At 40.2% G+C, this 48657-nt stretch carries 43 protein-coding genes and 1 tRNA gene; 16 read left to right on the top strand and 28 right to left on the bottom strand.

Annotated elements, in window-relative coordinates:
- The 3 genes from AKG98_RS04330 (at position 1) to AKG98_RS04340 (ending at position 3555) form a co-directional block, all read left to right on the top strand.
- A complete protein-coding gene (locus AKG98_RS04330) occupies positions 1 to 1716 on the top strand; it encodes a putative 2-aminoethylphosphonate ABC transporter permease subunit (protein ID WP_228140200.1) in 1716 nt (571 codons plus the stop codon).
- A 104-nt stretch (positions 1717 to 1820) separates the two neighbouring features.
- Positions 1821 to 2525, top strand: coding sequence for a phosphonate utilization transcriptional regulator PhnR (gene phnR, locus AKG98_RS04335; protein WP_067041908.1), 705 nt, complete (start codon positions 1821 to 1823; stop codon positions 2523 to 2525).
- 196 nt (positions 2526 to 2721) lie between these two features.
- Positions 2722 to 3555 carry a mechanosensitive ion channel family protein gene (locus tag AKG98_RS04340; protein WP_067041911.1) on the top strand — a complete coding sequence of 278 codons (834 nt, stop codon included), beginning with the start codon at positions 2722 to 2724 and terminating at the stop codon, positions 3553 to 3555.
- A 138-nt stretch (positions 3556 to 3693) separates the two neighbouring features.
- Here the strand turns inward: AKG98_RS04340 and AKG98_RS04345 are convergent, their stop codons facing one another.
- The 5 genes from AKG98_RS04345 to AKG98_RS04365 form a co-directional block, all read right to left on the bottom strand.
- Complete coding sequence (locus AKG98_RS04345; protein ID WP_067041913.1) at positions 3694 to 4203, bottom strand: aminoacyl-tRNA deacylase; 510 nt, start codon at positions 4201 to 4203, stop codon at positions 3694 to 3696.
- A 93-nt stretch (positions 4204 to 4296) separates the two neighbouring features.
- A complete protein-coding gene (locus tag AKG98_RS04350; protein WP_067041915.1) occupies positions 4297 to 5463 on the bottom strand; it encodes an ABC transporter permease in 1167 nt (388 codons plus the stop codon).
- Complete coding sequence (locus AKG98_RS04355) at positions 5456 to 6664, bottom strand: ABC transporter permease (protein WP_228140201.1); 1209 nt, start codon at positions 6662 to 6664, stop codon at positions 5456 to 5458. Before AKG98_RS04355 ends, AKG98_RS04350 begins: the two co-directional genes overlap by 8 nt.
- A 9-nt stretch (positions 6665 to 6673) precedes the next feature.
- Positions 6674 to 7672, bottom strand: coding sequence for an HlyD family secretion protein (locus AKG98_RS04360; RefSeq protein ID WP_067041920.1), 999 nt, complete (start codon positions 7670 to 7672; stop codon positions 6674 to 6676).
- A complete protein-coding gene (locus tag AKG98_RS04365) occupies positions 7673 to 9010 on the bottom strand; it encodes a TolC family protein (RefSeq protein ID WP_067041923.1) in 1338 nt (445 codons plus the stop codon). It lies immediately after the preceding gene.
- A 406-nt stretch (positions 9011 to 9416) separates the two neighbouring features.
- On the opposite strand from AKG98_RS04365, the gene prmA reads away from it, so the two are divergent.
- The 3 genes from prmA to fis all read left to right on the top strand — a co-directional run bounded on the left by prmA (position 9417) and on the right by fis (position 11904).
- Complete coding sequence (gene prmA / locus AKG98_RS04370; RefSeq protein WP_067042042.1) at positions 9417 to 10298, top strand: 50S ribosomal protein L11 methyltransferase; 882 nt, start codon at positions 9417 to 9419, stop codon at positions 10296 to 10298.
- Between the two features lie 325 nt (positions 10299 to 10623).
- Entirely contained in the window at positions 10624 to 11589 is a 966-nt protein-coding gene (gene dusB, locus AKG98_RS04375; RefSeq protein ID WP_067041927.1) for a tRNA dihydrouridine synthase DusB, read from the top strand.
- A gap of 15 nt (positions 11590 to 11604) precedes the next feature.
- Complete coding sequence (gene fis, locus AKG98_RS04380) at positions 11605 to 11904, top strand: DNA-binding transcriptional regulator Fis (protein WP_045108812.1); 300 nt, start codon at positions 11605 to 11607, stop codon at positions 11902 to 11904.
- An 85-nt stretch (positions 11905 to 11989) separates the two neighbouring features.
- Here fis and AKG98_RS04385 read toward each other — a convergent pair whose 3' ends face one another.
- The 5 genes from AKG98_RS04385 to tsaD form a co-directional block, all read right to left on the bottom strand.
- Entirely contained in the window at positions 11990 to 12988 is a 999-nt protein-coding gene (locus AKG98_RS04385) for an LPP20 family lipoprotein (protein ID WP_067041930.1), read from the bottom strand.
- A gap of 75 nt (positions 12989 to 13063) precedes the next feature.
- Positions 13064 to 14560: a hypothetical protein gene (locus AKG98_RS04390; protein ID WP_067041932.1), complete on the bottom strand. Its 1497-nt coding sequence runs from the start codon at positions 14558 to 14560 to the stop codon at positions 13064 to 13066.
- 9 nt (positions 14561 to 14569) lie between these two features.
- Complete coding sequence (locus AKG98_RS04395) at positions 14570 to 15172, bottom strand: penicillin-binding protein activator LpoB (RefSeq protein ID WP_067041934.1); 603 nt, start codon at positions 15170 to 15172, stop codon at positions 14570 to 14572.
- A gap of 60 nt (positions 15173 to 15232) precedes the next feature.
- Positions 15233 to 15724, bottom strand: coding sequence for an LPP20 family lipoprotein (locus tag AKG98_RS04400; RefSeq protein WP_067041937.1), 492 nt, complete (start codon positions 15722 to 15724; stop codon positions 15233 to 15235).
- A gap of 192 nt (positions 15725 to 15916) precedes the next feature.
- On the bottom strand, positions 15917 to 16960 hold the full coding sequence (tsaD, locus tag AKG98_RS04405) for a tRNA (adenosine(37)-N6)-threonylcarbamoyltransferase complex transferase subunit TsaD (protein ID WP_067041940.1): 1044 nt from the start codon (positions 16958 to 16960) through the stop codon (positions 15917 to 15919).
- Positions 16961 to 17154: 194 nt separating this feature from the next.
- Here tsaD and rpsU point away from each other — a divergent pair, with 194 nt between their 5' ends.
- The 6 genes from rpsU to AKG98_RS04435 all read left to right on the top strand — a co-directional run bounded on the left by rpsU (position 17155) and on the right by AKG98_RS04435 (position 25484).
- Complete coding sequence (gene rpsU, locus AKG98_RS04410) at positions 17155 to 17370, top strand: 30S ribosomal protein S21 (RefSeq protein WP_006032380.1); 216 nt, start codon at positions 17155 to 17157, stop codon at positions 17368 to 17370.
- 274 nt (positions 17371 to 17644) lie between these two features.
- Complete coding sequence (gene dnaG / locus AKG98_RS04415; RefSeq protein ID WP_067041943.1) at positions 17645 to 19381, top strand: DNA primase; 1737 nt, start codon at positions 17645 to 17647, stop codon at positions 19379 to 19381.
- Between the two features lie 249 nt (positions 19382 to 19630).
- Positions 19631 to 21463, top strand: a complete 1833-nt coding sequence (rpoD, locus tag AKG98_RS04420; protein WP_067041946.1) for an RNA polymerase sigma factor RpoD — start codon at positions 19631 to 19633, stop codon at positions 21461 to 21463.
- Between the two features lie 113 nt (positions 21464 to 21576).
- Positions 21577 to 21653, top strand: a tRNA-Ile gene (locus AKG98_RS04425).
- 884 nt (positions 21654 to 22537) lie between these two features.
- Positions 22538 to 23602 (top strand): hypothetical protein, encoded by a 1065-nt coding sequence (locus AKG98_RS04430; protein ID WP_067041950.1) that lies wholly within the window; start codon positions 22538 to 22540, stop codon positions 23600 to 23602.
- On the top strand, positions 23592 to 25484 hold the full coding sequence (locus tag AKG98_RS04435; protein ID WP_067041953.1) for a DUF3857 domain-containing protein: 1893 nt from the start codon (positions 23592 to 23594) through the stop codon (positions 25482 to 25484). The genes AKG98_RS04430 and AKG98_RS04435 overlap by 11 nt, the downstream gene beginning before the upstream one ends.
- A gap of 277 nt (positions 25485 to 25761) precedes the next feature.
- Here the strand turns inward: AKG98_RS04435 and AKG98_RS04440 are convergent, their stop codons facing one another.
- Together AKG98_RS04440 and AKG98_RS04445 are read right to left on the bottom strand one after the other, a co-directional pair.
- Positions 25762 to 26841 carry a 3-oxoacyl-ACP synthase III family protein gene (locus AKG98_RS04440; protein ID WP_067041956.1) on the bottom strand — a complete coding sequence of 360 codons (1080 nt, stop codon included), beginning with the start codon at positions 26839 to 26841 and terminating at the stop codon, positions 25762 to 25764.
- Between the two features lie 25 nt (positions 26842 to 26866).
- Positions 26867 to 27595, bottom strand: a complete 729-nt coding sequence (locus AKG98_RS04445) for a hypothetical protein (RefSeq protein ID WP_067041962.1) — start codon at positions 27593 to 27595, stop codon at positions 26867 to 26869.
- A gap of 554 nt (positions 27596 to 28149) precedes the next feature.
- On the opposite strand from AKG98_RS04445, the gene AKG98_RS04450 reads away from it, so the two are divergent.
- The gene (locus tag AKG98_RS04450; protein ID WP_067041965.1) at positions 28150 to 28722 is read left to right on the top strand and encodes a pyridoxamine 5'-phosphate oxidase family protein; all 573 of its coding nucleotides are present in this window, start codon (positions 28150 to 28152) and stop codon (positions 28720 to 28722) included.
- A gap of 102 nt (positions 28723 to 28824) precedes the next feature.
- Here the strand turns inward: AKG98_RS04450 and phnE (AKG98_RS04455) are convergent, their stop codons facing one another.
- From phnE (AKG98_RS04455) to AKG98_RS04485, 7 genes are all read right to left on the bottom strand, one after another.
- Positions 28825 to 29682, bottom strand: coding sequence for a phosphonate ABC transporter, permease protein PhnE (gene phnE / locus AKG98_RS04455; protein WP_198155405.1), 858 nt, complete (start codon positions 29680 to 29682; stop codon positions 28825 to 28827).
- Positions 29682 to 30467, bottom strand: a complete 786-nt coding sequence (gene phnE / locus AKG98_RS04460) for a phosphonate ABC transporter, permease protein PhnE (RefSeq protein WP_067041968.1) — start codon at positions 30465 to 30467, stop codon at positions 29682 to 29684. Before phnE (AKG98_RS04460) ends, phnE (AKG98_RS04455) begins: the two co-directional genes overlap by 1 nt.
- Positions 30455 to 31225, bottom strand: coding sequence for a phosphonate ABC transporter ATP-binding protein (gene phnC / locus AKG98_RS04465; RefSeq protein ID WP_067041970.1), 771 nt, complete (start codon positions 31223 to 31225; stop codon positions 30455 to 30457). The genes phnE (AKG98_RS04460) and phnC overlap by 13 nt, the downstream gene beginning before the upstream one ends.
- 119 nt (positions 31226 to 31344) lie before the next feature.
- Entirely contained in the window at positions 31345 to 32385 is a 1041-nt protein-coding gene (gene phnD / locus AKG98_RS04470) for a phosphate/phosphite/phosphonate ABC transporter substrate-binding protein (RefSeq protein ID WP_067041972.1), read from the bottom strand.
- A gap of 278 nt (positions 32386 to 32663) precedes the next feature.
- A complete protein-coding gene (locus AKG98_RS04475) occupies positions 32664 to 33878 on the bottom strand; it encodes a glycerophosphodiester phosphodiesterase family protein (RefSeq protein ID WP_067041974.1) in 1215 nt (404 codons plus the stop codon).
- 242 nt (positions 33879 to 34120) lie between these two features.
- Positions 34121 to 35476: a sigma-54 dependent transcriptional regulator gene (locus AKG98_RS04480; protein ID WP_067041976.1), complete on the bottom strand. Its 1356-nt coding sequence runs from the start codon at positions 35474 to 35476 to the stop codon at positions 34121 to 34123.
- Positions 35473 to 37371 carry a sensor histidine kinase gene (locus AKG98_RS04485; protein WP_228140202.1) on the bottom strand — a complete coding sequence of 633 codons (1899 nt, stop codon included), beginning with the start codon at positions 37369 to 37371 and terminating at the stop codon, positions 35473 to 35475. The genes AKG98_RS04480 and AKG98_RS04485 overlap by 4 nt, the downstream gene beginning before the upstream one ends.
- 264 nt (positions 37372 to 37635) lie before the next feature.
- On the opposite strand from AKG98_RS04485, the gene AKG98_RS04490 reads away from it, so the two are divergent.
- Positions 37636 to 38592, top strand: a complete 957-nt coding sequence (locus AKG98_RS04490; RefSeq protein ID WP_067041982.1) for a pseudouridine synthase — start codon at positions 37636 to 37638, stop codon at positions 38590 to 38592.
- Between the two features lie 85 nt (positions 38593 to 38677).
- On the opposite strand, the gene panF is transcribed toward AKG98_RS04490, so the two are convergent.
- The 4 genes from panF to AKG98_RS04510 all read right to left on the bottom strand — a co-directional run bounded on the left by panF (position 38678) and on the right by AKG98_RS04510 (position 41703).
- The gene (panF, locus tag AKG98_RS04495; RefSeq protein ID WP_067041984.1) at positions 38678 to 40114 is read right to left on the bottom strand and encodes a sodium/pantothenate symporter; all 1437 of its coding nucleotides are present in this window, start codon (positions 40112 to 40114) and stop codon (positions 38678 to 38680) included.
- Positions 40107 to 40301, bottom strand: coding sequence for a DUF997 family protein (locus tag AKG98_RS04500; protein ID WP_067041987.1), 195 nt, complete (start codon positions 40299 to 40301; stop codon positions 40107 to 40109). The genes panF and AKG98_RS04500 overlap by 8 nt, the downstream gene beginning before the upstream one ends.
- Before the next feature lie 168 nt (positions 40302 to 40469).
- Positions 40470 to 41054: a cache domain-containing protein gene (locus AKG98_RS04505; protein ID WP_067041990.1), complete on the bottom strand. Its 585-nt coding sequence runs from the start codon at positions 41052 to 41054 to the stop codon at positions 40470 to 40472.
- 244 nt (positions 41055 to 41298) lie between these two features.
- The gene (locus tag AKG98_RS04510; protein ID WP_067041997.1) at positions 41299 to 41703 is read right to left on the bottom strand and encodes an OsmC family protein; all 405 of its coding nucleotides are present in this window, start codon (positions 41701 to 41703) and stop codon (positions 41299 to 41301) included.
- A gap of 284 nt (positions 41704 to 41987) precedes the next feature.
- Here AKG98_RS04510 and crp point away from each other — a divergent pair, with 284 nt between their 5' ends.
- Entirely contained in the window at positions 41988 to 42629 is a 642-nt protein-coding gene (gene crp, locus AKG98_RS04515; protein ID WP_006032405.1) for a cAMP-activated global transcriptional regulator CRP, read from the top strand.
- Positions 42630 to 42790: 161 nt separating this feature from the next.
- On the opposite strand, the gene AKG98_RS22640 is transcribed toward crp, so the two are convergent.
- The 5 genes from AKG98_RS22640 to glnK all read right to left on the bottom strand — a co-directional run bounded on the left by AKG98_RS22640 (position 42791) and on the right by glnK (position 46771).
- Positions 42791 to 43000, bottom strand: coding sequence for a hypothetical protein (locus tag AKG98_RS22640; RefSeq protein ID WP_228140203.1), 210 nt, complete (start codon positions 42998 to 43000; stop codon positions 42791 to 42793).
- Positions 43001 to 43040: 40 nt separating this feature from the next.
- A complete protein-coding gene (locus AKG98_RS04525; RefSeq protein WP_198155411.1) occupies positions 43041 to 44246 on the bottom strand; it encodes an aspartate aminotransferase family protein in 1206 nt (401 codons plus the stop codon).
- A gap of 163 nt (positions 44247 to 44409) precedes the next feature.
- Positions 44410 to 45009 (bottom strand): aminodeoxychorismate/anthranilate synthase component II, encoded by a 600-nt coding sequence (locus tag AKG98_RS04530; RefSeq protein ID WP_067042013.1) that lies wholly within the window; start codon positions 45007 to 45009, stop codon positions 44410 to 44412.
- 178 nt (positions 45010 to 45187) lie between these two features.
- Entirely contained in the window at positions 45188 to 46420 is a 1233-nt protein-coding gene (locus AKG98_RS04535) for an ammonium transporter (RefSeq protein ID WP_067042015.1), read from the bottom strand.
- A gap of 12 nt (positions 46421 to 46432) precedes the next feature.
- Positions 46433 to 46771, bottom strand: coding sequence for a P-II family nitrogen regulator (glnK, locus tag AKG98_RS04540; RefSeq protein ID WP_067042017.1), 339 nt, complete (start codon positions 46769 to 46771; stop codon positions 46433 to 46435).
- A 511-nt stretch (positions 46772 to 47282) separates the two neighbouring features.
- Here glnK and AKG98_RS04545 point away from each other — a divergent pair.
- Positions 47283 to 48404: a PKD domain-containing protein gene (locus AKG98_RS04545; protein ID WP_067042020.1), complete on the top strand. Its 1122-nt coding sequence runs from the start codon at positions 47283 to 47285 to the stop codon at positions 48402 to 48404.
- The last annotated feature ends 253 nt before the right edge of the window (positions 48405 to 48657 follow it).

Below are 48657 nucleotides of genomic sequence, written 5' to 3' on the forward strand. Positions count from 1 at the left end.
ATGAGCATCAATAAAAAGCTGACTATGCCAAATTATATGCAAAGGCTCACACTGGCATTTAGCCGAGATAGCGCTATTCTTGCCAGTATTTTAATTATCTTAACCCTGCTGATGGGCTTTTTTATTTTAGCGCCCATGTTCACCATGTTTGCCAAAAGTGTCCAAGATATTGATGGTAACTTTATTGGATTAACAAATTTCACCGCGTATTTTGCATCAAGCGCTATGCGCAACTCGATTGCAAATACAGTCACGGTGGGATTAGTAACAACGGCTATCGTTGGGGGGCTGGCATTTAGTTATGCTTATGCATTAACACGTAGCTGTATGCCATTTAAGACCTTATTTCAAATTATTGGTTCGGCGCCGATTTTAGCGCCATCATTATTACCAGCACTCAGTTTAATTTACTTATTCGGTAATCAAGGCATTGCCAAAGAATTACTCGGTGGTGCATCCATTTACGGGATTGTCGGTATCACCATAGGCCTGACATTTTGGACCTTTCCGCATGCGTTAATGATCTTAACCACTGCATTACGTACTTCCGATGCGCGTTTATACGAAGCGGCAACCGTATTAAAAAATCATCCGGTAAAAACATTTTTCATGGTGACGCTACCCGCAGCAAAATACGGCGTGATTAGCACTCTAATTTTAGTGTTTACGTTAGTTGTGTGTGATTTTGGTGTACCCAAAGTGATTGGTGGCAGCTATAACGTACTGGCAACGGATATCTTCAAACAAGTTGTTGGTCAACAGAATTTTGCCATGGGTGCAGTAACCAGTGTGCTGCTACTCTTACCCGCAGTACTGGCTTTTGCCATTGATCGTCGCGTGCAGCGTAAACAACAAAACCTATTTGATGCACGCTCTGTCGCTTACACACCAACACCAGATAAATTACGAGATGGTATCTGCTTCTTATTCTGCAGTACGATAGCCTTCGCGATTATCACCATTATCGGCATGGCAATATACGCATCATTCGTCACATTTTGGCCATGGAACTTAACCTTAAGCTTTAACAATTATAACTTTAGTGAAGTGAGCACCTATGGCTGGTCGCCTTACTTTAACTCATTAACGTTAGCAAGCTGGGTTGCTGTTATCGGTACGGTGATTATTTTTATTGGTGCCTACGTGATAGAAAAAGGCCGGGGTTTTGGACCAATACGTCAGCTATTACAAATGATCACCATTATTCCAATGGCGGTACCTGGTATCGTATTAGGCTTGGGTTATATCTTCTTTTTTAACGATATAAATAATCCACTTAACGGCTTGTATGCAACCATGATCTTACTGGTGGTTAATACCGTGGTACATTACTACACGGTTGGTCACATGACGGCATTAACCGCGTTAAAACAATTACCGGCAGAGATAGAAGCGATTTCAGCATCGATAAAAATGCCACAGTACAAATCATTCTTTATCATTACACTGCCAATTTGTGCGCCTGCTATTATGGATATTGCCGCCTATTTGTTTATCAATGCGTTGACCACCACGTCAGCCGTTGTATTCTTGTATGCGACCGATACAATTCCAGCATCAGTGTCAGTATTAAACATGGATGATGCCGGACAAACGGGTTCTGCGGCAGCGATGTCAGTGATGATCTTAATCACCGCAGCGATCGCTAAAGTGATTCATTTAATTACGGCATCTTTTATCAATAAGCGAACTCAGGCTTGGCGTCAACAACATTAATAACAGACCATTTATTGCTGCCTGGCTACAGACATCGCTAGGTAGCCCATCGCTCGACACCACTTGTTCGACATAAAATAAATGAACTAGCATCAGAGGCTTTTGTGCAATACCTAAAAATTAAAGAAGAAATCTTACAGAAAATCGAATCGGGATTATTAACCTCAGGACAAAAGTTAACGTCAGAACGCAAACTTGCAGAGGCATTCAATACTACCCGCGTGACGCTACGCGAAGCGTTGTCTTTATTGGAATCTGAAGGTCGAGTATACCGTGAAAACCGTCGCGGCTGGTTTATTTCCCCAGCACCATTACGTTATGATCCGACCAAAACCACCAATTTTCACAACCTAGCCCTTAGCCAGCAGCGTATTCCAAAAACAGAATTGCTCAGTGCTACCATGGTACCAGCCGATAAACAGATCGCGCTGTTATTACAAATAGCACCACAGACTGAAGTGATCCGTATTCATCGGGTGCGTTATTTAGATGAACGTCCGGTTGTTCTTGTCACGAACTATGTATTACCTGAACGATTACCGAATTTACTCAGTCACGACCTATCAGCGTCGTTAACCGATATTTATCAACAACACTACGATACGCTTTATCAGCGCACCCATTATCGAATCCGTTCATCATCATTAGTCGCAGATACCGCCACCCCTTTACGCGCGACGTCAGGTTGCGCAGCCATGTATATAGAACGAGTGAACTATGATCAATATGACCAGTTACTCGATTGTGATCTGGAGTATTGGCGCCATGATGCAGTAACGATTGAAGCACAAGCCATTCGCCAAAAATAAACATTAATAATAAACCATGATAATGATTAGCCATAAATATAGGCATCAGAAATATCGATTTAAAGAGTGGAATAGGCTGTACTTTGTCAATGATTAGAAATAATGTAACATATCAATACAGGTCGACTAATATAGTCATTGAATAGTCTATGCAGTATATGCATATTTAACACTCTAAATGATAGGAACTTTATCCATGGAATATCTTGAACAACTACTCGAGCAAGCCCCTGAGATTGCTGCTGTTTACGGCACAAAAATATTGTTAGCGTTAGTCATTTTTATCGTCGGTAAATACCTTGCTGGCGTAATGAAAAAAATAACCTCAAAATTACTGCTAAAACGTAATATAGATAAAACAGTAGCCTCTTTTATAAGTAACATGGCATGGGGTGTAATATTTGTATTTACCATCATCGCCACCCTTAGCCAGTTTGGGGTGCAAACAGCCTCTCTGGTAGCGATTGTCGGTGCCGCTGGTTTAGCCATCGGTTTAGCGTTGCAAGGTTCACTTTCCAACTTTGCCGCGGGGGTACTTATCGTTATCTTCCGTCCTTGTCGCATTGGCGATTACATTGAAGCTGCGGGTGTAGCAGGTACAGTTGATGAAATTACTATTTTCTCTACACGTTTAATCACACCGGATAACAAAGTTGTGATCGCACCGAATGCCGCAATCATGGATGGTACAATTACTAACTATTCTGCATTAGGTCAACGTCGTTTAGACCTTGTGGTCGGCGTATCGTATGACGCAGACATTAAGCAAACGAAAGCGATTTTAATTGACGTTATCAAAAACAACGAGTTTACCTTACAAGATCCAGAATACACTGTCGGTATCTTAGAATTAGCAGACTCATCAGTTAACTTCGCGGTACGCCCTTGGGTTAAAACTAGCGACTACTGGGGTGCTTATTTCAGCATGCAAGAAGAACTTAAGCTTGCGCTTGACGCTGCTGGTATTGCGATCCCTTATCCACAATTAGACTTGCATGTACAAGGTAATCCAACACCACCAGCGAGCTAATTTTTACTGATAAATCATGTAGTGATAAAGATTTTTATAGATTCTTTACTATAAACAAGAAATGGGAGCCTAATGTGGCTCCCATTTTTATTCCTGTTCATCTTTGTTACAGTCCACCTTTGCTACTTTCTATCGTATTCAAAGGTCACGACGTTCAAATAATGGCCCTTCTTTAAAGCTATATCCGCTAATATGACTGTGCGGTAAACTGCCCACCGCTTTGCCAAACTGACGTTTATCTAAATTGATTAGATTCATGTGATCACCCGATTCAATATACAGTTGTTCCTGCTCGAATAACATATCATCCACCAGCATATCCATACCATAAATCTGCCCGAGTGAGGGGATAGCCCCTGGATCACAATCTTGAAATAGCGTCGCTAATTCATGCTCTGCCAATAAGTAATACTGTTTTCCTGTTTGCCGATTAATCTCACCAATTAATACATGCTTGTTTGCAGGTACTACCGCCATGAGATAATCGCCACCAATGTCGCGTAAAATAACCGCTTTAGCGACTTGTGAACTGGGAACGTGTGCAGATAGTGCAGAATTAAATGAACTTGCCGTGTGACGATGCTTAACTAAACTAAAATCGATATTGTGACTAGCCAAGAACTGGCCAACTTTGGTTGCCATACTCATTTTAGCCTCCATAAAATACTCTTTCAACAAGCAAAGTATGGAAGCTAAATCGCCACAACGCGAGTTAATCACCTCATTATTTCATGAATGATATTAAACTGTACTTGTTCTATATTTACGCTGCTTATAACGCAGTAAAATAATGGCTAATAGAGCATAACCAACCCCTTGGATTAATAACTGAGTTTGAAAGTGCCTTACCATCTCAAAATCAGCGCCCATTTGGTTTAATTGCAACAAGCCTTGAATCGCGGCGGTACTCGGAAATAATTGCGATACTGTGACCATCCAAGTTGGGATCTCGCTCAAAGGCCAAATAAAACCACTACTGAACAGTACCGGCATTGAGCTAAATAAAATAACCTGCGTCGCCGTTTCAGCTTGGTTATACAATTGCCCTAACGCCACCCCAAGACACACCACAGCGAACAAGAAGGGGACCAGTAGCTTAAGAATATCCCATGCTGCCGCTAAGCGATTGACGCCATACATATCCAATGCAAAGCCAAAGTAATACAAACTAAACACCAGATACAAACTGAGGAACACACAACAACGCGCCAGTAACAATAATGTCGGTGATGTGGTTAACCAATAGCCTTGCTCTTTCGCCCTTGAACGTTCGTTTTGACTGCCAGATAAAATACCACTGCCAATTAATAACGTTTGCTGCAAGATCAGGATAAACACCGCAGGCACCACATAATCCAAATAACCGTTCACCTGATTAAAGACAGGTTGTAAGTTTAACGAGGCGGGTTGCCATTGTTGCTTAGCTAACAAGATATTTTCTTTATCAACGGTTAATCTCGCCACTTTAATCTGCGCTGATAATGTCCCGCCCGCTTTCAGGATCCCCGATGCAATGGTCGAATACGTCATAAAGTAAGTAGCATCACCACCTAGCGATAAGGTGACCGCTTTTTTCATCAATAAATCACGACGGAAATGTTCAGGAATAATTAAGAACCCTTTAATTTCCCCTTGCTCAATTAACGCCTCAGCGTCCCTGACAGAATCAACTTGACCAGTAATACGGGTATCAGGACTGGCATTGACCATGCGTATTAATTCGCGACTCATCGAACTGCGATCATAATCAATCACCACTATTTCAGCATTTCTTGATACCTGCTGAGAGTACGGTAACGGATACAAGATCGAGTACATAATAATGCCACCAAACATGGTCAATAAAATGCTGCGATCGGCAAAAATACTTTTTATTTCGAGTACAACAAGTGCCAAGAATTTATTCATCTTCATGCCCCATTGCTGGCTTGTTTTTATTATTCAAAACTGCGAGATCACGATGGCGCTTAATACGAAATATTGCCACGACTAGCGTCAATACAAAGAAGCCTAATGACGTGAGTTGCGGTAACAAAGTCATAAAATCTTGCCCGTAATTCACCTGACCAATTTGCAACTGCATATAATGCGTAATCGGTAATAATGACCGCCATATTTGGGCTAACTGTGGCATATTTTCGGCAGGGAATGTCACCCCCAGAAATGCAAATGCAGGGGCTGAATAAGCCGCGCCGATGCTAATTGCTTGAGTCAAATTCATCGTTAACGTAAAGATAAATAATGCTATCGCTTGCCCCGCTAATACACCAGCGACCAGAATTAACAATAAATAACCCCAGTTGCCGTGCATGGGCAAACTTAAATAACCGTAAAAGAAACTCAAAAATAACAATCCATGGACCACAGAAAGTAAGGTATAAGGTAATAACTTGCCAATCACAGCACTGACGACGCCACCATCCGCACGCTGAAACCAGTTATTTTGGGTATTATTTTTGTATTCCGACCCAAATGCCAATAACACAGACACCAAAATAAAGATTTGCCATAGTGCGGGAACCGCGGCGGTAACTAAGAAAGGCACATAGTTAGTAGATCTATTGTAAAGCGGGTTAACCTGCGTTGAAATAGGCGCGACAACCCCTTTAATAACCGCCAGATTACCCCCGCTCGCCAACGTTTTAACCGCATCAATTTGCGCCGTAAACGTGGCAAAGGTTTTCGCCATATTCGACGATACCAGCTTACCAATTAACACATACTGCGCATTGTAGAAAGTACTGACCTCTGGGGTCATCGCGAGATAAATCTGCTTTTCAAACGCACGTGGAATATGCACAACCGCATACACCTCACCACGCTGCATTAACGCTTTACCTTCGGCAAGACTTGTCAATTGAGCTGTCACAGCGAGCGAAGGATTAGCATCAATATAACGCACCAAACTGCGTGACAATCGGCTGTGGTCTTGATCAACAACCGCGACCGCAAGATCACGTGGAATACCCTGTGAAAAAATAGCGTACACCAACAACATGCACGCAATTGGTAACCAAGTCACCAGTGATAGTTGCCATTTCGATGCCAATATCAGCTGGTTTTCCCGCTGCCAAACCGCTTTGACCTGGGTAATGAATAAACTCATCATCAAACCAACTTACTGCGCAGTCGCTGACGGAGCCAGCTCAACTAATACACTCATACCGACACGTAGATCGGCAATCGGCTTGACAGGTCTTGCTTCAATTTCAAAGGTACGTAAATCGAATCCTTTCGCACTGTCTGTCGAACGCCAAGTCGCATAATCTCCCATCACCGCAATATGTGACACGGTATATTGATACGTCCCTTCACCTAATGCAGGAATACGCGCCGTTAATAACGTGCCTTTTTTCAACCGTGGTAATAAGTCTTCTCGAATATTAAATACCGCCCAGCTATCGTTAATATCAACAATACTCACTACTGGGAAGCCTGTCGGTGCAAGCTCGCCCTCTTTTAATAAGATTTGAACCACTTCACCATCACGTAATGCATATTGCTTGGTATCTTTCGTGTAAGACTCGACTTCAGCGACCACACCTTCTGCCATACGTTCTTGCTCAATAGCGGCTTGCTTGGTTTCTTCACGCGCCCCTTCTTTCGCCATTTTATAGCCTTGATACGCCGCATTTTGAGTATATTTAGCCGCTTGCCACTTGGTGTAGACTTCATCACGCTTTTGCTCAGGCAATACCCCGTCTTTATAAAGGTTATCAACTCGCTGATAAGTTTTTTCCATCAACTGCGCTGCCGCTTGGGCTTTTTTCCACTGATCGTTAGCCGCAATAATTTGCTGTTCACGGGCACCCGATTCAGCTTGTTTACGCATTGCACTTGCCGCTGAACGTCCAGCTTTTGCTTGCGCTAATTTCGCTTCTAGTTCAGGACTAGCCAGTGAGAAAATTAATTGTCCTTGGCTAACCAGTTCGCCTTTTTTTACGTCTACCGAGGCAATTCGCCCCGGGATCTTAGACGATATATTGTATTGCTCGGCTTCGATTTGACCTTGTAGCAATATACTTTTCGGCTCGTAAGCACGATTGAATTCAAATGCCAGCCAACCGATAACTGCTAGCGCGACTACCGCAATGATGCCTGTTTTAACGTTACTCATTTATTTAACCTCGATACCATTAATGTGTAGATAGTCCATAAAGCGATCGATGTCGCCACTAACAGATAATAATTGGGCAAGTGATTTTACATAGTTATAACTTGCAGACAGGCGCTGAACGCGAATGCTGGTTGCATATAACTGTGCATCAGCCATTTCCAGTGATGTTGAGAGACCTTGGCTAAATGCTTTTTGACGCAGTACCACAGTTTCTTCTGATAACGCTTGGCTCGATGCCAAAGAGTTATATTCTTCTAACGCTTGGCTCATTTCCGCATAGGTTTTTTCCACTAGAATGGATAAATCTTGCTGCATTTGCATCTGCAATAAGTTCACCTGACGTACTGAACTTTTTGCTGCAACGACTTCTTGCGAAGTACCAGAACGTTCCATAATAGGAATACGAACACCAACGCCGACCATCCATTCAGGTAGTAGTTCACCAGTCGCAGAATCATCGGAATATAAATTATAATTACCGTACAACATCACTTCCGGTAAATGCTTGGCTGACGCCATCTTAACCATGCCTTTCGCTTGTTCTCGTTTGGCATTTAAGATCGCAATACCTGGATGGTCTGTTAATGTTTTGCTTAAATACGGCGTAACAGAAGTGATACTGTTATTCACAAATAATGGCGTGGTTGGTAATACCGAATCTTGCTGTTTTAGCATCTTGGTTAACGCAAGTTTAGCAATTTCATAATCACGTAATGACTTTTGCGCTTCAATTTGCGCTTTGTCTAACGAGACTTGCGCCATGAGTCGTTCAACTTTAGCTATTTGACCTTGCTGCTCTAATTTAACCGCGTGATTAAGGTGAACAGCTAGAGCATCCACCGCATCGAGACGAACTTGATAAACTTGCTCGGATAACACCACCCCAAAATAATACTGAACTAACTGAGTAAAGGTCGCGCGGGTGGCTAAATTATAATTGCTTTCCGCTTCATTCACTTGCGCTTGGCGAATATCTTGCGCCGCAGTAATACGACCACCAGTATACACAGGTAATAGCACATTCAATGACGAGTGAGCGAAATTTTGATTAGTGAGCGGGATATTAATAGAGGGTATAATATTCCCCAATGCTGGTGTATCAACTGAGATCGGTTTATCGAAATGAGTATATGACCCCGTAATATCAATATTCGGCAAATAGAGCGACTTAGCCGCACTCTGTAATGCTTCAGAATGTTTCACTTCTTCTTTTTTTGCTAGCAATCCATCATTCTTCTGTACCACTTGATACCAAGCTTCAGAAAAACCGATGGCCGCGGCTTGTACATTACAACTCAATGCAATGGCAGAAATAACGCCATAAAAGACTCTTTTCATACTTTATTCCTAAAATCACGCCGTTGTGGCATAGCCCGTCAACATTAATTAACTAATCTATTAATATCAAACAATTAAACAACGATGGGTAATATTTCCAATAACTGTACACATGGTCACGTTTATACAACAACAACTAAAAATAGAGTTTATACTCTAAAAAACAAATAAAAACGACAACAATGAATAACCAAAAACAAATGATAACGCATAAATTTGTCGATAACTATATCAGCGTTAGACTAATTTTAATAATAATTAACCCATAAGCGCACACCAGCAGATGTTAATCCACCGTAGTTACTATAATAAAAAGCGTGAATTTGTATTTAATTACCATATTCCGATGGTGTCTTATCGCTTAGATGCGTACAATTATGCCCACGAAATAACTGAGAGAAAATCGATGCCTTGGATCCAATTAAAAATTAATGCTAACGAAGAAACAGCTGAGAAGATAAGCAACATGCTATCTGGCGCAGGAGCAAGTGCTGTCACATTTATGGACTCACAAGATACACCAATCTTTGAACCACTGCCGGGTGAAACACTACTTTGGGGTGATACTGATGTAACAGGTTTGTTTGATGCAGACAAAGATATGCAGCCAATTCTCGCTTTCTTAGCAAAAACCAAGGTATTAGGTCCAGATTTCCGCTATAAATTAGAATTATTAGAAGATAAAGATTGGGAACGCGAATGGATGGAAAACTTCCACCCAATGCAGTTTGGTGAGCGTCTATGGATCTGCCCAAGCTGGCGTCCAGTGCCAGATGAAAATGCCGTTAACGTCATGCTTGACCCAGGTTTAGCATTTGGTACTGGTACCCACCCAACGACCGCTTTATGCCTAACATGGTTAGATGGCCAAGATTTAACTGATAAAACCGTTGTCGATTTCGGTTGTGGCTCAGGCATCTTAGCGATCGCAGCACTTAAACTAGGTGCAAAACGTGTGATCGGTGTAGATATCGACCCACAGGCGATTCTTGCTAGTCGTGATAACGCCGAGCGTAATGGCGTTGCAGACCAGATCGAACTTTATTTACCCGCCGATCAACCCGAAGGTATCAAAGCTGATATCGTGGTTGCCAACATCCTTGCAGCCCCGCTACGTGAGCTATCAGGACTTATCGTCAGCTTCTTAAAACCAGGTGGTAAACTGGCCTTATCAGGAATTTTGGATCACCAAGCAGCAGAATTGAACGAAATTTATCGTCAACACTGCATCATGGATGAACCAACATTCGCTGATGAGTGGGCACGCTTAAACGGCCAAATCAAATAATATTAGCCATACTGTTTTATCTACATAAGCAAATTCAAAATGAGGCTTGTGTAGATAAAACAAACAGTATGTACGTAAAAAACGTGCTAACAGTAATTAATCAGGCTAAAATGCAAGCTATCTCAATTTTACATTTAAACTAAGTGAAAATTGAATAATAAGTAATTTAGGTCGATTATCTGTTGTTATAATTTGATTTTGAGGTGTTTTTTTTACTATTTAATGATTTTAACTAAAAAAATATTCAATAGTCTAATTATTAACCTTTTAACTCGGGTGAAAACTGCGTAACATACGCCGCCTTAGAGCAAATGAGCCGCAACAGATGAAAATAGGTCCTTATCTTCTGGATAACCAATTATTCTTGGCTCCAATGGCTGGTGTTACTGACCGTCCTTTCCGTCAACTTTGTCGTGAATTGGGTGTTGGTATGGCCGTGTCAGAGATGTTATCGAGTAACCCTCGAGTTTGGTCTTCAGAAAAATCGCAACAACGCATGAATCATGCTGGCGAAACCGGGATCCGTTCTGTGCAAATAGCAGGGGCAGATCCAGCGCTGATGGCAGCGGCTGCACAACATAATGTAAAAAATGGTGCGCAGATCATTGATATCAATATGGGTTGTCCTGCGAAGAAAGTGAATAGAAAGATGGCTGGGTCTGCATTAATGCAACATCCGGAGCAAGTGAAGCTGATTTTAGACGCGGTAACGAACGCGGTTGATGTACCAGTAACACTAAAGATACGTACCGGTTGGGATCCAGAAAATCGCAACGGTATACAGATAGCAAAAATCGCAGAGCAAGCTGGAATTCAAGCCCTCGCGGTTCATGGTCGTACTCGAGCCTGCCTGTTTAAGGGCAATGCAGAATACGACACTATAAAAGCGATTAAAGCTAGCATTAGCATTCCTGTGATCGCGAATGGTGATATTGATAGCCCAGAAAAAGCAAAACAGGTACTTGAGTACACAGGTGCAGACGGTCTTATGATCGGACGTCCCGCTCAAGGTAATCCTTGGATTTTTCGGGAAATAAATCACTATCTTAAAACAGGTGAAAAATTACCCGTACCAACTGCTGACGAAGTTCGCCGAGTCATTTTGCAACATGTCGAAAACCTACACCAGTTTTACGGTGAGTTTAAGGGCGTTCGATTTGCACGCAAACACGTCAGTTGGTACATACAACACCAAACTAATGGTGTTGAGTTTCGTAAAAGCTTTAATGCATTGGAGAGTTCTAGCGAACAAAACCTTGCATTAATGAAATATTTTGATGATTTAAGCTAACGAGAAGAGCAATATATGTTTGAACAAAATCTGGCTCCTAGTGCCCTAACAACTACTGCAACCGTGCAACAAGCTGAGCAAATTGTACAGAAACCATTACGTGATTCTGTCCAACAAGCACTACGAAATTACCTTGCACAATTAAATGGCCAAGACGTAGAAAACCTTTATGACTTGGTATTAGCAGAAGTTGAAGCGCCAATGCTAGATATCATTATGCAGTATACTCGCGGTAACCAAACCCGTGCAGCTGTGATGATGGGCATCAACCGTGGTACTCTTCGGAAGAAACTAAAACGTTACGGTATGAACTAAGCGTCATTGTCATAACGTAATGTAATAAAAAGCCAGCCCTGATAAATCAGGGCTGGCTTTTTTTATACACAAAATAATGAATCGATTATATTTCAGGGGTTAATACTTGATATACATAACCGGGTAATTCCGTACTCAACTTAGTCGCTAATCGTTGCTCTAATAGTTGCTTACTTTGTGCTGAGATCTTAAATGGCCAGCGTTTATTACTAATACTGCTGTTGCCATCCATCACATTCAATACAATGTTTCCGCGTAACCAATACCACGCCTGACGTTGTTCTACAGCGCCTTTATCCAATGTTAATACTAGTTTGTACTGGCTATCATCTTTTAGCTGTACGCCAACCTCTGACGCCCCTCCCTGCAAAGACAATAATGTATGCTCATCTGTTGCCAACGTTGAAAATGATAAAGCAGCTAAACGGCTTTTAATCATTTTCGTTAAGGTTTCGACCGAATATTCAACATTAATGTCATTCCCCGTCACAACACGTAGGTTATTATTGTCATTTAAGCGTGTAATTTGACGCTGGCGGGCACTTTCTAATGAACTAAGGGCAGTAAGAGGGTTCGGCGCTTGCTGCTCAGCATACTTCACTGCCGCGCTTGTTTGTTCATCCGCAGCGCGTATTGATTGCATAAATAATGCCGCCGCAGGTGCTTTCTTCATTATTGCGAGACTAGACTGCTGGCCGCTAACCGGATCCTGCCAGCGTTCGACAATACGGGTGCCTTGCAGTACTTGCTGCGCTTGCGTGTTTACAAAACGAGATAAGGTTTGCTTGTTATCGACCTGACGAATAATACTGCCACTGACATTACTTTGACTGATACTTGCTTCGCTAAAATCAATACTTTCATCAGCAATCGATACTTCAAAAATTTTTGCTAAATTAGCTAATGCACGATTATCTGCCACACTAGCCGATTTCGCTTGACCAGATGCGCTTAAATAAACGTTTTCAGGATAGTTAACATCAGCACCATCTAACCAAGCTGGACGTTCAGGGGTACTACTACACGCGCTCATCAAGATTGCAGCAGCAGAAATTAAACTGGTGGAAAAGAATTTATTTATCATGTTGTCGTGTCCTGTAACAAGCGGTTACTTAGAAGCCCGTTCGCAAAGGATTACGGCCGGGCAAGTCATCAATAACTAAGGTGATAAAGTGTAGTATGCCTTTTTAGCGGCACTTGAGTAGAATAGTAAAACGGTTTTACCCGGCTTTAATAACAAAGGCTTGCCACTAACAACAACCGGAACGCCGGTAATGTTAGTCATCGCCACTGTTTTTGAGCTAATAGTATCGGCAAGTTCGGTATTCGACTGCGGTAAACTAAATGCATTGTCAGTCTCAGCAGCACTTTCAGCAACATTATCACGAATACTTGCTGTTGCATTCGTTAATGCAGATGCCGCCAATACTGGCATCACAGGCGCGATATCCGTGACTGAAAAACCTTGATTAATACTGGGTTGCTGTAAGTAATAAGTCCCTGGTTCAAGAGTCACACGTTGCACTTGAATGCTCGCTGGTAACATATTCCAACTGCGCACATCGGCCATTTCACTAACCATGCTGGTAATATTCAGTAACAAGGTCGCCAAGCCGTCCTTATCCTTTTTCTTCACTTCATGCAAAGCCGTTTGCTTAACAATCACCCGAGCTAATGCTGCCGCATATATATCAGCAGATTCAGCATCAAGATCGGCACGTGCTAATAAGTTTACATCATCAAATATTTCAGTTTCGGCAGGTTCACCAAGTACGCTAAAACGCCAAGGTACAGGCTTGACATAATTATTGTCATAATAAGGTAATGCCAAGGAAATATTATAGCCCAAACTTGGTACATAAACACTTAAATAACGCTGTTGCTTCGCTGATACAACACCGCCCCAATACACTAAGACCAACTGACTTTTATTGCGATCAGGCGATTTTACGTCATGGCCAAATTCTTTCACATATTTAGCATGTTCAGATCTGAGGCCTAATTGCTTTGACGCAAGCAGTAAACTGTCTTCCAATACAGTAGGTATCGTGAGTTTACTGGTTTGCATTACTTGGTAAGCTTGGCGATAACTGATCATGGCATTATCGGTTTCACCGCCAAGTTCATACACCAAACCACCCAAATAATAGCTACTTGATACTAATCCTGACAATCCCTTTTCAGGTAAGCTTTTGGCTAATTCTTGCATCTGCAATACTTCAACCCGCGCCCCATCAAGATCATCTTCCATCAAATAAGATAAGATCAATAACTGCTGTAATAACATGCGTTCACTGGCCGTACTGGTATAACTACGTAACGTTTCATTGACCGTTACGGCACCAATATTTTCGCTAATACTTAACGCTTGTAACTGATTAATTTCAATTTTAGCGGCTTGTAGTTCAACAATACCACCCGCAAAATCCCCATTTACAGCACGTAATAAGCCTAGTGTCAGTTTATATTGGGCCAAGTCACGCTCGGGGTATTCCCGTTGGGCCACCTCGGACAACACCTGACTGGCATTACCATTATCTAGCGTTTGTGCCAAATCATTTAGCTGATGCTGCTGCAGCGAGCAGCCTTGCAACAAGCTAAATACGATAACCGCGAGATAACGCCGCGAACGTAAAAATGTTAATACAGCTTTCATTACGACCTATTAATAACGTAGTTTACCGTTAGACACGATTTTCTTCAGTTTCTTCTGACCGACCCATACTTTACGGTTATCCGCTAAGCTGATCAGGCTTAAATCAACCTGGTAATAACGTACTTGCTCGCTATCCGCAGTATCAATGATGGTATTAATCTGACCTTTTAGAATAAAGTCTGCACCTTGCTCTTGGCCAGCGGCTTTACGTGTTGATTCCGATGAATTTAAATCTTGGTCAATACGCTCTTCACGGATCTCGTTACGCTCGTCACTTGATGCAACAAACTCAACACGGCCACTGTTAATTAATTCACGTTCCATTTCATTGACAAATGTTCTGGTATTAATGTGTTCATGGCTTAAGTTACGCACTGTACCTACGATCACAGCAGGTGCTTTACCTGTTTTGGCAGTGAAATTGTTATACCAAGGACGTGCTAACACATCACTGATCATTTCCTGCGCCACCATTTGTGAATCGGTGTCGTTCCAGGCTCCACTTAAATCCACCGTTTGGCCCGCATCAATACGCTCTACCGAGGTACTACAACCGACTAATAATGTCGATACTAAAATCGAACCTAATACTAATTTGAATAACTTATTCATTGCTATTTTCCTTTCCAATTTGACTAACTACTATTAATAATTACAATTTAATAAATACGGTTACTGCTTTAGTGCTAATGCTGCTGCACGCTTAACTGCCGCTTCAAGATCAGACAGGTCTAATTCTGCAAAGGCATAAATATCGCCATTATCTGGATTTTTCCAACGGCCTATAATTTTCACGCCATTCAGTGCTAATTTCGTTTTCGCTTTAATTTCGCGCTCAACATTTGCGCTGACTTCACCATTGGTCGCGACAGTATAATCAGCCTGCATCGCATCAACAGATGTCGCTAGGATACGCGCTATTTCGGCACGTGCACGATTATCGGCAACAGATTTTTGTAAAGATTCGTCAGCAATGCCATTTGACATTCCTACACCGTGCAATAAACGTCCAGAATCATTTTCAACTGCTTGAGTGCCAATATTAACCCAATCAGGTGCGCCACTAACACCTAAGTCGCTGTCAATGCTAGTTTGACTAGAACATGCTGATAATAAAGCCATTATCCCGACGGCGACAGTAACTTTAAATGCTGATATTTTCATGATTAATTCATCCCTAAAAAGTGTTTAGATAATATATCGTATTATAATTTAAAATAGTATTTAACCAAATACGCTCGCGCACCCAATACGCAGTTATAAAAAAACCAGACTACCTACCGATAGTCTGGTTTATTTTGTTCAGATTTACCGATATCGGTAACTATGACAACAAAATAATCAAATAGTTATGATTTATATCGCATCCATTTGATCTAATGGCCAACGCGGACGTGCTGTGATCTCTAAACTGTCATCACCACCGTGACGTAGACGTTGTAAACCAGCATATGCGATCATCGCCCCGTTATCAGTACAGAACTCAATACGTGGGTAGAATACTTCGCCGTGTTGCTTATCCATCATCTCAGCTAATTTAATGCGTAAGTATTTATTGGCACTGACGCCACCAGCGACAACCAGACGTTTAATCCCAGTTTCTTTGATTGCCCGTCTTAACTTAATCGAAATGGTATCTACAACCGCTTCTTGGAATGCAAACGCAATATCCGCACGGGTTTGTTCATCAACGCCATCAGCACCCGCTTCTTCTGCTAATTTCTTTTCTTTGGCAATGGTATTCGCCGCGAATGTTTTTAACCCCGAAAAACTAAAATCTAAACCCGGGCGATCCGTCATTGGACGGGGGAACTTATAACGTCCCGCTACACCGTTATCTGCTAATACAGATAATCTAGGTCCGCCTGGGTAATCTAAGCCCAGTAGTTTCGCGGTTTTATCAAATGCTTCACCAGCGGCATCATCAACAGATTCACCCAGCAATTCATATTGCCCAATGCCATCAACACGCACGATCTGCGTATGACCACCCGACACCAGCATCGCTAAGAAAGGAAAATCAGGGGTTTTCTCTTCGAGCATTGGCGCTAACATATGACCTTCCATATGGTTAATACCTAATGCCGGAATATCCCACGCATAAGCGATACTACGACCAACCGTCGCACCCACCATTAATGCACCAACCAGTCCAGGACCCGTTGTATAGGCAATACCGTCAATATCATCTTTAGTACAGCCCGCTTCTGCTAATGCGGCCTTAATCAATGGAATAATTTTACGCACATGATCACGTGACGCTAATTCCGGTACCACACCGCCATAATCGGCATGCAGTTTTACTTGGCTATAAAGTTGATGAGCCATTAGCCCTTGTTCATCACAATAAATTGCAATGCCGGTCTCATCACATGATGTTTCTATTCCTATTACGCGCATTTTATTCATTCACCTTATATATGACTGCACAATAGTACCTGCGCTATACTTATTTCTCCAGCGCCAAATTATTACGCTTTACATTTAATCACGTTCTAGAGTACAATTCGGCACCATTTTTATAGAATTTCTATAAAAATATTTTTAGGTTCCAGATAACTTGGAACTATTAAACCTCAAGGTTGGAAGAAAACATGCCAGTAATTAAAGTACGTGAAAACGAACCGTTTGACGTTGCACTACGTCGTTTCAAACGCTCTTGCGAAAAAGCAGGTATCTTGTCTGAAGTACGTCGTCGTGAGCATTACGAAAAACCTACTACAGTTCGTAAACGTGCTAAAGCAGCAGCGTCTAAGCGTCTAGCTAAGAAACTGTCTCGTGAAAATGCACGTCGCGTACGTTTATACTAATCCCTATTAGTATAACTACTGTATGCATTTTAGGCATATCCCACAGAGCAAGTTTTTGACTTAGTCTGCTGAAGATAACGCCTATTAACAAGCCGTGAACTCCTAGAGTCACGGCTTGTTTGCTTTTCAAGACTCATAAAATTTATTACCCTAGTCTTATAACGATGCCAGTACATAACTGATTTATTCGCAACCATGCTAAGTCACGTATTTACTGTAATTGTTACTGTCATTGCAATTAGCAATCATCTTCACACTCATTAGTTAGGTACATATGGCCGGTAGAATACCTCGCGACTTTATCGATGGCTTGATAGGTCGAGCTGATATCGTGGATATCGTCGAAAAACGCATAAAGCTTAAAAAAGCAGGTAAAAACTACCAGGCTTGCTGCCCGTTCCATAATGAGAAAAGCCCTTCTTTTACTGTCAGCCAAGATAAACAGTTCTACCACTGCTTTGGCTGTGGTGCGCACGGTAACGCCATTGGCTTTTTAATGGAGTACGACAACCTTGAGTTTGTCGAAGCCATTGAAGATCTTGCTGGTTTTTACGGTGTCGAGGTGCCTAGAGAAGAAGGCGGAAATCAGGGTCCGAGTGCCCCTGAGCGTAAAGATTATTACCAACTACTCGAAAGTGTCACGCGCTTCTATCAGTACCAGTTAAAAGAACACCCGAATAAACGTGTGGTTAATGACTATTTAAAGCAACGCGGATTGTCTGCAGAAGTCATTACTAAATATGCAATTGGTTACGCTGCCCCAGGTTGGGATAACGTATTAAAACGCTTTGGCCGTGACAAACACACCGAAGAACAGTTGCTCACCACAGGTGTATTAATTGAGAACGAAGGTCAATCACGTCGTTACGATCGCTTTCGTGAACGCGTCATGTTCCCGATCCGGGATAAACGTGGACGTGTAATTGGTTATGGTGGTCGGGTACTCGGTGATGAAAAACCAAAATACCTGAACTCACCCGAAACGCCGATCTTCCATAAAGGTAAAGAGCTTTATGGATTATACGAAGTACGCCAAGCATATAAAGAGATACCCAAAATTGTCGTGGTTGAAGGGTATATGGACGTGGTGGCATTGGCACAGTTTGGGATTGATTATGCAGTCGCGTCACTGGGAACATCGACATCTGGCGATCAGATGCAGACCTTATTCCGTAATACCAATGAAGTGATCTGTTGTTACGATGGTGATAAGGCCGGTCGTGCTGCCGCATGGCGCGCACTCGAAAATGCCTTACCGCAATTACGTGATGGTAAAGATCTTAAATTTGTATTTTTACCCGATGGGGAAGATCCCGATTCATTAGTCCGAACTCAAGGTAAAGATGCACTTGAGCAACTGTTTAAAGATGCACAGACCTTACCGGACTTTTTATTCAGCCGTCTAAGCCAAGATATCGATACCCATACCGATGTCGGGCGTAGTAAATTAGCCAGCCAAGCCAAACCGCTAATTGAAAAAATGCCTGACGGTTTCTACCGTGGTATCGTATTAAAGAAATTAGCCCGTTTCTTAGCTTGGGATGAAGCTAAGTTAAATAAGCTATTTACCACGTTAGCAACCACGAAGCCGACCAAAAAAACGATCCAAATAACACCGATACGCCGCGCGATTGGTTTATTGTTACAAAATCCCCAGATCGGTTTTAACCTACCGGTATTCGATGATTTAAAGCAATTAAAATTACCCGGTATTAATATTTTATTAAAATTATTAGCACAAACAAACAGTAGCGATCAGATCAATACCGCACAGTTATTAGAATATTGGCGCGATACACCAGAGCAGAAAGCACTGATAAAACTAGCAGTTTGGGATCATGGCGCAGATGAAGCGGTCGAAGCAGAGTTTTTCGATACTTTATTTGTTCTTTCAACACAAGTCATCGAACAACGTTTCAGTGAACTACAATTGAAATTAACGCAAGGTGGCTTGACCAAAGCTGAGCGTTTGGAATATAAAAGTATTCTCGATGAATTAAAATCATCATAATGGCTTGAAATATGATCCATTAAACCCCATTTAATGATCTAACAAAAAAGGTCGAGTTAAATCGATTTATAACGCTGAGTTAAAAGCTTTCGCCTAATATAACGTGATAATAGTTAAAATTACGCACATTTTGACCACATAATTTTACCAACAAGTAGAAAAAAGCACCGTTTAGCACTATACTGCTTTGTTTGCGCAGTGCTTTTGCGTCTGTATCTTTGAACCACGTCACCGGAGTGGAAGTATTCTATGGAATCCCCTCAATCACAATTAAAACTTCTTGTAGCTAAAGGTAAAGAACAAGGTTACCTAACATATGCAGAAGTAAATGATCACTTACCACAAGATATTGTGGACTCAGATCAGGTTGAAGATATTATTCAAATGATCAATGACATGGGTATTCAAGTGCTAGAAACAGCACCTGATGCAGATGATTTGTTGATGGCAGAAAATACAACGGCGCCAGATGACGATGCCGCAGAAGCTGCAGCCGCAGCGCTTGCTTCTGTAGAATCTGAAATTGGCCGAACTACCGATCCTGTACGTATGTACATGCGTGAGATGGGTACCGTTGAATTATTGACTCGTGAAGGCGAGATCAAAATTGCCAAACGAATTGAAGAAGGTATCTATGCGGTACAAACTGCCGTTGCAGAGTACCCAGAAGCAATTAACTCGTTATTAGCTGAATATGACAAGTTCCTTGCTGAAGAAACACGCTTAAGTGACATCATCACTGGTTTCATCGATCCCAATGCAGACGATGTTGCACCAACAGCAACACATATCGGCTCTGAAGTTCCAAACAAAGACGCTGCTGGGTCTGATAATACTGATGATGACGAAGAAGAGGAAGAAGGCAACAAAGGCCCGGATCCTGAAGAAGCAGCTGAAAAATTTGCCGAATTACGCAAATATCACGTAGCATTCCTAAAAGGCATTAAAGACGACGGTTTAGAACACCCGAAAACACGCCTGCACGTTGAAATGCTAAGTGAAGTATTCCGTACTTTCCGTCTGATCCCAAAACAGTTTGATCGCATTGTAAATAGCATGCGTGACATGATGGATCACGTACGTGTTCAAGAACGTCTTGTCATCAAGATGTGTGTTGAACAATGTAAAATGCCAAAAGCAGCATTCGTTGAAGCATTTGCTGGCCACGAAACTGACATTGCTTGGTTTGAAAAAGCACAACAATCAGCGGCACCTTATGCGCAAGCATTACAACGTATCGACTTTGACGTGCGCCGCTGTATTAACAAGTTAAAATTAGTAGAAAGTACTACTGGTCTGACTATTTCACAGATCAAAAATATCAACCGTCGTATGAGTATTGGTGAAGCGAAAGCCCGCCGTGCGAAAAAAGAAATGGTTGAAGCGAACTTACGTCTAGTAATTTCGATTGCAAAAAAATACACCAACCGTGGTCTACAGTTCCTCGATTTAATCCAGGAAGGTAACATCGGTCTGATGAAAGCCGTAGATAAGTTTGAATACCGTCGTGGTTACAAATTCTCGACTTACGCTACATGGTGGATCCGTCAGGCAATCACCCGTTCTATTGCTGACCAAGCGCGTACAATCCGTATTCCAGTGCATATGATTGAAACAATCAATAAACTGAATCGTATTTCGCGTCAAATGCTGCAAGAGATGGGCCGTGAAGCAACGCCAGAAGAATTGGCTGAGCGCATGATGATGCCAGAAGATCGTATTCGTAAAGTATTGAAGATTGCTAAAGAGCCAATCTCAATGGAAACGCCTATCGGTGATGATGAAGATTCTCACTTAGGTGATTTCATTGAAGATACAACGCTTTCTTTACCAGTTGACGCTGCAACAAAAGATAGCCTTAAAGGCGCGACAGACGACGTTCTAGCAGGCCTAACAGCCCGTGAAGCTAAAGTACTGCGTATGCGTTTTGGTATCGATATGAATACAGACCACACACTTGAAGAAGTGGGTAAACAGTTCGATGTAACGCGTGAGCGTATTCGTCAAATTGAAGCAAAGGCATTACGTAAATTACGTCATCCTAGCCGTAGCGAACAACTACGTAGCTTCTTAGACGAATAATTGAACAGTTAGTGGGTTTCTTGTCTAAGTTATTGAATATAGCCTAGACATGCAGAAAGTATACTTATATACTTTCTGCATCTTAAAGCGTCGTAAGAACGTTTGAAAGATCAGGGCCCTTAGCTCAGTTGGTTAGAGCATCCGACTCATAATCGGCAGGTCCCCAGTTCAAGTCTGGGAGGGCCCACCAAATTTTAGAACACTTGATGGCAACATCAGGTGTTTTTTTATGCCTGTAAGAAAGTGACTCTTGTCTATCTCTGGTACTAAAAACTCAATCAGACTGGATTAATTCAATCACTCAATCAAAAAACCTAATCAAATTACCACAGCACTAAATTTCCCTCAGTAATCTAATATTAAATATCATCACTTATATTCATTAGCGCAATCAATCTGCATACCAAGTAACACCAGCCAATTACAGCACCAGTTTTCTCACCTATAACACAACAAAAATATAACCAACATTCCTTTCCATTGGATTCAGATTATTAATATATATTTAATTTATTAACCTAATGAAATAGCGCTAGTAAACTCGGATATGAGTAAGCCAAAATACGGATAGAATCGAATGTTGAATGAGTATGACCAATTGCCACGGATGGTAATTGGTCTGTTATATCTCAATGCTATTCATTTAATCGAATCACTACTCAATCCAGCCAGCTAGAACAAGCCATTAATTCACAGAATGGTATATTCATGCTCATATCGTTAGTTCTGCCGTTACGGGGGATTTTAGGGGGCTATCTAGTCGTGATTAACAGGTGAATCTAACGGCCAATCTCAATCAGAAATACAATTCAAAAAATAAAATCAGCCTAGTGACGGCGACGTCGAGAATCACATCTAATGATTAGTACTAAATTACCATCGAGGAAAATACAAAAATGGTACAGAAAGCCTTTCTCTGAATGATAAAAATCCGAATGCCGACTCTAGGTTATTCTGCTTCCACCTATTGAATAATCTTATAATTTCTTTTAATTTCAATTTATTAATGTATTTCATTATCATAGTTTAGTGATTATAATTTGCCATTCATTATATTTACTAGGATGTTTATAAATGACAACGAATACAGCCCCCTACCCGGTTGAATTATTAAAAATGCCACGGCAAGGAAGATGGGAATTCCCATTGCATTTTTTAACTGGTCAGTTTTATACGTGTTTTTGGCTCTGTGTAAGGGTTGCTGAATTAAATCGATTTACTTCCCATAAGTTCATTGCTTGGTTGTGGTTTTTTGTGCCATTCGTACCTTTTTTTCAACCTTTTGCTTTTTTTGTTCTCAATCAAGAACTATCCAAACTTGAGGATCAAAATAATGTGACTTATAAAAAACCATATTATTATTTAGCGGTCACTATTATTTTTCTTTGCACAGTATACATGTCGAGTAATGGGGAAAGTGAATGGGACATTTGGTTCACAGGGGCTTCATTATTCATTTCTTCCATTGCTTATCTGGTCATTAATAGTCGTATAAATCAGTTAAAGCTGGCATTAAAGAATGTTGAATTTAAGGGTAAAGATAAGGGCTATAGTATCTTTGAGTGGGTGTTGGTGACTGGAATAGTCAGTTTAATTATTGGCTTTATTGCATACATTAAATTTTACGAATCTTATTTAACGGATATTAAAATACCGACTTTTAATCATATTCAGACATATAACAATAACGATATCTTTCATCATCCTAACGACGAATACAAACTCACATTTAGTGGCGATAACTGGCAACAAGTGTCGTTGGGTAGCATTTCCGATGGCTCAGCTGAATATGAATTTGTAAGCTCTTTGGATAGTGGCTATTTTATAATTTTTAAATTTAAAAATAATCAAACTATTGATCAATTAATAAATAGCCGTTTGCAATGGATAGAGGAAGTAACTGACTTACCTGCATGTAGCGAAAGCCGCTCTTTTATAGCTGATAGCACATTTATTAAAGCAAATTTAGTCTGTAAGAGTACAGTAACAGACAGCTATCAATGGTCATCGGTTACCTTGTTAGAGGGGCCGAAGTACACCTATGAACTGATAGGGAGATTTGAAGCACCTAAGTTGGCATATGATCGATGGGAAAAGCATTTTGCTTTAATGGCTACGGAGTTTAGCAATGAAAATTAGTATACGATTTTTACTCATCATATCCTTGATTAGCTGTTTTTCACTATCTGCCAGTGAATTGATAAGCTGGGAACTGACGGATAACAGTGACAATATTACTTATGCAAAGCAATTTTTAACGCATTCTGATAAACCTGGTGAAGCAGAAAAAATTAAGCGTTCTGTTGATGTTATTTTCAGTCAAAATGAGGTTTTAGAAAAACATCTCGAAATAACTTATTTCCCCCGCTCTATCGATATTGAAAACAATGGCACAGCGGTTATTTACCTCAACTCGAAAACTCAGCAGTTACGTATTAAGTCAGTCGTATCTATTTCTAGTAAAGGCAAAATTAAACAGATAACGCCGTCTGCATTAAGGATTCTTGACACCAACACAGTAAATGCATTTAATGATATTAAAGAAGTTGTATTGACTATTCCTGCTTTAGAAGAGGGCAGCTTGTCGGTGGTAGATTATGAGATTTCTACTGATCGCAGGGTTGAAGAGTTTAACTGGTCAAAATCAATTTATACCGAGAGTCGTTTACCTATTCAATTATCCCTAGTGACAGCGAACTGGCAAGGTAGTGAAGAGATGCATTGGGCAAACCAATCTGACTCTATGAACTGTGTTGAAAACAATAGAACATTGATATGTCAGGGTCAGGATATTGCAACTTTTGAAGGGGATAATAATATTTATTGGCGTGATGAAATAGGTATTATCTCTCTCGGTGGATTGGCTAGCTGGAATGAAGTGGTCACACTTATCAGTGCCAAAATGGACAGTGCTGAAAATAATATACTGGGTATTGAACATGTCCTAAAGACTAAGATCGTGAATAATGGTATTGAGAGTGCTATTTATAGTGCATTAGAGTTTGCTGCGAGAGATATTCGTTATGTATCAGTATCCGAATTGGGTAATGCCATTACACCTCATGAGATTGCAAAGACATTAGAGAATCGTTACGGTGATTGTAAAGACAAGTCAGTATTATTGAAGGCATTGTTAGATAATTTAGGCATAAAATCATATTTGGCATTGGTTGCAACAAACTACACGGACGCTTCACGATTTAAATTACCTTCATTAGAAAGATTTGATCATGTCGTTGTGTGCTTTGAATTAAACGGAAAACAGTATTGTGTTGACCCGACAGATTTTAATACTAACTGGCAATACACCCCTTCTTGGATCCAGAATAAAGTTATCTTACCTTTGAAAAAAGGCAGTCAGCCTCAGAATATGATTAACAGCCAGTACCGTTGGAAGTTTGAAACAGATACCCATACCATTTTTACTAATGATGGTGGACAGGTTGAAGAGCAAAAACGTTATTATATAGGGGAATATGCCTCTTACTACAGAAATACCTTACATGAAAAGACAGCTAACGCGAGAGAAGAGTGGTTAACTGAGCAATATAAAAATGTAGTGTCTGAATTAGGTGAAAAAGAGTTTGAAGTTCAAAATATAGAGTCGATGGGGGACAGCGTTAATATTAATTCCCGAGTAGTTTACTCTTCTTTGCTTGATGTTACTGAAGACTTAACTTATACAGAAAACGATGCGTGGCTGAGGAAAGAACTGCAATATTTGAAGTTAACAAATAAAAAATATGATGAGTTTGTGCAAGGCATCTTGGTTGAAACGAGTATGCTCTTTGATACAAATAATATTTGGAAATTAAAATATGTAAGTCCGAATCTGGAATTGAACCATAAGTTTGGGTCTTTAAACCGATTGGTGACCAAAATATCAGATAATCGAATGAAGGTTGATACTAAACTAGAGATCGCATCGCAAGTGATAGCATTAGAAGATATTGAAGCATTTAATGGGTTTATTAATAAGTTATTAAGCCAGTCAAGTATCAATTTTCAAGCGACGAAGTGAATAGACTTACCGTAATAAATAACTAATTAATTGTAAATAATAGCTCAGATTTAATCTGACAGTTACCCATTTTTGATACGGTGCCTGTTAATTTAAATTTGAGCTAAATCCTTTTCAGCCCAAATCTGTTTCCCGTCAAGTGATATTTGAACCAATACATCTAACGTCATTGTCCACCTCTAATCTAGGGCCTAACGCTGTTGTAATATCAAGTGATCTAATTGTTAATATGGCATCATCACATAACGGTTTTTATCACGCCCTATTTTGCTTACGATTAGTGATGATAGACAAAGCCGCCATAAATATATTTGGTGGCTTCGGCACCGAGCACTAACACTTTATGACCCGGCTTTAAAATACTGGATCGTCTTAATTTATCTAAACTTACCCAAATAGCAGCTGAGCCTAAATTACCTAATTTGTCTGCATCTACAATAATTTTATTTGGATCTAAACCTAGCTCATCGGCAAACATCTTAGCTAAATGACCATTAACTTGATGTGGTAAAATAAAATCAAAGTCAGTAATTTTATAACCTCGGTCTAGCATTGCTGTTAAGCCATTTTTAAATAATTCAGCACCTTGTGCTTTCACATCTTTAGCATGATGAAAGAAATGAGGAAAATCATTTTCACAGCGAATATGACTCGCGCCACCGCCACTAATACCAAAGCCAGGCTGCTTGCCATTTCCAATATGTCCTAAGTATATGTCACTGATAATCTGGCTTTGGCTACCATCATCTTTTCCTAATATGACAGAACCAGCGCCATCCCCCATTTGCATACAATTAATCAATTGTTCTTGATCTAAAAATGACTGAGTAAAATCAACATACAAGGAGCCGACTTCACTGCCAAGAATGCCAACGGAGTTCAGTTCAGTTTGACTCGATAGCAAAGCTGCGGCGGTCTGCAACGCATTTGCAAATCCACAGCATGCTTGACGAAATTCCATATAAGGACCTTCATGCCCTAACGCATCAGCTATCCAAGCAATGTTAGGCGGTAATAATGTATGCGGGCTAGTAGTATGACCGATGAGATAATCAAGGATTTGTATTTCATTATTTTTGTGTGACCGATTTGTAGATAGTAAGGCTTTGTTGATGCTTTCAATGCCTATTTCTAACCCTATATTAGAGTTGTTAACTGTTGCATGTTGCGAACCTCGCGCCCAATGGCGACTTGTAATACCAAAATACTGACTTATTTTTTGTGCTTTTCTCGCAGTACGTTCACCCATTGTATTTTTTAATAATACATCCAAAGCCTGATTATCAATTGCAGGTCCGGGTAAAGTAGACCCAGAGCCTAATAGTTTCACTCGATGCTCATTAAAAAAAACCGTCATAACTAATTTGTTCCTTTAATATATCTCAAGTATTTTGAGGATCTATTTGTGAAAATAATTTACGGCTATCAACTCCTAATACTTCAAATGATGCTTGCTCTGTTTTTAATAAATTAACTAGGTTTTTCCTTAAAACATTTATATTATCTTGATTAATACTCGGGTCACCGCCCAATAAAATAATATGTTTTCGCGCTAAACTGACGTGACGAGATTCATCGTGTTTTATGAAAGAAAAAAGCTGACTTATAATATGTGATGCACCTAGGTTGGAACGAGACATCGCGGTCATGATCAATGCAACATAACCATCGAGGCTGCGTATAGTGGCAAAGTGCTCCACTACAGACGTCGCCTGCCCTATTTTGGTATAAAATAATTGCGCTTTTCGCTTTATTTTTAATGCATCTTTTGGTGTAGGTAAAAACGACACTAACATTTGTAATGCTTCTTCATGTGCATTCTCATCTTTTTGTATCGTAATTAAATCTGCACTACAAAGCTTAAAGTCATCTTGCTCAATCCGAACAATTTCTTCCCCAAAAACAAATTGTGCAGATTGTTCCCCACATAATAATAACGGTACTAATCGTGACAAAGCATTTTTTTGTGCATCATCTAGAATGCATTTTTCCATTTCAAATTGAGTTGACCAAGGTATAAACCAAGCAGGGTAATCCCCCTCAGGTACAGCATTAATAGCAGGTGTAAAACAGCGATATTGCTTTATATTCCCAAAATTATTACTTGTCATGTCTATCCTTTGCGGTCAATTTCAGATTCAATATACTTAGCTCAATATATTTTTATCAAAAAAATAAAAGGAATTAATTTAACATTGAAAAAAGCATCACTAAGCCAGATGATCAATGTAATTTATTATTTTGTTTTAGGTCAATAAGATAAGGCAATCGTAATAAAAACGTTACACTTATGTGTCAAATTAAACATAAGTCGGCAGGAAATCAGTGTTGTCACTATCAGTGCTTAGCATAAATTTACTACGTTAAATCAGTCATTTAAAATTAGCGCATCACTACTTAAGTTTAACTTCGGGGGTGGCGGAGATATATTTGATGATTCTATCCATTTAACTTCAGCTGTTAATCACGACTAGATTACGTGAATAGCATTGAAATATAACAGACCAATTACCCATATGATCACATTTATGATTATATCGTCATTAATCTTTGTAGTGATTGGTAGTTGTTACGGTTTAGGCATGTTACAAATATATAGAGTCAAATCATAATAATAGACAACATACATTATTCAACATAAATACAAATCACGAGGGAATGTGGCATGGGGAAACAATTTTCGGCATTAACAGAACAACATATTGAGTTTATTGGCAAGCAGCGCCTTTATTTTGTCGGCACTGCAGCTGATACTGGCAATGTGAACCTTTCACCTAAAGGTGGAGACTCCCTTCGTGTGATCGATACAAACACCATTGCTTGGCTTAACCTGACGGGCAGCGGTAATGAGTCAGCTTCTCACGTGATCATAAATCCACGCATGACAGTTATGTTTTGCGCTTTTGAAGGGGCACCTTTGATCCTTCGTGCTTATGGCAATGCAAAAGTAATCCATCAAAAAGATCCTGAATGGGATAAATACTGCGCGCTATTCCCACACAGTGTTGCCGCCCGACAAATATTTATTTTAGATATCGAAATGGTTCAATCATCTTGTGGCAAGTCTGTACCTTACTTCAATTATAATGAAGATCGCGATGACTTAGCTAAATGGTCTACTCGCCAAGGTAAAGAGGGTATTGAAAAATACTGGGTGAAGAAAAATCAACAAAGTATTGATGGTTTTGAAACTGAAATCGTTGAACGAACAGGGATTGATATTAACGCGAACGCTTAAAGAAAAAATCTGAATGCGAATCAGGGTGATATCTAAGTGAGCATTAAAACAGCTTATAAAGCCGTTTTAATGCCTTAACCCATCAAAGATAATTAATAGTGATTAAATGATCTTATTTCGAATATGGATCACGACGACTTCAGCTATTATCACCACAGTAAAAATACTCACCAATACCATAGCTACTTTTTGCCATTCAAATAAGTTTTGTGCATCATTTAGAATAACCCCAATGCCACCAGCACCAACCAGACCTAATACCGCAGATTCACGGACATTAATATCCCAACGGAATAGGACAATGGAGTAGAACGCAGGCATGACTTGTGGCCAGTAACCTTTAAGTAGAATACTCATCCATGATGCACCAGTCGCTCTCAGAGCCTCAATCGGCCCGACATTCACTTCTGCCAGTGCTTCAGCTAAAAGCTTACCCACAAAACCAATACTACGAATAGCAATTGCCATAATGCCAGCCAAAAGACCAGGACCAAACAATGCAATAAACAGCAATGCCCAAACCAGAGAATTGACCGAGCGCGACGATACCAAGAAGACTTGAGCAATCCAGTTTAACGTTTTGTTCGGTGTAATATTAGGCGCATTAAGCAAGGCTAATGGAATCGCAAATATCAGTGTAAATAAGGTGCCCAGTGTTGCAATATTCAATGTTTCGATCATGGCTTCATGAATAGACTCGGGATAAAAAGCATAATCCAATGGCATCATACGTTCAAACATATCGGCAAACTGAGCTGGAGCGTCGTAAAGAAACTCAGGGATAACCTCAACGGTTTGCCATGACCATACGATTGCCGAAACTAAGCATAAATAGATGGCAAAACGGGCGATACGTTCACTTGATGTAAAGCGTTGCCACTCTTTGTCAACATGAGACATATTGCCAACTTGAGGGATATTTTCTACATGAGACTTATTATTGATATGTGCAGTTGTCATTAGAAAACCCTCCTAACAATATTGGAAAGAAACTCACCAACTAAAATAAGCGCAATAATGGTGATTAAAATAGCGGAGACGAAATCATAATCAAAGCGTTGGAAAGCAGAGAATAATGTACCACCTAACCCGCCCGCACCGACAATCCCCACCATAGTGGAATTACGTAGATTAGAATCAAGTTGATAGCTCGCAAAACCAATGAAACGAGTAAAAACTTGTGGTAATACGGCATATAAAATCACACAGGAAAAGCTTGCACCAGTGGCGCGAATAGCTTCAACAGATTTAAGCGAAATTTCTTCAATGGCTTCTGCAAACAGTTTGGCAATAAAACCAATGGAAGCGAACATCAAGGTTAAAATCCCTGCGAGAGCTCCAAAACCGACCGCTTTTACAAACAGGATTGCGATGATCACCGGATGAAAAGAGCGGCATAATGCGATAAAGCCACGAACAGGTGTTGAAACGATTGCAGGCATCATGTTACGCGCAGCCATCAAACCAAGGAAAAGCGAAATCACAATACCAAATAAGCTTGAGATAATTGCAATTTGTAGACTTTCCAGTAACCCACTTAATAATAAACTAGAGCGTGAAAAATTAGGTGGAAACATACGAGAAAGTAAACGTTCGCTTTCACTAAAACCAATCACTAGCCGTTCGAAAGTCAAACCTAAGGTTGATAAGCTATAAAACAGATAACCAATAATGGCCGCGATAATTAGCCTATTTGTCCACGATGCTTTAAATGGGTTTTCTCGGTTTGGGGTTAATCCAGCCATGATTCACCTCCATAAATAACTTTAAGGTCTTCTTCTGTAATACCTTCGGGACTACCATCGTAATGGACTTTACCATTACACATACCGATGATGCGTTTAGCGTAACGTTTAGCCAAATTCACATCATGCATGTTAACCAATACCGGAATATTTTTTTGTTGTGCAAAGGTTTCCATTAACTCCATAATTTCAACGGCCGTTTTAGGATCGAGTGATGAGGTTGGTTCATCAGCAAGTAAAATATATGGGTCTTGCATAATTGCTCGCGCGATACCTACACGTTGTCTTTGTCCACCCGACAAGCTATCCGCACGTTGATTTGTAAACTCCGAAAGTCCAACAAAATCTAATAATTCAAAGGCTTTATTAAGATCGGCTTGAGCGTAATTTCTTCGCCAAGCATTCCAAGCTGTCATATAACCAAGACGACCACTGAGTACATTCTCAATCACGGTTAATCTTTCAACCAGGTTATATTCTTGGAAAACCATACCGATATGACGACGCTGTTTGCGTAATGCTTTACCTTTTAGTTGGGTAAGGTCTACACCTTCAAAAATAATTTCACCTTTACTGGGATCGTTGAGGCGATTAATACAACGCAGTAGCGTACTTTTACCCGTACCTGAAGGACCAATGATAGCGATGATGCCAGGTTTGTCGATGTCGATATTAATACCTTTAAGAATGGGCTTACCTGCCACATATTCATGATAAAGGTTATTGATCTTTATTCCGTCATAGCTTGCTACGGCCATAGTGCTGCTTCCTTGTCAAATTTTTGAATCATCTATGCCCTACCCGAGAGGGCATAGAATTTTTATTAGCTTGGTTTATGAGATGAACTAACTGATTAAGTTATTCATCGATTAAGTGCTTACTGAGTTTTAGCAAGTTTTGCTAACGCAGCGGCTTTTTTCTTAGCACGCTTGGCTGCGTCTTTTTCTGCCAACTTTTTCAGGCCTGTTTTTGTGTATGCAGTACCTGTTGCATGAGCGATATCACGGATCACACCCCACTCAGCTTTATAAGTGATAGGAACGAAACGGTCAGCATCTTTGAACGATGCTTTCATTTCGTCTGTAAAGCGGTAGCTATAGAAAGCTTCTTGAATCTTTTTAGCCAGCTCAGGTTTCAAGTTATGTGCGTAACCAAAAGCGGATGTAGGGAAACGTGGGCTACGGTAAATAATTTTTAGTACAGACCCATCTACACGGCCAGCGTCAACCATACGGTCGTATACATCGGAAGCAACAGGTGCAGCATCGTAATCGCCATTGAATACACCAAGAATTGATTGGTCATGCTTACCTGAATAAAATACTTTGTAGTCGACGTCGGGTACCAGACCTTCTGCTGGGAAGAGTGCTCGGGGTGCTAAGTTACCTGAGTTCGATGATGCGGAAGTATGCGCAACTTTTTTACCTTTAAGATCAGCCATTGAGTTAATGCCGCTATCTTTACGTACAATCGTGATCAGGTTGTAACCGTTAAAACCGTCTTCATTTCCTTTGACTGTAATAGGTACATAACCCGCTAGATTGACTGCGTAACCTGTTGGACCTGTCGAGAAGCCTGCTACGTGAAGACGGCCTGAACGCATTGCTTCAACTTGTGCTGAGTTTGAGTGTACTGTGTAGTAGATAACACGCTTACCTGTAATTTTACTTAGATGCGCTTGAAAATCTGCAAATGCATCTTTATAAACAGCGGGGTCTTCTACAGGCGTGTAGGTGAAGACAAGCGTACTTGGGTCACTCCAGTCACTTGGGTCTTTTGGGATATCGGCAACTAAGTCCATATTTTCATCACAGTATCTATCGTCTAGTACGCCACGATTAGCACATTCACTTGCCATCGTGATTGAAGGGAATAATAATGAACTAACGATTAACAATCCTTTAACGCAGATTTTCATATTCAAACCTTATTTTAACTATTATTGTAATTAGTTAACTATTAGCATAGTTCATGCCAGATTTATTATACTTATAAATCAACAGATTAAAATCAATACAAGTCAAGGTGTCGTAATTTGGGTCATCACTGTCTATACACTAAAGAGGTATATGGGTCATATGTGTCCTATTTTTAATAGCAGACAAAATAAAAGAGCTCGAAAGCCCTTTTTTATCGTCTACTGTGTATTAATAATGTTAAAACGGTGCCCTTGTTAACAATATTAATACTGCTTCGCTATTTTAAATTCATGCAGTTTGCATAATAGGTCACTGTTGCTGGCCAATCACTGAAAACACCAATTACACCAACATCCTGTGCTAATACATCAAGCATATTCATCGCGTCGCCATCATTATTGATGCCTTCACTGACACTTTTATAATACCAACCTCCCCCTTGAGCCAGTGGTCCTGAACGTTCTAGTGTCCATGCTATGATGTCAAGATCAGCTTGTTTCGCTAGTTTGGCGTAGTTCGAAGGTACAAGGTTTTTCTTCTTATCTAAATCGACAAGTGCAAACAAAGGTGGCGCGATAATATTTACGCCAGCATCTTTGAGCGCTTTCATGTTGGCTTTCGATGCGACGAAATCTTTTTGTTCATAAACGCGATCATCGAGGTATACGGCTTGTTTACCAAAACTTGGATTATTTTTAATCCAGTATTTTACGTCATTTAAATCAAATGACTGTAAATAGCTATCCGATGCTGAAATACCTGCAGCTTTTAGTTCATCAACTAATTTCTGTGCATACATTTCCTGAGTAAAGCCATTAAATGGCATAGCAACCGCGGTAGACTTAAGTTCTGGCGTTACTTTCACACCATGTGCTTTAAATAATGCAGCGCTTTCTGCATGGGTCATTAATGTACCATTTTGCGTATAAAGGTCAGTACGCCAGCCTGGAGTACCATTCATGTACTCTTCAACTGTCGTTGCTTTAGGATTTGAACCATCCATTTTACCTTTAAGCGTCTTAAATTCAGCCAGAGTGAAATCAGACGTTCGACATTCTGCTTTGGCATCTTCGCCTGTTGCAGGGTTTGCTGGTGTAAACGGTACAGTACACTTCTTAGCAAGTTCTGGTTTTGATAATACATTGGTTGTTGTGTGTAGATCGTTTTGTGAATGTCGACAAACAAGTTGTTTGTCTTTAGTGAACGTCACATCACACTCAACTACACCGGCACCCATTTCAATGGCCGCAAGGTAAGACTCTTTGGTGTGTTCAGGGAATTGCATGGCAGCGCCACGGTGGCCAATAGAAAAGCTACTTCGTTGAAATGGCCCTTCACTACATTGCTGTAATTGAGTTTTGAGGGCGCTATCATCCATATTATTGACTAAATATACTGGACGAGGACCTAAATTAGCTGACTCATTAGCCCACACTGTGATTGAAGTTAACCCGAGTATGAGTGCGATTGAGCCCTTTAGTATTTGCTTCATCTTGTATTTCCTTTTAATAAGCAATTATCCATTTGGCTGATTAATTATTATTTCTGTGTTGGCTTATCCACTGTTATAAGTAATGTGAATAAGCACCAAATAATTATCAGTACTGGTGATACTAAATCACCTAATATGTAATTGCACTCATCATGCCAACTATTAATTTTCTTATATAACAGTTGGTTATATTTTAACTTTACGATGAAGTCTTATTCATGGGTCATTTGTGTCTCTGCTCTTTACTGTGTTTTGAAGTCTTCTTTATCAAGTTGGTGTTTCTTCATTTTTCGATATAGGGTTTTTCGAGGCAAATTGAGTTTGGCAGACACTTCATTGATGTTACCAAACGTTTCGACAAGCGCTTCAGTCAATACATCTCTTTCGTATTGCTCCATTAGCTTTTCGAAATCAAACTCATCAGAACACGATTCGCTAATTGGCGTTTGTAAATCAAAACCATCACCGACAATACCGAGTACAAAACGATCTGCAACATTACGTAATTCCCGTAAATTGCCAGGCCAATGATGGCGACACAGTTGCTGTATCTGTTCTGAGTAAATTGAGCATGGACGGGTTTTATATTTTTGACTTGCTTGGATAACGAAATGACGGAATAACAATTGGATGTCTTCTTTACGTTGCTGCAAAGAAGGAAGATGCAAACTGGCCACATTAAGGCGGTAAAAGAGATCAGCGCGAAATTCACCGGATTCGCTTAAACGGGCTAAATCAGCCTTACTTGCCGCAATAACAGTAATATCGATAGGAATAAGCGTGTTACCACCGACACGTTCAATCACCCTTTCTTGGAGCACTCGCAATAGTTTAATTTGTACTGCAATAGGCATACTTTCGATTTCATCAAGAAATAAAGTACCACCATGGGCTTGTTCTAGTCGTCCGATGCGTTTTTTGTTAGCGCTGGTAAACGATCCCGCTTCATGACCAAACAATTCACTTTCAATGATGCTTTCTGTCATACCCCCGCAATTAATCGCGACAAAAGGTTGATCTTTTCGGCGACTGAAGTTGTGTAAGGAACGGGCAATAATTTCTTTCCCTGTGCCTGTTTCGCCATTGATGATGGTATCAACACCTGTATGAGCAAGTACTAAGACTTGTTGGCGAATTTTATCAATGACCTTTGATTGGCCAATAATGACAGATTCAATGGGAATTTCTGGCGAATCCTTGTCTGTTGATTGGGTCGTGTTGCTATGTTGGCACTGCGCTAATGCAAGGTTGAGTTTATCGATCAGCTCATCAGTATTAAGTGGTTTTTCCAAAAAGTCGAACGCACCTAATTTCATTGCTTCAATGGCCATGGGAATATCACCGTGACCACTCATGAGTATGATAGGCACATTGGGTGCTCGATGCTGGATCGAACTTAACAAGGTTAAACCATCGATCGATGGCATTCTCACGTCGCACAAAACGACAGACTTGCTGTTTGGATTTAGTGATTTCAAGCCAAGATTGGGATCGATGAAGCTACTCACATTAAAGCCTTCTAATTCCAGCATTTCACTGACCGCCTCTACAACGTCCATTTCATCATCAATGAGTACAATGTGTTTTTCTAATGTCATGATTGTGTGCCTTGCTGTAGAGATACGATGAATTCTGAGCCTTGGTGTTGAATCGATTCTGCTCGAATGGAACCACCAAAATCTTTAATAATATTATAGGCAAGGGATAATCCGAGCCCGAGGCCTTTACCGGATAGTTTACGCGTATAAAAAGGATCGAATATATGTGGTAGATCTTCAGCCAAAATACCGGAACCATTGTCTTTTACGATAATCTCAATATTACCTAATCGTGTACCAGCTAACGTCGTACTGACTGTAATCGTGATTTGAGGTTCGCGATGATGCTCAACCGCATCGATAGCGTTGCTAATAAGATTAACCAATACTTGTTCTAGACGAATGCTATTTGCACGCACCCAGTGTGAAGTCTGGTTTGAGTAATGAATGGTGACATTATGACGTTTGCTTTCAAATAGTTCGATAGCATCTTGGATAATGCAATTGAGTTCAACGCTTTCTATTTTACCATCACTTTTACGTGAAAATGCTTTAAGATGACTGGTGATTGCAGCGGTTTTCCCTAAAAGATATTCTATTTTTTTCAAATTTATCAGTGCCTTATCCGTACGACCTTGTTCTAACCAGCGTTGCGCACTCCGCACGTGGCTATTTACTGCTGTGAGGGGTTGATTAATCTCATGGGTGATCCCAACACTGAGTTGACCGAGTGCGGCCAGTTTACCTGCCTGTACTAATTCATCTTGTGTGATCCGTAGTTTCTCTTCGGCTAAGGTGCGTTCCTCTACTTCCGCCTCTAATTTTCGGTTGGTCCGTTTAACTACCCTCGCTGTGGTTTGAAAAACTTGAAGATACTTTGCCATTTGGGTGACTTCATCATGGCCTCTAATGGATACCTCTGTATCTAAGTGGCCCGTCGAAATCGCAAACATATTGTCTTTTAGTTGGAGTAAACGTTGGAGTATATTTTTGCGTACATAGAACCATGAAATGCCCGCAGCAGCCAACACACTAAATAACGATAACGATAACGATAAACGTTGATCATCCACCAAGGATTGTTGTGCAGCTTTAATTGAGGTCTCAATAATTTGGTTTACTTTAGCTGTATTGCTTTCGATTTGAACGGTGAGCTGGTTTAGATGATCTCGGCTGTTTTGTAGAAAATATTGTTCTTGATAGCGGTGATCGAGCGCTTTATTTTTAAGCGTGTAAAGTTTGCCAGTACGTGATGTTAAATCATAGATCACCATGAGTTGTTGATCTAAATCGGGGTATTGCTGACGAATATCACCATTGTCCCAGAGTTTCCACCAGGTCTCTCCAACTTGTTCTAATCGGTAACTTGTGTAGTCTAGTTCATTAAAACTGAAGTCATTGTAGAGTTTTTCAATGAGACCTAACTGGTAATACAATAAGGATTTAAGTTGCGCGTATTGGATCTTATCTTTACTATTCCCAGGCAGTTGATCGAGTGATGCACTGGCTTGTTTTAACAATGGATAAAAACCTTCTAAAAGATTACGCAATGCTTTATTGAGGTGCTGAGATTCAACTTTGCTTTGGAACAGTAAGCTCAGACTGTTGCTGACTTGTGCAATGAAGTCTTTAAAATAGTCATGATATTCAGGAGACTGCACCATGATATTTTCCATGTTCATAATAGCTTGTTCGATTTTTGTAATGGCGTGATTGCGTTCAATATTTGATTCTGCATCATCAAGCTGAGAAGAGGTGGTGATGATAATCCGCACCATATCATTCAAACGTGCGGCCTTATCTAAAGCAGGCATGTTTATTTCTTTTAATGCCACGAGTCTTTGGTTCAAATCATTGAACGTGAAGGACAATGCAATAGATAGAAATAGTGTTGTCATAGATAGCATCGCGAGTGCTAAAACTAACCTAAACTCAATACCTTTCCATTTGAACATAATTCCCCCCATTACAAGCTATTCATTAAAGGGGAAATAAAGCTGCTCCGTATTGCTGCTAAACCCGATTAAAAATGAGAAAAGAATAAAGAGAAGTTACCACAACTTAGTCGCTTAACACTAAGTTAACATCTAGAAGTGTTAATACAGCGGTATTTATAACGCTTACTGATGTAGCTAGGTGATTGTTCACAAGAATGAGAACATGAATTAAGGTACACTCCCTCGCCTATCATATTTGTGTTTCAACGAGTGTCTAATCTTATGTCTACTGTTCGCGCCACCCATGCTTCACATATCGTACTACCAGAAAACGTAACGGATAAACCCACCGTCTTTAGTTTCCTCACCAATCATTTCAAACAGATTAACGCGACGATATGGCAACAACGGATCATTGATGGCAAAGTGCATTGGCGTGATGGGCGCTTAATTACCTTAGATTGTGCATTTGTACCACGAGAGCGAGTCTATTATTACCGTGAGGTAACGGTAGAAAAAAAGATCCCTTTTGCAGAGAAAATTATTTACGAAGATGACCACATTATTGTTGCCTACAAACCACACTTTTTAGCGGTCAGTCCCAGCGGGCAATTCGTTAATGAATGCTTAGTGAATAGGCTAAGAATAAAAACCGGTATAGAAACACTGGTAACAGCACATCGCCTTGACCGTGCGACAGCAGGCTTAATGCTGCTATCTAAACACCCTGAGCAGCGCCATCTATACCATGACTTATTTAAATATGGCAATATCACCAAACATTACCAAGCCATTGCTCAGTTAACGCCGGACTTACGACTACAACACAATGAAGGTAGCCTCACGCTTCCACGTAATTGGACAGTAAAGAATAGAATTGTAAAAGGTGAGCCAAGCTTCACGATGCAGATCAACGATGGCGAAGCTAACAGTCACTCTCAGATAGAACTGATTGACGTTAAAGGTGAGTTTGGTTTATTTAGACTGTCACCGATTACCGGTAAGACACACCAATTACGCTTACACATGCATAGTTTAGGCATGCCATTGGTAAACGATCGGTTATACCCAACATTATTAGACCGATGTGACGATAATTTTAAGCAACCATTACAGCTATTAGCCCAACAGCTTAAATTTACCGATCCAATAACGGGCATTGAACATGATATAACCACAGATGGGCTTGATATTGAAGCGATAATGGATAACAGAGTCGATGTTATTACTTCCGTTTAAACAGCCATATTTAGATTTTGTATCTTGCAATAGCGTTAAGCAGACCTTCGAGAAGTAAAGGTCTGCCCTAATAAAGCGTATTCAATTATGCATTTTGACTTGTATGGGCTTGCTGGACACGATGAACAACTAACATCCCAAACATCGAAATTAACAATGCAGGTACAATAGGATGAATACCAAACATCGCAGGTTTAAACCACAATAATAACAAATAACTTACAAGGCCTGTCAACATTGCAGATAAAGCGGCATGCCCAGAAATTTTCGGCCAATAAAGTCCTGCAAGCACTGGCCACAAAAACACCGCCTGTAATGCCCCAAAAGCAGCAAGATTAAGCCAAACAATCATTTTCGGCGGTTCAATCGCAAAATAAGTTGCAATCAAGGTAATCAGCAACATGGCAAGGCGAGTTAACCATACTTGCTTATTTGCTGTCATCGTTGGATAGCAACGTACAGCGCCATCACGCACCAAGCTAACAGCTGACTGTAATAACATCGAATCCACCGATGACATCACGGCCGCAATTGGCGCAGCCAACAATACGCCAGCCCAGAACGGGTTAAACAAACCGGTAATTAATCTTGGCATGATCTCATCAGGTATCGTTAAATCGGGATATAAAGCCCGACCTAATACACCACTCAAATGCGGAATTAAGGTCATTAAAAAGCTAATAATGGTTCCCCAGATCATCCCACGTTTTAATGCATTGGTATCTTTGACCGCTAATAATCGCACGACAGTGTGCGGTAAGCCTAACGTACCAAAACAAATCAGCATCCAAAATGACAACATCATTGGCCAACCAAGCTGGCCATCATTGCCTTGTGGACTTAATAGCGTCGGAGATTGCGCGCTGACATCTGCCATGAGTGCCGTTAATCCTCCTTGTGACAACAACGTCAGGAAGATGACTAATACACCAACTATCATCAAAACACCTTGAAATGCATCGGTGATCACCACAGCACGAAAGCCACCGGTAAGTGTATAAGCCAGTACTGTGATAACAAATAGCCCGAGTCCTAGCTCGTAGCTTATGCCACTAACCCCCGAGAATAAACGTGCGCCACCAATGAACTGCACCGATATCATGGCAATGAAGCCTACCACCAGACTCACTAATGCTAATTGAGTGAGCCAACGATTTTGATACCGCGCATCAAGCCACTCGATCAGTGTCGCGTGTTCGGCTTTACGTAGCGCCAATAACTTCGGCCCTAATACGCCCAATGTCAGCATGGCGACCGGTACTTGAATCAACGCGAGCCAGACCCAGCCCAGTCCTATTTTATAGGCTGCACCAGGTCCACCAATAAACGAACTCGCGCTCGTGTAGGTCGCAACTAATGTCAGTGCGAGTAACGGGCCATTAAGAAAACGTCCACCAATAAAAAAGCGTTTGGCTTTATCTTGATACAAGTCCCCCGATTGTTTTGATTGACGAGCACTCCACCAACGGGTAATGAGCAAACTGGCAACAAGATAGATAAGAATAGGGATAAGATTAGTCATGATAAGTCGATTTAATCATTAAAATAAGGACAAAAATAAGTAACAAGGGTGCAAACAGGCAAGAAAACCAGAACCAGACGGGAAGCCCCCACCAGTCACCTTGCGTTTGTAATAATAACGGTCCTGCGCACCACAGAGCAAAGTAGCCCAATGTCAGCAGCAGTGTTTTTTTTGAAATAGAGTGCATAGCTTAGCCTAAAATAAATACCCGCGGAGAGTATAGGTAATCATTATCGATAAACAATTGTAAACACGTTAATTGCTCGATTAATTTAGTATTTCACGCTTGATTATATCGGGGAGATGGCTTACATCCAAACATAATTTTATTAACGAATAAAGAATGACACATTTATTATACGACTAACTCATCGAACGAAATGAGCGTATGACTAATAATAGAATCAATATCATCAATATAAACACCTGTGCCATAGGTCCAACCCCAGGTAGGGAAACGCTTACTGTAAGAGATCTTACGCACGGATTTACCGCCAATAAATAAGGGGAAACAATAACTCACGAAAGTCCCAACCGTTGATTTTTTTGCTTTTTCATAGATTATTTGATAGGTGTAATCACCATTAGTGTCTTGAAGCATTTTAACATTATGGGTTGAATTATCCAAACCGCCTAAAGAAGCAAGCAAGGTGTAGTTATCATCGAAGACAAAAATATAATTCCCATCGAGTAAAGATAGGCGCTTTAAGGCTTGTTTTTGTGCCTGTTCAAGTGGCAGCACGCCAGACTGATAATACAGATCATAACGTTGAAAGATAGCTTCCGTTTGATTAATAATATTAACGAGACGTGACTTCCTTTCTGCCAACATTTCGCCACGTAATATTGATAAATAACCCAATGCGATAAACATCAACGTAATAAGACTAAATACAACACATAAGGTAATTTTACAGGTAACAGAATAACGACGGCACATTACAGCCTCTACAACATAACACAACGAAACAATCTATCACCATGCTAACACATAAAAACATAAACGACTGTAAACAATAAGGAAAATGACAATTAACGTTCAATCTTCAACACATTATATTATCAGTAACCCTATTGTGTATATTTTCATCATTGTTATATTACAAGGATGCAATAACTTGGGGAGGAAAACTAACAATAAGCATGCAGTATACCTACCGTTAAGAATTGGCGATCAAGCCAATTTATTTAGCTACAATCTCATAACTTGAGGTCACTTCAGCTGCTTTTTCTAGCATTTTAGCGACTGAGCAATATTTCTCCATCGACAATTCGACAGCACGTTTTACTTTTTTCTCATTAAGGTCATTACCCGACACCACAAAATGGGCATTAATTTTAGTAAATACACGTGGCGGTTCTGCAGCACGTTCGCTGGTTAAATTAACTTCACAACCGAGGATATTTTGACGGCCTGTCTTCAAAATATCGACGACATCAATAGAACTACACGCCCCCATTCCCATGAGTACAACTTCCATCGGGCTTGCTGCGATACCATTACGATCACCATCCATAAGGATACCGTGACCCGTTTCTGACGTACCCATCAGTTGCATTTTGTCGATCCACTTCACATTTGCTTTCATAAAACACCTCGTTAATGTCTAATTCGAAGGCATTAGACAATATTTAACACCACATTAGTAATCAAATACTGCCCCATATCCCAAATATAATTAAAAGTCACAAATAAACAGCAAGTCAATATTCAAAAAATGATATATTCACGTTGATATTGAACAGAAATCAACTCAGTTCTTGCTTATTAGTGTTATTGTCTCTTATGCTATCAAGTCAGTAATAATAATAAAATTAAAATATCGCAACACGGACATAATTTGCGATTATAATAACTTACAGAGGAATACCCATGGTTGTTATCGGCAAGCCACAATCTGACCCGACTTTAGAATGGTTTTTATCTCACTGCCATATTCACAAGTACCCTTCAAAAAGTACACTGATCCATGCTGGAGAAAAAGCAGAAACTTTGTATTTTATCGTTAAAGGTTCTGTGGCAGTTCTAATTAAAGATGAAGAAGGTAAAGAAATGATCCTTTCTTATCTGAATCAAGGTGACTTCATGGGTGAATTAGGCCTATTTGAAGATACTGAAGAACCTATACGTAGCGCATGGATCCGTGCTAAATCACCATGTGAAGTAGCAGAAATTTCATACAAGAAATTCCGTCAATTAATCCAAGTTAACCCTGAAATTCTAATGCGTTTATCAGGTCAAATGGCTGAACGTCTACAGATAACAAGTCAAAAAGTTGGTGATCTAGCATTCCTAGACGTAACTGGCCGTATTGCACAAACGCTATTAAGCTTAGCAAAACAGCCTGACGCAATGACGCACCCAGACGGCATGCAAATTAAAATTACTCGTCAAGAAATTGGTCAAATCGTTGGTTGTTCACGTGAAACCGTTGGCCGTATTTTGAAGATGCTTGAAGAGCAAGAGTTGATCTCAGCTCATGGTAAAACGATTGTTGTATTTGGCACACGCTAATCCAACCCGTTTACTAAAATAATAAAAGCAACGCCTGATTCGTTATATAATGAATCAGGCGTTGCTTTTATTATATGTGATTTATTCAATCGTTTACTTAACACTGACGTATCATTACGCTGCTCACCTTCATGTTGCAATTCAGCATAAAAATCATCAACTCACTTCGCAATCAGTACCAAAGAACCATTATGCTCTGCTTCTTCAAAGTAAATAGCGAAAAACGCGTTTTCAGCTCCCGCGGACCACCAGAAACAGTGTATCTGAGAACTGAGCACGCTGTTTTCCTTCATAGCTAACAACAGCCCTGTATCGTCATAGACAACGCTACGTACATCATTACCAATACCCATCAGCATTAAGCGCTGCAAGGTATCATGCAGGGGCTATTTGACCCGTATATTGGTATCGTTAAGCGGACAACCACTTTTCGATAGCAAGACTAAGCTTTTTCATACCGGCATGAATATCTTCTTCTGGAATATTCAGAGCGGGTGTAAAACGTAAAACATTCGCGCCAGCGACCAATAGTAATAACCCTTCTTGAGCCGCTTGCCTCATAATCGCGATTGCCTGACCTTGATATTGCTCAGTTAATTCTGCACCCAATAACAAGCCTTCACCACGAATGTCAGAAAAAATAGCATATTGATTATTTATCTCGGTTAATGCGTCTTGGAAAATCGTAGACTTTGCTTTAACTTGCGCTAAAAACACCTCATCATTAACCGTATCAACAACAACCTCGGCAACACTACAAGCAAGCGGGTTACCCCCATAAGTACTGCCATGCGTACCCACAGTAAAACTATCAGCAATAGTTGCTGTTGTTAACATTGCCGCAATAGGGAAACCGGCACCGAGGCCTTTTGCTGATGTTAAAATATCAGGTTTGATATCGGTATGTTGATAAGCATAAAAAGACCCTGTACGACCAACACCTGTTTGTACTTCATCAAATATCAGCAGCGCATTATATTTATCACAAAGCGCACGCACACCAATCAAAAACTGTTGATTAGACGCATGTATGCCCCCTTCACCTTGTAAAGGTTCTACTATTACTGCACAGGTTTTGTCGCTAATTAATGCTTCGAATGCATTAAGATCATTGAAGTCAACATGCTCTATAGCACCAGGCTTAGGACCAAATCCGTCCGAGTAAGTCGATTGCCCCCCCACAGTGACAGTAAAAAAAGTTCTGCCGTGGAATCCCTGATTAAAGGCGATGATCTGATCTTTGCCTTCACCAAATTTATCATGTGCATAACGACGCGCTAACTTTAACGCCGCTTCATTTGCTTCCGCACCGGAGTTAGCAAAGAATACTTTATCCGCAAACGTCGCATTTGTCAGTTTTTTGGCTAGCCTTAATGCTGGCTCATTAGTGAGTAAATTACTCACATGCCATAATTTCTGGCTTTGTGCTTGCAGCGTTTTAACTAAAGGGGGATAGCAATGGCCTAAACAGCTAACGGCAATGCCGGCAGCAAAATCAATGTATTCATTATCATTTTGGTCCCAAACACGTGACCCTTGACCTCGAACTGGGATCATAGCTGCCGGGGCATAGTTCGGAACCATTACATTATCAAAATCTACCCGAGTAACATTCATTACATTATTGCTCATATCCCTTTCCTCTCAGTGAACGTCTATGTCTAAATCCTTTAGCTGCATCAATAGATGCATACATATTCAATAATTATAAATAATTAATCAAACGTCAAGTTTAATATGTAATAACACTGCAGAAATTTTATTAATTCTTGAGCTAAGGTTAATCTCTTGAAATAAGCTGGTTTTTGAGAAGGAAATTATTTAATAACTCTTTGCCTTGCTCGGTTAAAATACTTTCTGGATGAAACTGCACACCTTCTAATGCGAAGTATTTATGCTTAAATGCCATAATCTCATCAAATTCACCTTTATCATCTTCAGTCCATGCAGTGATCTCAAATTCGTCACTCAACGTCAAGGTCTCAACAATCAAAGAATGATAACGCGTAACTGTTAAAGGGTTATTTAACCCCGCAAAAACGCCTTTACCTTTATGCTGTATTTTCGATGTTTTACCATGCATCACTTTTTTAGCTTTGATGACATTTGCGCCAAATACTTGGGCAATAGATTGATGACCAAGGCAAACACCTAAAATTGGTATTTTCCCCGCAAACTGTTCGATAACAGATAATGAAATACCAGCATCGTTGGGTGTACACGGTCCTGGAGAAATAACCAAATAATCAGGAGACAGGATAGATATTTGCTCCAGTGAAATTTCGTCATTACGCTTAACGACAACTTCTTGCCCAAGTTCTGAGAAGTATTGAAATAAATTAAACGTAAAACTATCGTAGTTATCGATAATAAGTAACATGCGGAATTAAAATTCTAATGAGGAAACTGAGTGAATAATATCATAGGTAGAAATTGGATTCTAATAATGTGCCTTCGAATAAATCGACACGACTGAGTCATCTTTATATTTAAAGACACAAAGAAAAAGCTCAGCAGTTGCTGAGCTTTTATTATTTATAACCTGCTATTAACTCAATTTATTTAACTGATACAAACTCAGGGTAAGCATCGATACCACAGTCAGCCATATCCATACCTGTAATTTCTTCTTCTTCAGTAACACGAATACCCATTGTAGCTTTCAGTACTGCCCACACTAAGATACTTGCTCCGAATACCCAAGCGAAGATAATCGCTGCACCGTATATTTGAGCACTGAATGTTGCATCTGAATTACTAAATGGAACAACCATTAAGCCAAACAGACCACAAACACCATGTACAGAGATAGCACCAACTGGATCATCAATCTTCACTTTATCTAATGCTACGATACTAAATACGACTAACGCACCACCTAAAGCACCTAATAATGTTGCAAATGCTGGAGCAGGACTCAGAGGGTCAGCCGTGATAGTAACCAAACCAGCTAATGCACCATTAAGAATCATTGTTAAATCAGCTTTGCCCCACATTATTTTAGTGATAAGCAATGCAGCTACAGCACCGGCAGCAGCAGCCGCGTTCGTGTTCAAAAAGATTTGACCAACAGCCGTTGCATTTTCAACATCTGAAAGTAATAATTGTGAGCCGCCATTAAAACCAAACCAACCCATCCACAAGATAAATGCACCTAATGTTGCTAATGGCATATTTGAACCAGGAATTGGGTGCACTTCGCCATTTTTACCATACTTACCTTTACGGGCACCAAGTAATAAAACACCAGCAAGTGCAGCAGAGGCACCAGCCATATGTACAATACCTGAACCAGCAAAATCAGAGAAACCAGCTTCAGCTAAGAAACCACCACCCCAAGTCCAGTAACCTTCAATCGGGTAAATAACACCAGTCAAAACAACGGTGAAGGCGAGGAAAGCCCATAGTTTCATACGTTCAGCAACCGCACCAGATACGATCGACATTGCTGTCGCAACAAATACAACTTGGAAGAAGAAGTCTGATTCTAGTGAGTGATCGGCACCCTCAGATTGTGAGCCAATTAAAGAACCAAATGATGGGATAATACCGCCTTCAACATTACCAACATACATGATGTTATAACCGACTAATAAAAACATGATACATGCGATAGAATAAAGCACGATGTTCTTTGTCAGAATTTCAGTTGTATTCTTAGATCTTACGAGACCAGCTTCGAGCATGGCAAAACCTGCCGCCATCCACATCACAAGTACACCAGACATTAAAAAGTAAAAAGTATCGAGTGCAAAACGCAGCTCAGTAACTGTAGTTGTTAACTCTTGCATAATTTATTTCCTTTAAATTGCTTCTGAGTCCATTTCGCCCGTACGGATACGCACAACTTGTGTTAAATCGTAAACAAAAATCTTACCATCACCAATTTTTCCCGTATAAGCAGCACTATTAATAGCTTCAATTATGCGATCAACATTTTCACTCTGTGTGGCGATTTCTAACTTAACTTTAGGTAAGAAATCAACTTGATATTCTGCACCACGATACAATTCGGTATGACCTTTTTGACGACCAAAGCCTTTCACTTCAGTCACTGTTAATCCTTCAACACCGATATCTGCTACTGCTTCACGAACATCATCGAGTTTAAATGGTTTAATGATTGCGCTTATTAGCTTCATAAAGAGCTCCTTGCCTGAGTATATTGAGTATCTATATACTTAAACTTAATTCAACGTCCGTGCCAATAATTAAAACAGAGTAAATTCAACAGCTTAATCTAAAGCATCCACATTCATACAGCTATATAGCACTAATCTGGTGCAACAGAGAAGTTATTAACCCCAATCCAGTGCAATTGTTACTTAAATGTTAACGCACATAAAATGTGAGATCGTAATCCCATTTTTAATAACTTCTTATATCTTAAAATTACATAAGAGATTAACTCATTTTAATTGTTAATAATTACTACTAATTAGACTCCTTTAAGTCTAAATAACTAAATTTGATAATAATCCATTTAAAATAAATTAAATCGTTTCAATAAAAGCAACAATAAAGGGTGACACAACGTTTTGTACCACAATTAAATTGGTACTTCTTATAATCAGTTATAATGATAATGTGCTTCCAACCCGAGTAGCCAAGATGGATCTGTTACTTTAAATCTCAACTCATGGAAGAAATACGATGAAGAAATTACTACTGGTAGCACTATTATCAACGCTTACTGCTTGCGGTTCTGAGGATATCTTTGATAATGACGATAAGGATGACGAATTAAAAACAATATCATCCGTGAGTTTTTCAGCTACACCTAGTGATATAAACTCACCCATTTATAATTTCAGTTCCGTTTATACCGTAAATAATGTTGATAAATCCACTGGCGACGTGACTTTTAACTGGTCAGTAAGCTTAGAAGGTGAAGGACAAGTAACCTCATTATACCCAGAACAAGCACCTCAATATGAGTTTAAAGAAGCTGCCACCTACAAGGTAAAGTTAACTGTAGAGGGTCATACTGGAGAAGCTTTAGCTCAGTTTTCAAAAAATTTAACAATCAGTGTAGAAGATATAGCGACACAACCCCTATCACCACGTGCAGTAATAGACATCACAGATAGAACAACAACTATATATACGTTTAATAGCGAATCGTCGAGCTATAGTGAAGGTTCTTTATCGCAAATTGATTGGGTGATTGAAGGTCAAGAGTTGTCAGGGCCTCAAGTCACTCATAATTTCAGTGAAACAGGGCCACATACTGTTCATTTAAAAGTAACCGCAGAAGATAACACCCAAGCAACAACTGCAATGACTATTAATGTGGTTAATGAAATAACAACACCTACGGCTAAATTTGACTATGCAAAAAATAAGTTAATTGTAAGCTTCGATGCGAGTAAAAGCTCAAACCAAAGCAGCAAGATCATATCTTATCAGTGGGATTTCGGAAATGGTGAATCGGCAACGGGGATTACCGCGTCCGCAACCTACCCATCAGAAGGCCCTTACAGCGTGGTATTAACAGTGGTGAGTAAAGAAGGTGTAACAAATACAGAAACAGATACAATTGATGTTTATGAAGAAGCCTCTTACGTGACTTGTGATGTATTAACCAGCTCTAGCTTAATATTTAAGAGTGCAGATGAAGGTCAGTGCTTTAGTACTTCACCAATTACAAGCCGTGCAACGGCAGAGGCTTGGTGTAGCACGAGAGTTCAACAATACGTCGATGATTTATCATTTATTCGCATAACCCCAACATTAACTTGGCAGGTGAGACAACAAGGTAATAATGAGTGCTAAGTTAGCAAGCCGTCCCGACGTAAAATTAAATGTTTGGTGTTTATCTGAAAGCTTGAATCAATGATTCAGGCTTTCATTGTTTGTTGGCAAAGAGAAAGCGAACGGCTTTCTATAAACCATAACCCGCACAATCTGCTCGGTACTTTATCACTGAATTTCAGGCACAAAAAAAGCCTCTATTTCTAATAAAAAGTTTTCGATTCAGGCTTTCGTTGTTGTTGGCAAAGAGAGAGTGAACGGCTTTCTATAAACC

The sequence above is a fragment of the Moritella sp. JT01 genome (assembly GCF_001574435.1).
In the GTDB taxonomy this organism is placed as follows: Bacteria; Pseudomonadota; Gammaproteobacteria; order Enterobacterales; family Moritellaceae; genus Moritella.

What these genes read in the sequence shown, in the direction of transcription:
- rpsU (WP_006032380.1), top strand. Translation starts at nt 17,155, where the DNA reads ATGCCAGTAATTAAAGTACGTGAAAACGAACCGTTTGACGTTGCACTA.
- AKG98_RS04500 (WP_067041987.1), bottom strand. Translation starts at nt 40,301, where the DNA reads ATGCACTCTATTTCAAAAAAAACACTGCTGCTGACATTGGGCTACTTT.
- AKG98_RS04400 (WP_067041937.1), bottom strand. Translation starts at nt 15,724, where the DNA reads ATGAAAATATCAGCATTTAAAGTTACTGTCGCCGTCGGGATAATGGCT.
- crp (WP_006032405.1), top strand. Translation starts at nt 41,988, where the DNA reads ATGGTTGTTATCGGCAAGCCACAATCTGACCCGACTTTAGAATGGTTT.
- AKG98_RS04545 (WP_067042020.1), top strand. Translation starts at nt 47,283, where the DNA reads ATGAAGAAATTACTACTGGTAGCACTATTATCAACGCTTACTGCTTGC.
- panF (WP_067041984.1), bottom strand. Translation starts at nt 40,114, where the DNA reads ATGACTAATCTTATCCCTATTCTTATCTATCTTGTTGCCAGTTTGCTC.
- AKG98_RS04430 (WP_067041950.1), top strand. Translation starts at nt 22,538, where the DNA reads ATGACAACGAATACAGCCCCCTACCCGGTTGAATTATTAAAAATGCCA.
- AKG98_RS04440 (WP_067041956.1), bottom strand. Translation starts at nt 26,841, where the DNA reads ATGACGGTTTTTTTTAATGAGCATCGAGTGAAACTATTAGGCTCTGGG.
- AKG98_RS04490 (WP_067041982.1), top strand. Translation starts at nt 37,636, where the DNA reads ATGTCTACTGTTCGCGCCACCCATGCTTCACATATCGTACTACCAGAA.
- AKG98_RS04330 (WP_228140200.1), top strand. Translation starts at nt 1, where the DNA reads ATGAGCATCAATAAAAAGCTGACTATGCCAAATTATATGCAAAGGCTC.
- AKG98_RS04480 (WP_067041976.1), bottom strand. Translation starts at nt 35,476, where the DNA reads ATGACATTAGAAAAACACATTGTACTCATTGATGATGAAATGGACGTT.
- AKG98_RS04475 (WP_067041974.1), bottom strand. Translation starts at nt 33,878, where the DNA reads ATGAAGCAAATACTAAAGGGCTCAATCGCACTCATACTCGGGTTAACT.
- AKG98_RS04535 (WP_067042015.1), bottom strand. Translation starts at nt 46,420, where the DNA reads ATGCAAGAGTTAACAACTACAGTTACTGAGCTGCGTTTTGCACTCGAT.
- phnD (WP_067041972.1), bottom strand. Translation starts at nt 32,385, where the DNA reads ATGAAAATCTGCGTTAAAGGATTGTTAATCGTTAGTTCATTATTATTC.
- AKG98_RS04360 (WP_067041920.1), bottom strand. Translation starts at nt 7,672, where the DNA reads ATGAGTAACGTTAAAACAGGCATCATTGCGGTAGTCGCGCTAGCAGTT.
- AKG98_RS04435 (WP_067041953.1), top strand. Translation starts at nt 23,592, where the DNA reads ATGAAAATTAGTATACGATTTTTACTCATCATATCCTTGATTAGCTGT.
- phnE (WP_198155405.1), bottom strand. Translation starts at nt 29,682, where the DNA reads ATGACAACTGCACATATCAATAATAAGTCTCATGTAGAAAATATCCCT.
- AKG98_RS04450 (WP_067041965.1), top strand. Translation starts at nt 28,150, where the DNA reads ATGGGGAAACAATTTTCGGCATTAACAGAACAACATATTGAGTTTATT.
- AKG98_RS04345 (WP_067041913.1), bottom strand. Translation starts at nt 4,203, where the DNA reads ATGAGTATGGCAACCAAAGTTGGCCAGTTCTTGGCTAGTCACAATATC.
- AKG98_RS04365 (WP_067041923.1), bottom strand. Translation starts at nt 9,010, where the DNA reads ATGAAAAGAGTCTTTTATGGCGTTATTTCTGCCATTGCATTGAGTTGT.
- AKG98_RS04385 (WP_067041930.1), bottom strand. Translation starts at nt 12,988, where the DNA reads ATGATAAATAAATTCTTTTCCACCAGTTTAATTTCTGCTGCTGCAATC.
- AKG98_RS04485 (WP_228140202.1), bottom strand. Translation starts at nt 37,371, where the DNA reads ATGTTCAAATGGAAAGGTATTGAGTTTAGGTTAGTTTTAGCACTCGCG.
- tsaD (WP_067041940.1), bottom strand. Translation starts at nt 16,960, where the DNA reads ATGCGCGTAATAGGAATAGAAACATCATGTGATGAGACCGGCATTGCA.
- glnK (WP_067042017.1), bottom strand. Translation starts at nt 46,771, where the DNA reads ATGAAGCTAATAAGCGCAATCATTAAACCATTTAAACTCGATGATGTT.
- AKG98_RS04390 (WP_067041932.1), bottom strand. Translation starts at nt 14,560, where the DNA reads ATGAAAGCTGTATTAACATTTTTACGTTCGCGGCGTTATCTCGCGGTT.
- AKG98_RS04505 (WP_067041990.1), bottom strand. Translation starts at nt 41,054, where the DNA reads ATGTGCCGTCGTTATTCTGTTACCTGTAAAATTACCTTATGTGTTGTA.
- AKG98_RS04340 (WP_067041911.1), top strand. Translation starts at nt 2,722, where the DNA reads ATGGAATATCTTGAACAACTACTCGAGCAAGCCCCTGAGATTGCTGCT.
- dnaG (WP_067041943.1), top strand. Translation starts at nt 17,645, where the DNA reads ATGGCCGGTAGAATACCTCGCGACTTTATCGATGGCTTGATAGGTCGA.
- phnE (WP_067041968.1), bottom strand. Translation starts at nt 30,467, where the DNA reads ATGGCTGGATTAACCCCAAACCGAGAAAACCCATTTAAAGCATCGTGG.
- rpoD (WP_067041946.1), top strand. Translation starts at nt 19,631, where the DNA reads ATGGAATCCCCTCAATCACAATTAAAACTTCTTGTAGCTAAAGGTAAA.
- AKG98_RS04510 (WP_067041997.1), bottom strand. Translation starts at nt 41,703, where the DNA reads ATGAAAGCAAATGTGAAGTGGATCGACAAAATGCAACTGATGGGTACG.
- AKG98_RS04530 (WP_067042013.1), bottom strand. Translation starts at nt 45,009, where the DNA reads ATGTTACTTATTATCGATAACTACGATAGTTTTACGTTTAATTTATTT.
- AKG98_RS04355 (WP_228140201.1), bottom strand. Translation starts at nt 6,664, where the DNA reads ATGATGAGTTTATTCATTACCCAGGTCAAAGCGGTTTGGCAGCGGGAA.
- AKG98_RS04445 (WP_067041962.1), bottom strand. Translation starts at nt 27,595, where the DNA reads ATGACAAGTAATAATTTTGGGAATATAAAGCAATATCGCTGTTTTACA.
- AKG98_RS04525 (WP_198155411.1), bottom strand. Translation starts at nt 44,246, where the DNA reads ATGAATGTTACTCGGGTAGATTTTGATAATGTAATGGTTCCGAACTAT.
- AKG98_RS04395 (WP_067041934.1), bottom strand. Translation starts at nt 15,172, where the DNA reads ATGAATAAGTTATTCAAATTAGTATTAGGTTCGATTTTAGTATCGACA.
- phnC (WP_067041970.1), bottom strand. Translation starts at nt 31,225, where the DNA reads ATGGCCGTAGCAAGCTATGACGGAATAAAGATCAATAACCTTTATCAT.
- AKG98_RS04350 (WP_067041915.1), bottom strand. Translation starts at nt 5,463, where the DNA reads ATGAATAAATTCTTGGCACTTGTTGTACTCGAAATAAAAAGTATTTTT.
- fis (WP_045108812.1), top strand. Translation starts at nt 11,605, where the DNA reads ATGTTTGAACAAAATCTGGCTCCTAGTGCCCTAACAACTACTGCAACC.
- dusB (WP_067041927.1), top strand. Translation starts at nt 10,624, where the DNA reads ATGAAAATAGGTCCTTATCTTCTGGATAACCAATTATTCTTGGCTCCA.
- prmA (WP_067042042.1), top strand. Translation starts at nt 9,417, where the DNA reads ATGCCTTGGATCCAATTAAAAATTAATGCTAACGAAGAAACAGCTGAG.